The following is a 55,398-nucleotide window of genomic DNA, read 5'->3' as shown; positions in this document are numbered from 1 at the left end:
TCCTGCAAAATACAAATACATCGAAGACGGTCAGGAGAAGACCTGGACAGGTCAAGGTCGCATGCCCAAGGCTATCGCAGAGGCTGTTGCGGCTGGCAAAGCTCTGGAGGATTTCCTGATCTAATGCTCAGAGCCCATGCCAGCTCGGTGTGGGCCTTTAATTCTATCTGTAGTAGGAGCACCGTATGGGGAGGACATTAGAGGATATCATCGAGTCGGAATCATCCGAGGTAGTCCAGAGAGCCAAGGAGCATGCCGAAGAGCTGCGAGTTCGTATCGCTGTGACCAAACTGCTTTCAAATATCGGGGCGGGTGATGTTCCTGAAATTGATGCCGATGTTCTAAATAGTTTATTGTCGCTCAAAAGGTCTGTTGAGAGATATGACTGTCGGCTGAGTTTACTCGTTCATATGCCTGACGGCACTCATCATGGTGTCAACATTTAACTAAATAGCATCATTGGTACGTTAATCGCAGATCTCATCTACCAAATGAAATTAACGCCCCATGGCAATGCTTTTTCAAACTCCCTCTGTGTGCAAGCGGATCTGATAGCGTGTATTGCGTCCGCCACCAGGTAATTTCTCAAGGCACCCTCTCTCCACCAATTCACCCAGATGACGTGTAGCCGTCGCCTTGCTGACTCCGGCGACTTTTTGATATTGACTGGCGTTGATGCCATTTTCGAAACCCTGTTCGCCGCCATCCAATAAACGGTTAACAACCCTGATTTGCTCTGGACTCAGACAGTCATGATTGTGTCGCAGCCAGAAATGAGCCTTGGCAAGGCTACGAGCGATACTTTGTAATGCCAACTCTATGGAGTAATCCAGTGTGTCGAGGAACCAACATAGCCAGGAGGTAATATCCAACGAGCCCTTCTGTGCTGACCCCAGTGCCCGATAGTAGTCTGCCCGCCGCTCTAGAATCGCAACTGACATGGCATACAGCCGGATGCTGTGGCTGTCAGCCTGTGACAGCGCGAGATCGGTCAGTGCCCGCGTGAGCCGCCCATTGCCATCATCAACGGGATGCAGGGTCACGAACCAGAAATGACAGATCGCCGCACGAAGCAGTGGATCCATCGTGGGGTCATGCTGAGTCTGGTTAAACCAGGGGATGAACTCGGCCAGTTGATCGTCCAGAGTTGCTCTGGGCGGTGCCTCAAAATGCACGGTAGGGCGATCAACACGCCCAGAGACAACCAGCATCGGCTCATCTCCTCGCAACTGCCCTACGTTCATTGGCTGTACCGACCATTCGTTGACAGGGAACAGCCAACGATGCCATTGGTAAAGTCGTTCAATTGTCAGTGGTTGTTCATGGTTGTCGATGGCATCCAGCATCATGGCCGCGAGCCCCTCTGAGCGCTCTGATACTGGATAGGACTGAGTTTGTGAGCTCCCTAACCGCCTAGCCAGGGAAGAACGCACGGATTGGGCATTGAGACGCTCACCCTCAATAGCGGATGAGGAGATGATGTTTGCCAGTAACGTATCCAACGTTTGGTCGGAGTTCCCCAATCTGAAATGACTACCTATTAGCATTCCCAGCCTGCGTTGAGCATGCCGTAATCTGGGCAATATCTCGCTATCCTGCCAACGAAAATGGGGCCAGTCGGCTTGTTGCCAAATCCAAAATGGTTCCATTATTTCCTCATCCAACGTGCTAGGGTCTCAATACTGAGCCGACCCAACCCATCATTCGGCTCAACATTTGAGCCGAATATAACACATGCAGCACACTATCAGAGCAAGTAATGAGGATGCAGCTCTAGCCCGCAGAGCTTCAACATAACTACATATCTGGAATGACGTGCAATACGCATTTCATAAGCTTTTCTAGCCTCATTCATCGCCGATATATGTTGGCCTGTGCCCGCTCATACTGCACAGTGAGTGGTTCTACCAAGGCAGGTGACCCGTGGAGAAAAGACCAAAGAGTAACAGTAACTTGGAGCAGGGTTAGCTGTTATCAGAACAGTTCATTTTGGCAACAGCGCCGTAGAGTAGCCGTTACAGTGTTCTTTTTACGCTCCCCATTGAAGTGAGCACAGAATCCCCGCATATTGTGTACGGTTCTAATGGAGGCTCCATGAACGACTCTAACAAGCAATTCAAAATCCTGTCTTTGAACGGTGGAGGGGTGCGTGGTCTCTTCTCAATTACCATTTTAGCGGAACTAGAACGGGTTCTGGCTGAGCGCAACAACAATCCTGATTTGGCCATCGGTAATTACTTCGACATGATCACCGGGGCTTCCATCGGCGGAATAATTGCCATTGCTTTGGCTGATGGTCAGAAAGCTAGAGACTTGCAGGGCAAGTTTCACAAAGCAGCTCCAGATATTTTCCCTCGCCAGAGTTGGGTGCCCAATTGTGTTCGAAACATATACCAGCTAGGTAAGCTGTTGCTGAGCCCCCTCTATAAGGCTAACAACCTGGAAAAAGCAGTGACTGAGATCGTGGGAACCGGCAAGACGGTCAGATCGCTAAAACGACGCCTGCTCATCCCAACGGTCAACCTGAGCACAGGTCGCCCTTTGTTCATCAAAACCTGTCATAACTCCCTGTTCACCCGAGATGATCAATTCACCTTGGTTGATGTAGCCATGGCTACATCTGCTGCCCCCACCTACTTCCTACCTCACTATATCGAGTGGCAGAGTGCGTATTTTGCCGATGGAGGCTTACTAGCAAACAATCCATCATTCGTCGCCTATCATGAAGCGCTGAATTATCTGGATGATGAGGAGTTTAAGGGTATAACAGCAAACGATATCAAAATTCTTAATATTGGAACCCTCTCCAACGATTTTTGTATCAATCCCAATAACATCTCTAGGTGGTTCCCTGGGTACTTTGGCCTTTGGGGCGGTGGAAAGGCACTCATTGAGACAGTCATGTCCTCCTCGCAGAAAATGCACGGGTTCATGGCCGGTAAGGCACTAAATCGAGAAGGCATGCCCCCTTGCTATTTCTCGCTTGATGAAACCGTGCCTGATCAACAGGCTCGAGTCATCTCGTTAGACAATGCGAGCGAAGAGTCACTGAAAGCACTTGTCGCGTGGGGAAAATCTGTAGCAACCACAGCTACTGGCAAAAAAGCACTTATCGAGACTTTCTTTAGCACGGAGGCTCCAGCCTTCATTCACCCCACCGACCGTAAGGAAGCGTCAGAATGAAATGGTCAGCACATCTATATCTTACCAATACCAATGACGGTCTCATGAAAAGACTGGAGCCTACCAGCACCGACAAGGCTTCTCTCGAGAAACTTAAGGACACGATCAGAATTCGGACAAAGGGTGTATTCACAGAAGCAAAAGATGTCGTCAAAATGCTGGCCAGCCGTTCTCGGAGCTCAACGAATATCCAACTCGTAGAAAGTGCAATTAGGAAAACCAACCTGCGCTATCTTGACAATGCAGATGTCCAGCGAGTTGTGAAACTGCTCTTGGATATGAGTGATGACGCACGCGGAGCCTTCTTGAATACAGAGCCAAGATTTTGGGTTCAAGGAAGTTACAAGTACAAAACACTGAACAAGCCATATCATAAACCGCCACAACAGATGGACATTGATGATGGTACATACATGCCTATGGATATGTTCAAAGAGCAACCGTTAGTCGGCCATGAGCTTCTTCTCCTACTTGTAGATGCATCGCTAGCATCTTTGGCAGAAGAAAACTACAACTGGAAAGCATTAAAGAAGCCTACTTGTGGACGTATTGTCATCGAAGATAGAAATGTGCATGTAGATGTGCCCATGTATGCAATCCCAAGAGATCAGTTTGAAACTCGAGAAGTGGCATTGAACTCTGTCGCAGGGATGGATTCACTGAATGAAAGTGTTCTCAGTAAGTCAGCCACTCGAAAGCTTGATGAAAATTGTGTTTACTTGGCTGTCAGAGGAAAGGATAAGTGGATTAAGTCAGATCCAGAAATCGTTGCGCGTTGGTTCAGGAGCGCAGTAGCGCGACATGGTGACCCTATGCGGCAGGTCTGTCGATACCTGAAGGCTTGGCGAGATGTGCAGTGGAAATCTCCTGAATTATCCTCCATAGCTCTTATGAAATGCGTCGTTGACACCTTTGATAATACACCTATGCCTGACACAAAAGATCATGGTGAACTTTTGTTAAAAGTAACAGAACAGCTGGCCACCAAGTTAAGGGATGGAGTGGAAAGTCCAGATGCCTCAGATGAAGGTCGCTTGTTGTTTCCCAAGGAAAAGATGGATGATAATACGGTTCAGAGCATTATCTCGAAAGCAGAGACTCTGCACGAAGAACTTAATCGAGCACTGAATAGGCTCTCAACAAAGAACGAAGTACTGAAAACTCTAAATGGACTTTTTGGTGACAGTGTTGTAAACGAAGAGCTTATCAAGCCTTGGGTTGCCATACCTGCATACCAACAACAACGACAACCTCAACGACAAAGCCAAATGACCGATTCAATGACGAGTGGTTGATAGTGACTATCCATAACTTGTTATTACATAGCGGCTTTCGATATGTCGAGAGTCGCAACATCACCGGCCTACCAATTTCTCTACCGAGAGAGTGTCCAGCCTATATAAAAGCCTACCAAACACAGGCAGGTGAATTCATTATTGCTGTAGTTAGGCCAAGAGAAGATCTTAGTCGCTTGCCGGAAACTTACGTTATCAGTCGCCCTGCCAACTTAATCGGTATGGCCTTACCTCACATAAGCAGTTTCCAAAGATTATGTTTGGTGAACCAGGACACTGCCGATTGGGATCCCCAACACCCACCTGCTGTAATTACCATGTTAAACAGCCTGATCCAGCAAGCATTGGACAATGCCGTAACAGCTGGCCATCAACGGCAAGAGGAATTTCAAACCGAGTTTGTGAACTACTGGAATGGGGTCGTGGATGCTTACATTTATGGTGATGCAGGCAAGCTTTCAGGTACAAAATTCTCATACAAGTCGCTGAAAGTGGCAACCTCAGCAGATGGACAAACAGACAAAGAATATGTTGTCTTCCACAACGCTGGGCAAAGGGATGACTGGTTTAGGTTACGAGGAGAAAAACCGGCTGTGGGCATTGATGGCGACGTGACCGTTGTCAGAGTTAACAACACTGCGATAGCACCAAGTAAATGGCCGCCTCAATCACTCAGGGAAGTCTTTGATTGGTTAAAATCTGCTGACCTCCCTGCTCATGACTCACTGGCCAATGGAATACTCACCAGGCTCACCAAGGGCAGGCAAATGGTGTTGTTCGATATTTCGAACGAAGGCATCATTGGCTTTGAAGTCTGCTTCAGTAAAGCCACCCAGACGATCCTGAAACACCGTACAACGGAACGAGCTAAATCTAGGGGAGGTAAACACAAACTAAAGCTCGGCTCTACCCTTCCTATGCTCAGATCAAAATCCGCAACGACCGCATTCTCTCGCTTAAATGTGAGCTCGATAAGCGACCAAGAGCTTCAACGGCGCAACAGACCTGTTTTCCTTGATCTTGAGAACAAGCAAATCTTGATAATTGGCTGCGGCACCATTGGTGGCTTTGCTGCTCAGCTGCTTGCCAAGGTAGGAGCAGGGCGTGGCAATACCGGTCGGCTAGTTCTCTGTGACAGTGACATTCTGTCTCCAGGCAATCTGAGTCGGCATGCTCTCCCAGCCACTTATATCGGTTGGAATAAAGCTGAGGCCCTAAGTAAGCTAATAAAGCGTGACTCTTTGGGCAATCCAAGAATAGATGTCAAACCTTATCGTTTTGAAATGAATGAAGATAATATTCGTGGCTATGATATTGTGATCGATGCTACTGGTCACGCCCCAACAGGTAAAATGCTCAGTTACTTGGCTCGAGCTTCTACCCAACGTCCTCCCTTCATCATCCACGGCTACAATGATGCTTATGGTCAAGCGTCTGTTGTTATGATCGACGATGGAAAAGCCTGTTATGAATGTGCCAAGCGTCTCGAGATCCTCAAGGAGGTCGATAGACCTGTAGCTCCTCATCGAGTTTCCTGCGGCAGCATTTTTACACCCTATGATGCTAGCGTCAGCACAATTACTGCCGCACTAATTCAAGAGGCCGTGCTGAATACTCTTCAGGATAAGCTTCCCTGGACCTATGCTCAACACTCGACAGGTAATGTAATTCATCATAAGCGTAGAAAGCTGAAAAAATTTGGAGAATGTAGTGTTTGTTCCTGACGTCAAGGCTGAGCTGACCTTGAGTAATAGAGCTGGTGGACTAATAATCGTTGAGACTGCGGTACTTCATATTTTAAATCGATATCGGCAGTTACATCACAGTCAACCTGAGCAAGGAGGTGTATTTATTGGAGAAATTCGGCCACCTCATATAATAATAACTCACGTTACAGAACCTAGTCCCTACGACCAAGCATCGCGTTTTGGTTTTGTACGTAAAAAACAACACCATCAAGTTATGGTTGATCAACTTTGGCACACATCAGGAGGCTATCTTACTTACATAGGTGAGTGGCATACCCATCCTGAATCGAATCCTTTGCCCTCTGCCACTGACGTATCTAGTTGGCGTAAAGGCTTACCTAAAAACAGCACATCCATAGTAGCGATCATTGGTCAAAAGACTGACTGGTGGGGCTACTGTGAGAATGGTCGCTGTGAAGCATTGAAGAATATACTAATTTGAAAGATACAGTGGTATCTGAAATTTTAATTTCCTAACTATTAAGATGCACTAGGGTAAGGTAATTTTAACCATTTCCCATATTTACCTTGCCATGCACAGCTCAAAAAATGTTGGAAGCAGCTATAGGGTAAATTCATATGGTAGTCATCGAGCAAGCTACAAGACACTCATAGTCTAAGATGCTATTTTTAAAGAAAAAATACAACGTTTTCTAGAGAGAATTGAAACACCTAGAGTTCGTTCCCGCAAGTATGCCTGCTGGAAAGGAACTGCGAGGTTAAAATAACAGGCCGGAGCTAATGAAAAACTGGATTTATTGCTGCTGGGTGGCGCTACAGCAAGCATTAGAAAATACTAGGTTGGGTATCAAAAAATATGTAGAGAAATTGGTGGTTTAGTTGAATCTCATTTCCATTTTGGTGGATTCTTTCAGTCTTGCAGCTTGCGCTGCATGGGGCCACCACAAAATTTCATTTTTTTTTGCTCATTCATATGCATGACGCTACACATCATGCCGTGAATATACAGCATTATTTATCTTAGCAGAATAATTTAGTGATTTTACATATCAACCATTAGCAATGGCAAAAATCCTTATCACTAACCGGCATATTAATTACTGGATTTTAGGAACCCAAGTTTCAAATTTTTCAATAGCAGTACGCATTTCCTCAGTCATAGGCTTCTCCTTTAAAACCTTTACCCTTTGATTGAGATATAGTTCATCAGAAATTATAAAATCAGTGCCATTCACCAAGTCTAACATTCTAATTAACTTTCCATCTTTATCGATACACTCGAAGTTATTGACAAATTTATTGTAAGCCAGGAATGCTTCCTCGTTCTCCTGCTGATGGTGCATATCAAAACCGAAGTCGGAGATATACTTATTGTCAATAACAATACCATCGGTACTCATTCCACCAAACAACTCAACCTGAATATAGAAACAGCCAGTAACAGAATGCACCTTTATTGATTTTACTGTCTTATATATTATATCCCTTACCTCGTTCCTTATATCAGCCTGATTGTAGTCAATGTAGTTTGGTGGTATCAGCATATATATATCTGGGTTAATAGAAGCCTCCGCATGACTAATCTCAATGGTCAATTCTTCATTTAACTGTTTACGTTCCCTAGATAATTTATCTAGTCGTTCAGTCAACAGAATATGTATATCTCCCTCTGTGGTTGCTCCCACAGATTGAATCATGATTTCTATTTTTGAACTTATCGATTCTATTTTATTTTTAATCGAAGCAACTTTATTCTCATTTGTATTTTTTTTAGGCTGAAGTATCACGCTGCCAATCAGCAACATTAGTGCATACTCAAAATATCTATTATCAAATGTTGCAGCTGTGCAGCTTTTCACCGAAGTGTCTGACCTTCCGCTGCATTTATAACGGAGCTTTTCATCTTTTTTTCCGGCTTTACTACGGTAGACCTGTAGTGAACTGCCACAGTCCCCACAAGTGGCTATACGCATTCCAGTAACAATGCCCGCAGCGTTTTTCATCTTACTAGTAAACTGTTTTTTTTCACTACGCACTCGCTTAGCTTGTGCAAATTCAGCCTCAGTGCAAACAGCGGGATAATAATTTACCAACAGATGCTCGCGACCATCAATATGAATTATTTTTTCGCCTAAAACTGCACGATCACTTATAATCTTTTTAATAAGATTTATTCCCCACCCCTCTTTATTAGAATTTTGAGCTATTGTAGGGGGGGTATAGCTTTCATCTAAATGCTTTTTAATTGCTATATGCCCCCTCCCTTCTCGAATCATCATAATCATTTCTTTAACTATAGAGAAATAATATGGATGAGGGCGTACAAACCCAGTTGTCGTATCAACCCAAAATTTATTTTTACCGAAGCCATTAATTGCAGCTGGATAACCATCTGCATCGCACTCACCATTTTGATGACGCTTTAATGCAACACGAGCTGCACCAGTAACCCGAGCAGAAAGTTTATTTGTATAATCATTGCTGCTTTCAAGTTTAACTAGTGACAAAATCGCGGATGCAAGATTATCTTTTTGATATACTGCCCCATCAATCCATGTATAAACAACAATATTGGCTGCGAGAATACAGGTTAAGAACTCACTGGCTCTTGTTAACGCTAAGCGAGAGAAACGATCGATGTTTTCCATGGCCAATACAGAGCCGGGTGCAATATGACCTGAACGACTTAGTTCAATAAACCTCCCCAGACATCCATGTTCAATGTTTTCCCCCTTACTGGCTGACATTCCGTTATCTGACATATAGATAACGGGCATGTTACTATATTTTAACTTTGTTGCGTCAACCAAAGCCCCCTCAGTCTGACGTTGTACGCCAGTTTTATTACCGGCGGCCTGCTTATCCGTACTTACACGACTATACAGATATAGTGTTGGTGCAGACGACCTTAAATCCATAACATCTCCAAAAATTGATTCTATGACGAGGCTATATATGCTAGATACACAACTATACTTGTACGCTACCGGTACAGTTGAATTAAATTAAAGCAGACATGTCTAGACCAGATGCCCAGCTACGACACAATCACTTAGCGCCGTTCATTTTCTGAACACAAACACTATTGCCGACACACGGTATATAACCACTAGCAAACATTTAAATGGAAGGTTATATCCAAAAACACTAGATATCAACCCCCATCAAAAAATAATCACCTCATCAGAAATAAACTATCCATACTCTCTATTATTAATTTCCACTTATATATTTCAGGCTAGGAAGTAGCAAGGAGAAACGAGGGTTCGCAGTCATACTGCCGTAATAATACCACCACCATGGCGATGTCTTGTTCTTTCTCAAGATACGCTTGCTCAAGCGCGAAATGAAGGTTGCGCATATTCGGTGTAGATGACGATAGACTCCAATGATAAAAAGATACTTGACCAAAGTCCGTGATGGTGTGGCACCGAGAACATGATGGTCAGCCGATGAGTTTGGTCAAAATAAGCAGGAAGAACGTGACCACGTAAACATATTAATTAATTATATTGAATGTCACTTCTTTGACCAACTGGCAAGTAAGGAAGATCGGCACATTTCTGCTTTCTGCTTTCTGCTTTCTGCTTATCAGTGATAAGCGTACTTATTGCATGCCCCATGCATAATAATCTTTAATATACAAGAGAGACTTTCATATTTTCTCTTCAATAAAAAGCCTGCGAGGGGTAGTAAAACTGGTTTCTCTTCGCTGCGTAGCAGCGGAATGTTGAAACGCTAAAATTTTATTACCTCTCTTATTATTAGTAAATGGACAATTTTTAGAATTTTTCAAGTGGGGGGATGTGAAAAAAAGTTAAAAATCACCTCCCTTGACTAAATTACAACCAACAATGCTGGTTTTTACCTATCCCCCCCGTCGACTTATTACTTATTGACAAACCCCATGCTCAATACAGACTATCAGATCGACAATTACCTGTGCCCCTATCGGTGTAGTCAAGAGTTACTCTGCTTACGAGCAACTCCTGGTACTGGCAGCGAAGTTCGCGGCAACCAGCAGGATGATCAGCACCAGACTGCGATCCATGACGCAGGTTGCAATCAAATCGGCACTGCCTAACTGTTTAGTGTAGATCTCCCCCTCATGCTGTAGGCTGTAGACACTGGCATGAGGAATTCGAGTCAGAACTCGTGACCGAGGACACTGTTGTTGATGATCGCATCGTCATCACCTCTCAAGAAAAGACACAAAATATCGCGCATTGAAATCTAATATCACAGGTTAAAAAATGCACACATCACTTCTTCCTCTTTCCTGCTCATCAGGTATAATCCGCAATCTTTTTTTGCATTAGTGACCAGCGATCCTCTATGACCGTCAACCGTTTTGACCCTAGCTCAGACAGCCTGACACCTGCAACTACGCGGGTTCAGCCATCGGACGACCAACCTGTCCAACAAGCGACTTCCAGCATTATTAGGTCTCACCATCCAAGGATTGGTTTTGTGAGCTTGGGTTGCCCCAAAAATCTGGTCGATTCCGAGCGCATCCTGACCCAGCTGCGTACCGAAGGGTACGATGTGGTGCCCAGCTATGACGATGCGGAGCTGGTGGTGGTCAACACCTGCGGCTTCATCGACAGCGCGGTACAGGAATCCCTGGAAGCGATCGGCGAAGCCTTGGCCGAGAACGGCAAGGTGATAGTCACCGGCTGCCTTGGCGCCAAAGAGAACCAGATCCGCGAGATCCATCCCAAGGTGCTCGAGATCACAGGCCCTCACGCCTATGAAGAGGTGCTGGGTCACGTCCACAAATACGTGGAGAAGCCAACCCACAACCCCTTCACCAGCCTGGTGCCGGCCCACGGCGTCAAGCTGACTCCGCGCCACTACGCCTATCTGAAGATCTCCGAAGGCTGCAACCACCGCTGCACCTTCTGCATCATCCCCTCCATGCGCGGGGATCTGGTGAGCCGCCCCATAGGTGAAGTGCTGGCGGAAGCCAAGCGCCTGAAAGAGGCCGGCGTCAAAGAGATACTGGTCATCTCCCAGGACACCTCCGCCTACGGCGTGGACGTCAAGCACCGCACCGGTTTCTACGACGGCATGCCGGTCAAGACCAGCATGGTGGCCCTGTGCGAAGAGCTGGCCAAGCTCGACATCTGGGTGCGCCTGCACTACGTCTACCCCTACCCGCACGTGGATGACGTCATACCGCTGATGCGCGATGGCAAGGTGCTGCCCTACCTCGACATACCGCTGCAACACGCCAGCCCGCGCATTCTGAAGCTGATGAAGCGCCCCGGCACCGTCGAGCGCACCCTGGAGCGCATCCTGAAGTGGCGCGAGATCTGCCCCGAGATCACCCTGCGTTCCACCTTCATCGTCGGCTTCCCCGGCGAGACCGAGGAAGAGTTCCAGATGCTGCTGGACTTCATCGACAAGGCGGAGCTAGACCGCGTCGGCTGCTTCAAATACAGCCCGGTCGAGGGTGCCAAGGCCAACGAGCTGCCGGACCCTGTACCGGAAGAGATCCAGGAAGAGCGCTTCCAGCGTTTCATGGAGCTGCAGCAGCAGGTCTCCGTTCGCAAGCTGGCCCGCAAGGTCGGCAAGGAGATGACTGTGCTGATCGACGAAGTGGACGAAGAGGGCGCCACCGGCCGCTCCTTCGCCGATGCACCCGAGATCGACGGTCTGGTCTACCTGAACGGTGAGACCGGCCTCAAACCCGGCGATCTGGTCAAGGTGCGCATCGACGAGGCGGACGAATACGACCTCTGGGCCAGTCTGGTAGGCTAAGTCCGCAGTCCATGACGGCACCTGCCCGGCAGGCGCCAATAAAAAAGCCAGTCAGTGAACCCTGACTGGCTTTTTTTATTGATCGTACAAAATGGTTATGCGCGCTGCTGCGCCTGGCGTCACCGGGTCAGCGCTTCTGACGAGGGCTAGAGGCCGGTATCCGCCACCATCACCAGGACATGAAGGCCTTTATAATGGACCTCCTCAAGGGCCTTGAAACCATGACGGCAATAAACGCCACCGCTCAGGCTCTCGGTTTGCAAGTACAGCTTGCTGATCCCCGCCCTGCGGGCGCGGCTGAGGATCTCTGTTACCAGCAAGGAGGCGACCCCCTGCCCGCGCGCTTTTTCAACCACATATACCCCACCCAACCAATGCTCGTACTCGGGAAACATCGCCATTTCGCGGATCTTGAGCTCGGCAGCCCCCACCCATTCACCGGCCAGGCGGGCCAGTACCATCAGCGGAGCCCGGTCGACCTGGGTGGCCGCCGTGACCTTGGCCAGTACCTGCTCTTGAGTGCAGCGACCAGTGTCGCGGCACCATTCGTCAAAATACCATGAGGCAACCACGCCTGCGGCAGATGGCTCATTAGCCAGTAACAACAACTCCATAAAGCCTCTTTTGCATATGACCCCTGACCGGCTGGGGAAGGATGAACACGACGAGGCGAAACCCAGGGTCGCGCCAGCGGACGTCGGCCTCGGCGGCAGCGAGTCTCCAGGACTCGCCGGCCCCAGACCAGGTTACCGAATGGATATCATAACCAGCCGGGGAGTGGAAGGCGCCTATGCCTGGCAAGGCAGGCGCAACCCACCCATTGGCCGAGCCTGTGATGGAAGAGCCATCCAACAACCCCCTCATTTCCAATCCCTCAAGGTAAGACCCGATCATGCTGGGCTACCCAGGCTCTCGCCCGTTAATGATTAACCAGTGAATAAAGAATGCCCTGATTCAGTCCCGATACAGGCACTCCTGCTAGGATCCGGATTGACTCTCCCCGGCATAAACCCTCTAATTGACAGCCTGGATCCCCATGATCGCGCACCTTATGAAAATATTGTTGGTCGAAGACGACAAGCTGCTCAATCACCACCTCTCCACCCTGCTGACCGAGGCCCAGAATCAGGTCCACAGCACGGACAGTGCCCAGGTGGCCCTGCATTACGCCGCCGATTACCCCATAGACGTAGCCATCATTGATTTGGGGCTGCCGGACATGGACGGTTTGCAACTCATCAGACAGCTGCGCGAGCAGCAGATCCCCTTCCCCATCATAGTCTTGACCGCCCGTGGCAACTGGCAGGACAAGGTGGAGGGGCTGGAGGCCGGGGCGGACGACTATCTGGTCAAGCCGTTCCAGAAGGACGAGCTGCTGGCACGGCTCAATGCCCTGGTGCGCCGCAGCGCCGGCTTCATCTCGCCCAAGGTCAAGGCCGGCGACTATGAGCTGGATCTCTCCCGCAAGGAGCTGACCATAGGCGGCGAGCCGGCCGTGCTCACCAGCTTCGAATACCTGATCCTCGAGTACCTGATGCGCAACGCCCGCCAGGTGGTCTCCAAGCAGCAACTGCTGGACCAGCTCTACGGCGATGGCGAAGGGGATCCCAACACCATAGAGGTGATGGTGAGCCGACTGCGCAAGAAGCTGGACCCGGAGGGGAGCATCCAGCCCATCTCCACCATCCGGCGCCAGGGTTACATCTTCAACCTCTCGTGCAACTGATGCGCCTTCGCCTGCCTCGGCCCATGCGACTGATCCGTCGCTCGCTGCACATCAAGCTGATGCTGAGCGCCATGCTGGTCATAGCGCTCATCATGGCCTTCTCCGTCTACATCCTCTATCTGGGCCACACCGAGGAGCAGGCCCAGAAGGCCAGCACCCGCATGCAGGAGAACCTCTCCAAGCTGTTCTCCTCCAAGCTGCCGGATCTCCATGCCACCACGGATCTCGGCAAGATCACGCCGGATGCCATCGACCCCAATCTGGATACCCTGATCTGCCGGGCCGACGGCCAGCTGAGCTGGTCCAGCCTGCACATGCCGGAGGTGATCCACTCCAAGGGCACCATCTGTCAGGATCTGATGAAGTACCTCGGCGGGCTGGATCAGGACTACTTCTTCAAGCGCCACACCATCAAGAACGGCGAGAGCTACTTCATCTACAGCCTGCGTTTTCTGCGCAATCACGGTGAGGGGCCCACCACCTATTACGTGGTGATGGTCGACTCGGCCAAGCGCTACCTGGCCCAGACCCGCAGCTACCTCTATCAGTGCATCCGCCAGGCCCTGCTGGCCTACTCGCTGCTCGGCGCCCTGCTGCTGCTCACCAGCTTCTGGAGCCTGACCTCATTGCGCACCATGGCGCGCCAGATCGACGAGATCCGGGCGGGCAAGCGGGAGGCGCTCTCCAATGACTACGAGCGGGAGCTGACGCCGCTGACCGAGTCGGTCAACCAGCTGCTGGAGAACGAACGCCAGCAGACCCAGCGCTACCAGCACGCACTGAACGATCTGGCCCACAGCCTGAAAACCCGGCTGGCGCTGATCCAGATGACGGCGCAGGAGATCAAGCTGGGGCGCGACATCCACGACAACATCAGTGAACAGATCCTGACCATGGATCAGATCATCCAGTACCAGCTGCGCCGCGCCGTCACCGGTCGCAAGCGCCTCGCCAGCAAGGGCACCGAGCCCGTGCCCCTCATCGAGAAGCTGCTGGCCAGCCTCGCCAAGGTCTATCGCCACAAGAAGCTGCAGACCCGCTTCAAGTTCGATGACGACGTCTTCTTCGCCGGTGAGCAGGGGGACTTGATGGAGCTGATGGGCAACCTGCTCGACAACGCCTTCAAGTTCGCCATCAGCGAGATCAAGGTGACTGTGAGTCGCCGCCTCGACCGCTTGCGGATCGAGATTGAAGACGATGGCCCGGGCATAGATCCGGACAAGTCGCAGCAGATCTTCCAGCGCGGCGTGCGCGCCGACAGCTCACCCGGTCAGGGCATAGGTCTGGCGGTGGTCACCGAGATAGTGCACAGCTACGGCGGCCAGATCATGGTGGATGAATCGCCGCTGGGGGGCGCCCGCTTCACCCTGGATCTGCCCTGAGTTTGACGTTGCCCCGACAGGGCCGACACCAATAACGACGCCTGCCCACCCGCAGGCGTCGTGCTTTCTCCCGCCCTCTTTCCCCAGCCGACACAGCACAGCGAGATCACATGACGCAGGGGAAGCGACAATCTGGAAGCCGGGAGGGGATCAGAAGATAAAAAAAACCGGCCACAAGGACCGGTGAAACAGTTCAGGCTTGTCAGGTGACAAACGCACCCAGCGGATGAAGACAAGTCCCAATTCCTTATGGGGCCCTGGCCTCTTGAGTACGTGTTGTTACTCTATCCCATGGTCACTGAATCAAGGCTGAACCATGGGATGATTGGCATCCAGCCCCCTGTTTCGGCTTACAGCTTGATGCCCAGCGACTGGCGCAGATAGGCGCCGGCACCGAGCAGACCCGGCCCCTCGTGAGTGATGAGGAAGACGGGAATATCCTTCAGATAGGACTTGAAACGCCCCTTGTCTTCGAACGCCACCCGAAAGCCCGAGCCGATGAAGAACTCCTGGAAGCGCGGCACGATTCCGCCTGCGATGTAGACACCGCCGAAGGTGCCCAGATTGAGCGCCAGGTTGCCGGCGAAGCGCCCCATCAGCACGCAGAACAGGCTCAGGGTGCGACGGCAATCCAGGCATTCGCCCGCCAGCGCCCGCTCTGTGATGTCTTTGGGGGCAAAGGCTTCTGGCTCGCGGCCGTCGGATTTCACCAGTCCACGGTAGATGTTGACGAGGCCGGGGCCGGAGAGCAGCCGCTCGGCCGAGACGTGGCCCAGCTCGGCGCGCATCACCTGCAGCACAGCATCCTCTTCTTCGCTGTTGGCGGCAAAGTCCACGTGACCGCCCTCGCCCGGCAGACTCAGCCACTGCTCGCCGGTGTGCACCAGATGGGCCACGCCAAGACCGGTGCCGGCCCCGTAGATGGCGATGGGCTTGCCGGCCACGGGCGCCGCGCCTCCCAGCTGGATGCTGTCAGCCGCATCCAGCACCGGCACCGCCATGGAGACGGCGGTAAAATCGTTGATCACCTGCAACCGGCTCAGGCCCAGATTGGCCTGCATCTCGCCGATGGAAAACTCCCAGCTGTGGTTGGTCATGGCGACCCAGTCGCCATTGATGGGGCAGGCGATGGCGATACAGGCTTCGCCCACCTGCACCTTGTGCTCATCCAGATAGAGGCGAACCACGGCTTCCAGACTGGGATGGGCCAGCCCGGAATAGGTCTTGGCCCGGGAAATGGTGCCGGTTGCCAGCTCGCACAGGGCCAACCGGGCATTAGTGCCGCCTACGTCGCCGACCAGCGCATGGGTATGCTGCATAAAACAACTCCTTCGTTACTTGGGTCGGGGCGGCCCTTACCGTCCCGCAATTATTATTTGGCAACAATTCTACCCGAGCCCCTGCCCCCGCTGCGCGTTTGATGGATGCAAGTGTGCGCCCGCTCACAGTGTTGTTGCTTTGCAACATTTGTAAGCGCTTTCACGGGATGGGTGGAAGTTTGTAACCAAAAATACGAAATAATTAGACATGAGTCATACTTTGCAGGGCCGAGATTAGTTTCGATAAGAGCTTGTCTTGTATAGTCATCAAGTTGATTGGAAACCTGCTTAGCCGTGAATTTAGTGCAAAGACACTGAAGCTAAATTACAAAAATGCCTGGTGGTGATGATGAATACCCTTGATAAAATTACTAATAATTTGGAAAGTTTCAGTAAATCAGAGCGTAAAGTTGCCGAGGTCATTCTGGCCTCCCCGCAGACGGCCATTCACTCCAGTATCGCCACCCTCGCCAAGATGGCCGACGTCAGTGAACCGACCGTAAACCGTTTCTGCCGCCGTCTCGATACCAAAGGCTTTCCCGACTTCAAACTGCATCTGGCCCAGAGCCTGGCCAACGGCACCCCTTATGTAAACCGCCACGTGGAAGCGGACGACGGGCCCGATACCTATACCGCCAAGATCTTCGAATCCACCATGGCCTGTCTGGATGCCGCCAAGAACAGCCTGGATATCTCCGCCATCAATCGCTGCGTCGATATCCTGACCCAGTCCAAGAAGATCAGCTTCTTTGGTCTGGGCGCCTCCTCCGCCGTCGCCCGCGACGCCCAGAACAAGTTCTTCCGCTTCAACATCCCTGTGGTGAGCTTCGATGACATCGTCATGATGCGCATGAGCTGCATCAACAGCAGCGAAGGGGACGTGGTGGTGCTCATCTCCCACACAGGCCGCACCAAGGCGCTGGTGGAGATAGCCGCGCTGGCCCGCGAGAACGACGCCACCGTCATCGGCATGACCGCCAAGGATTCCCCGCTGGCCCGCGAGTGCAACCTGGTGCTCTCCATGGACGTGCCGGAAGACACAGATGTCTACATGCCGATGGCGTCTCGCATCGCCCAGCTGGCCCTGGTAGACGTGCTGGCGACCGGTTTTACCCTGCGCCGTGGCATGAAATTTCGCGAAAACCTGAAGAAAGTCAAAGAAGGTTTGCGCGAATCCCGCTTTGATACCCCCCACTCTTCCTGACGAGCGGGGGCCCAGGCCCCCGGCTGTCTATGCCACCTTCCTTGGTGTAGTATTGTAATTTAGTAACAAAAGCCACCCAGATGGCTTGCAAGCGGGTGCAATGGGCCATGCGCTTGACGGGGCAGTATTTCAAGTCATATCAACTTCAAACTGGAGTCTTTCATGCCAAGACGTACAAAGATTGTAACCACACTCGGTCCGGCCACCGATCGCGAGGGGATCCTCGAGGGGATCATTCGTGCCGGCGCCGACATGGTGCGGATGAACTTCTCCCACGGCACCGCTGAAGACCACATACTGCGCGCCAACCAGGTGCGCGACATCGCCGCCAAGCTGGGCCGTCACGTCGCCATCATGGGTGACCTGCAGGGCCCCAAGATCCGCGTCTCCACCTTCAAGGATGGCAAGGTCTATCTGGCCATCGGCGACAAGTTCATTCTCGATGCGGCGCTCGGCAAGGGCGAAGGCTGTCAGGAACAGGTCGGCATCGACTACAAGAGCCTGCCCGATGACGTGATCGCCGGCGATATACTGCTGCTGGACGATGGTCGCGTGCAGTTGAAGGTGGAGCAGGTCGAAGGCACCCGCATTCACACCACTGTGACTGTGGCGGGCCCCCTCTCCAACAACAAGGGCATCAACAAGAAAGGCGGCGGTCTCTCCGCCCCGGCCCTGACCGAGAAGGACAAGGAAGACATCAAGACAGCCGCCCTGATGAACGTGGACTACCTGGCCGTCTCCTTCCCCCGTTGTGGCGATGACCTGCGCTACGCCCGCGAACTGGCCCGCGAGGCCGGCTCCAACGCCAAGATAGTGGCCAAGGTCGAGCGCGCCGAAACCGTCGCCACCGACGAGGCGATGGAAGACATCATTCTCGGCTCCGATGCCGTCATGGTGGCCCGTGGCGATCTCGGCGTCGAGATCGGCGATCCCGAGCTGGTCGGCGTGCAGAAGAAGCTGATCCGCCACTCCCGCCGTCTGAACCGGGTGGTCATCACAGCAACCCAGATGATGGAGTCCATGATCAACGCGCCGCTGCCGACCCGTGCCGAAGTGATGGACGTGGCCAACGCCGTGCTAGACGGTACCGATGCGGTGATGCTCTCCGCCGAGACCGCCGCCGGTCAGTTCCCCATCGAGACAGTCACCTCCATGGCCAGCGTCTGCGTGGGCGCCGAGAAGCACCCGAGCCTGAACGTCTCCAACCACCGCATGAGCTACACCTTCACCTCGGTGGAAGAGGCGGTCGCCATGTCGACAATGTACGCCGCCAACCACCTGGAAGGGGTCAAGGCGATCGTGGCACTGACCGAATCCGGCACCACACCGCTGCTGATGTCCCGCATCAGCTCCGGCCTGCCGATCTTCGCCATGTCACCCCACAACAAGACCCTGGCCTGGACCAACCTCTACCGTGGCGTCACCCCTGTGCTGTTCGACGGCGACGAGACCAAGCCGGTCTACGAAGTGTGCCGCGAGGCGCTGGACGTGCTCAAGGCCAAGGGGCTGGTGCAAAGCGGCGACATGGTGTTGCTGACCCACGGCGACAAGATGGAAACCGTCGGCAGTACCAACACCTGCAAGGTGATGATGGTCGAGTAATCGCCCTTCACCGGTACCAAAAACGGCTCCCGCGGGAGCCGTTTTTTATGGTGAAACCGCCGCCTCAACCGCGAAACAGTTCGACCTTGTCACCATGGCGCAAGCTGCCGGCACCGCGCACCACCACCCTGTCACCCAGCTTGAGCGCCCCGCTCACCGCCACCTGCTGGCTGTCGCCAAACAGCACTGTTACCGGCACCCGGTTCACTTTCAGCTCCTTGCCGCTCTGCTCCACCTGATAGACAACGCTCCCCTCGGTATTGAGCACCAGCGCATCGCGCGGCAACAGCATGGTCTGCTGCTCACCCAGCGGCAGCGCCACCCGCACCGGCGATCCTATGATGAAGCGGCCCGACTCGGGTTTGAGGCGCAGTTCGATGAGACGCGACTTGGGATCGGCGCTCGCCGCCCGCTGATAGTAAACCCCGTGGCTGCTGAGCTGATCCCCCTCCACCCGCAGCCGGGTCCGGGGCGCCAGCTGACCGGCCCAGATGATGGGAGCCTGCAGGCGTATGTCGGGCTGATCCGGATTGACCAGCTCCATTGCCTGCTCACCGGCATCCACATGCTCTCCCGGCTGGATGAAGTGGTTGTTCACCACCCCGTCGAACGGCGCGAAGATGTGGCTTCTGCGCAGCTGCTCCTCAATCTGGCGCACCTGCACCCGCGCTAGCCGCTCGGCCAGTTCTGCCTGCTCTACCTCGTAGCGCGCCTTGTCATACTGGCTCTGGGAGGTGCTCTTCTGGCGGTGCAGCGTCGCCAACCGGTCAAACTCGGCGCGGGCGAAGCGCACGTTGCTGGCCCACTTCGCCTGCTCGGCCTGGGCCTGCTCCAGCGAGAGCCGCAGCGCAGCGCTGTCGAGGCGCAGCAGCTCATCCCCCGCCCTGACCCGGCTGCCGAACTCGGCAATCCACTCCACCCGCCCGCTCACCTCGGCACTCAAGGCCGCCTGCTGGCGGCTCGCCACAGTGCCGCTGACCCAGATGCTGGCCGCCGCATCCCCCCGGGTCACATCCGCCAGGGTCACCATCTTGCCCTGAGCCAGCACGGGGAACACGCCCCCCGCCAGCAGCACCGCGCCCACTACCATCCTTGTAAAACCGTGTGTCATCGATGAGCTCCTTGCTCAGACCCGCTGGCGCAGGGCAAGCGGTACATCGGCACGCTCCCCCAGGCGCAGGAAGGCGGGTAACAGGATCAGGGTAAACAGGGTGCTGCAACTCATGCCGCCGACGATGACGGTGGCCAGCCCCCGGTAGATTTCGCTGCCCTCGCTCGGGCTCAGCATCAGCGGCAACATGCCGAAGATGCTGGTAAGACTGGTCATGGCGATGGGCCGCATCCGGCTTTGCAGGGCATCGGCCACCGCCAGCTGGCGACTCATGCCGTCCCTTTCGGCCATGCGGGTCTGGTGCACCAGCAGGATGGCGTTGTTGACCACCAGCCCCAGCAGGATGACGAAACCTATGATGGTCAAGAGATCCATCGGCAACGGCACCAGCAGGCCGCTCAGGTGCAGCGCCAGCACTCCGCCGACGGTGGCGAGCGGCAGGGTCAGCAGCACCAGCACGGCATCCTTGAGGGAGGCAAACACGCCCCACAGCAAGATCAGCAGGATCATCACCGCAAACAGGAAGATGGCCCCCAGATTGTCCAGCGCCTGCTGCAGGCTGTCGGCATTGCCCGAGACTCTCAGCTCGCCGCCGGCGGGCAGCAGCGGCCGGATGGCGGCAAAGCTCTTGCTCTGCAGGGTATCGAGCACCTGCTCCATGCTCATCCCCTCTGGCGGCGAGATCTGCAGGCTGATGCTGCGCCTGCCGTCGGCCCGAAAGATGCTGGCCGGGCCCATGTCGTGCTCCACCCGCAGCAGTTCACCGAGCGGCACTATGCGACCGGACGGGGTCGCCAGCGGCACCGCCTTGAGCTCATCCGGGTTGGCGGAGGCCTGCCCCATCAGCATGATGTCGAGCCTGTCCTCCCCATCGAAATACTCGCCGACCCGCAGTCCATCGCCGAAGGTCTGGATGATGGCAGGCATGGGGGTACGATCCCAGCCCACCTCGGCGAGACGCCTGTCTTGCGGCACCAGCCGCAGCTCGGGGGCGGTGAAGTCGAGATCCGGCTGCGGCCTGACCTGAGCCCCCGGCAAGTCCTGCTTGACGATGGCCATGGCGGCCCGTGCCGCCTGGTAGAGCTCAGGCAAAGAGCCGCCCTGCAACAGCAGGGCTATGCCGTTTTCGCTGCCAAAGCCGCCGAACAGCGAACCCTGGCCGCCGAATATCTGGGTATCGGGGATGCCCACCAGCAGCTGCTTCATCAACAGGCTTTCCAGCGCCTTGATTTGGGTTTCATCCTTGGGCCGCACCCCGATCTGGGCGCCGCCCGGGTAACGCAATATGTAGTAGTTCTTGAGGGCCGGCTCCTTCTCCCCCTTCATGTAGGGGGCGAGGCGGGCGATCAGGGTATCTATCACCTCCTCACGCTGGGCCTTGAGGTTGAAGCCCGGGGTGAAGTTCATCCACACGTCCACCGCATCGCGTTTCACATCCGGCAGGTAGTCCATCTTGGGCAACAGAGCCCAGGTCGCCAGCGCAGGCAGGCTCATCATCAGGGTGATGACGGTCCAGCGGCGAGGGGCCGTGCCAGTCCAGCGGATCACATGGCGGGTCGTGCGCTGCCACAGTGAGTCATAGGGATCGACCAGTCGCTCGCGCCCCATCCAGCGCGCCGCTACCGCAGGCAGTACTGTGACCGCCACCAGCATGGAGACGGTCACGGCGCAGGCGATGGTGAGCGCGAGATCGGCAAACAGCTGCCCCTCCACGTCGTTGAGCAGCAGTACCGGCAAAAAGATGGCCACAGTGGTAAGGGTGGAAGCCACCAGCGCCGTCCACACCTGTCGGGTACCCTCCAGCGCCGCCTCGGCCTTGCTCAAATCACCCCGCTCATGGCGCCGGTAGATACTTTCCAGCACCACGATGGCGGCATCCAGCACCATGCCGACCGCAAAGGCGATGCCCGCCAGCGAGATGACGTTTAGGGTCCTGCCCAGTACCTTGAGCAGACAGAAAGTGAGCATGATGCTGATGGGAATGGCGAGCGCTATCATCAGGGTCGCCTTGAGCTGGCGCAGAAAAAGCCAGAGGATGGCGCAGGAGAGCAGCACGCCGAGCCCCAGGTTGGCCGTCACCATACCCACCGCCCGGTTGATGTAGAGGGAGGCATCGAACGACTGCTCCATGTGCAGCCCGACCGGCTCCAGCACGTCGCGGTTGAGATCGCTCACTTTGACCTTGATCGCCTCCAGCGCCGCCAGGGCATTGGCACCGCTCTCCTTGAAGATCTGCGCCGCGATGGCGGTGTTGCCGTTCTGGATGCGCAGTACCGGGTTCTCTTCCCGGGACAACCAGATCTCTGCTACATCACGCAGATAGATGGGCAGACCATCGCGCCAGTCCACCACCTTGTCCCCCAGGGTATCGACGTCATAACGCCCGGCGAAGCGCAGCTTGTACTCCCAACGGCCTATGTCGAGGGTACCCGCCGACACATCCCAGCCGGTACTGGCCCGGCTGGCAAGCACAGGGATCTCCACCCCCAGCTCGGCGGCACGATAGGGGTCGAAACGTATCTGGATCTGGCGCTCGTTGATCCCCTCCACCTCCACGGTCGATACCCCGGGGATCCGCTCAAGCTCAGGCTTGACCCGCGCCTCGATCAGCGCCTGATGATCGTCAATCTGCCCCTTGGCACCGGGCAGTTGCTGGATAAAAAAGAAGGTGAGGGTGTCGTTGCTGCTGTAGTTGTTGACGTAGGGGCCACCTATGTTGTCCGGCAACCCGGACACCCTGTTCAGGCGGGAGATGACATCGAGCTGGGCCCGCTGCATGTCGGTACCCAGCGCAAACTCCAGATCAATTTCGGTAAAGCCGGGAAAGCTGTTGCTGGTGAGACTCTTGAGCCCCTGCACTCCCTGCATCTCCTGCTCGATAGGATCGGTGATTTCCGACTCCATCTCCTGGGGCGAGGCCGAACGCCAGTCCACCGAGATGTTGAGGTGCGGGCGGTCTATGTCGGGGAACAGCTGGATCGGCAGCCCCCGGATGCTGAGCAGGCCCAGCAGAAAAATCAGCACGATCGAAACCGCCACCCAGATGGGGCGTTCGATCGCCGTTTTGGCGAGGTTCATTCACTCTTCCTGAGTTTGTTGTTGTCGGCCATTCCGCTGGCCTTGCTTCCTGCCCCAAGGGTGGGGGCCATTGCATTAAACTGGAATTAATCGAGGTTGTAAATGCATGGTTAACAAACAAAAAAACCGGCCAACTTGGCCGGTTTCTCATCAGGTTCAGTGATGGCAATAGACTCAGGCGGCATGCACCACAGGGTTCGGCTGAGACAGACCTTCCAGCTCGCCAGGGGCGAAGTTGTCCACCTGGATCGCCTCGTAGCGCAGGGCATCGGCGGCCAGCAGCTTGTCGGCCTCATCCTTGCTCAGGATGGACTGGGACAGGGCAGCGGCAACCAGCTCGGGCAGGGCCATCTTGCGGGGCAGCTTGCCCTCTTTCTGGGCCTGCACCAGCTTCTTCTCTATGGGTTGTACCGCCACCATGGCCAGGAAGGCGCGATCCATCAGACCGACCGGATCCGCATCATCCTTGCCCACGTAGCACAGCGCCGTCAGACGGTCGCGGAACTCGCCCGGCGTCATCATGGCCAGACAGATGGCGTGGCAGCGATCGTCCGCCGGCATCTGGTAACCCACGCCGAACGGGAACACCACCCGCTTGAGCACGGCACCCGCCACCTTGTTCGGGAAGTTCTGGAAGAAGCCCTCGAACGCCTTGCCGATCAGGTAGAGGTTGCGCTCCACCGCATACTGCACGAACGGCAGATCGGAGACCATGCGGCCCTGATCCTCGTAGTGCTTGAGGGTGGAGGACGCGAGGTAGAGGTGGCTCAGCACGTCCCCCAGGCGGGCGGAGATCATCTCCTTGCGCTTGAGATCGCCACCCAGCATCAGCATGGAGACGTCGGCACAGAGCGCCAGCCCCTTGCTCATCCGTGACAGCTGCTTGTAGTAACGGGCGGTCTCGCCGCTCACCGGGGAGCCGTTGAACTGGCCCAGGGTCAGCCCCTGGAACAGGGCGCCAAAGAAGTTGCCGGTACCGAAGGCGATGTGCTTCAGCAGCAGGGCGTCAAACTTCTCGAGGCCGCGCTCCACGTCCGTGTCGGCGGCAGCTTCCAGCTCGGCAAACACATAGGGATGGCAGCGAGTGGCCCCCTGGCCGAAGATCATCAGGTTGCGGGTCAGTATGTTGGCCCCTTCCACCGTGATGGCCACCGGAATGCCCATGTAGGCGTAGCCGGTGTAGTTCTTCGGACCCAGCTGGATGGCTCGGCCGGCATGTATGTCCATGGAGTCATCCATGACCTGGCGCGCCATTTCGGTCATGTGGTACTTGGAGATCGCGGTGACTATGGCCGGTGCCTGACCCAAATCCAGCGAACCTGCCGTCATGCGACGGGCCCCTTCCAGCTGATAGGTCAGGCCGCCGATACGGGCCAGCGCCTCTTGCACCCCTTCGAACTTGCCGATGGACATGCCGAACTGCTTGCGCACATAGGAGTAGGCACTCACGGTGCGGCTCGTCATGTGACCACAGGCGGTACCGAGCGCAGGCAGCGATATGCCGCGACCGGCGGAGAGGCACTCCACCAGCATGCGCCAGCCGCGGCCGGCGTAATCCGGGCCACCTATGATCCAGTCCAGCGGAATGAACACATCCTTGCCGAAGGTCGGACCGTTCAGGAACGCCAGCCCCATGGGGTAGTGGCGATCGCCCACGCGCACGCCGGGGTGGCTGGTCGGGATCAGGGCGCAGGTGATGCCCAGCTCTTCCTTGTCACCCAGCAGTTTTTCCGGGTCATACATCTTGAACGCCAGGCCCAGCACGGTAGCGCGCGGCGCCAGAGTGATGTAACGCTTGTTCCAGTTCAGACGGATGCCAAGCACCTCTTCACCCTTGTGCATCCCCTTGCAGACGATCCCCTTGTCCGGGATGGCGCCCGCGTCCGAGCCCGCTTCCGGGCCGGTCAGGGCGAAGCAGGGCACTTCCTTGCCATTGGCCAGCCCCGGCAGCCAGAAATCCTTCTGGGCCTGGGTGCCGTAGTGCATCAGCAGCTCGCCCGGGCCAAGTGAGTTCGGCACCATGACGGTAACCGCCACGCTCAGGCTCTTGGTGGCGATGCGAGTGACTATGGTGGAGTTGGCAATGGCCGAAAACTCACGGCCGCCGTAGGCTTTCGGGATGATCAGGGCGAAGAAGCCTTCCTTCTTCAGATAGTCCCACACCGGCTCCGGCAGATCTTTGGTTTCATTGACGATCTTGAAGTCGTCGACCATGGCGAGCAGGGTCTCGACCTGATTGTCGATGAAGGCCTGCTCCTCGGCGGTCAGTTCGGCCTTGCCGTAACCGTGCAATTTTTTCCAGTCGGGGTTGCCGCGAAACAACTCGCCATCCCACCAGACGGAGCCGGCTTCCATGGCCTCCCGCTCGGTGGCCGACAGGGGCGGCAGTATCTTCTTGAAGATGCCGAACACGGGACGGGTTACCACCTTTTTGCGGATGGAGGGCACGCCGAGCACAACGGCTATCGCCAGCACCAGCAGGATAAGCAATGTGATCATACTCAAGTTCCTTCTATTTCACTGTTTCCGTTGATTTATTGTTGGTTGTTACACGGCCAGGGAGAGCCTGGTCGACTCCACGGGCGCCCCGACACCGGACGCCAGATAAGGAATTACGTTGCGCACCAGCCCTTCCACATCGAGCTGCTGGCCAAAGTCGGCCAGGGCGATGTCACGTAGTGCATCGGCGGAGGCCATGGTGAACACGACAGTGCCCAGGGTGAAGTGCAGCCGCCAGAACAGATCCGCCGGTGACAGAGACGGATTGGCCTTGGAGATCGCCTGGGTGATCCGCAGCAAAATGGGGCCGTAGTGAGCCGTGATGAAGCGGCGCAGGTGGCCCTGGCTGTCGATGTAGCCACGCCCCAGCAGCTGCATGAAGATGGCGGGGCCGTTGGTCCGCACCGCCACCAGCTTCATCAGAGGATCAACGAAGCTCTCGAACACCTGCAGCAGAGTCAGCTGCTCCTGCTCCATCAGGGTGTTCAGGCGCGCATCCAGCTCGGGCATGAACAGGCTCAGGTAGCGATCGAGCACCGCCTGGATCAGCTCCTTCTTGGAACCGAAGTGGTAGTTGACCGACGCCAGATTGACATCGGCCTCGCTGGTGATCAGACGCAAAGAGGTATCGGCGAACCCCCGTTCGGCAAACAACACCTCGGCGGCATCGAGAATACGGTTCTTGGTATCGATTTTACTCACAGGACACCTCACTTAAACGAATGTTTAAAAAGTACGTTTCACAACCTTTTATGTCAAGAGAATGTGAACAGGTGTTAGTGGAATGTTTTTGCTAAAAATGGGGAACAAGGCGGGAACTTAGCTGACAAACAACACTCTATATCTATGCCACTGCAATTAAACATTAAGTCTCGCCCAACCTGCTCCATGCTAGTTGGGCATTTTTTTGCCCTGTTGGTGTTGGTGACGATGCGCGGGCAAAAAAAAACCGTCGCAGGGAGCGACGGCGGGGAAAAGAGGTTGCACCATCCTGATCCAACCCATCGATGCGAGTTCAGGCTTTCATCGATTCATCCATCATGGCGGCCAAGCGTGTTCAAACTTTGTCAACGCCCCCGCAATTTGTGACAAAGTATGACAAGCCACAACATGGTCTCGACCCGCCGCCTTTGCTATGCTGGCGCCTCACGCCAGAAGGGGAGAGAAGATGAAGTATACGGTCGATACCCACACCCATACCGTCGCCAGCACCCACGCTTACAGCACCATTCACGACTATCTGCCCATCGCCAGGGCGAAGGGGATCAAGCTGTTCGCCACCACGGATCACGGCCCCGACATGGCCGATGCCCCCCACTTCTGGCACTTCGTCAATCTGCATGTGCTGCCGCGGGTGGTCGACGGCGTCGGCATACTGCGTGGCATCGAAGCCAACATCAAAAATATCGACGGTGAAATCGACTTCCCCGAGCGCTATGAGTCTCGGCTCGACATGATAATGGCCGGCTTCCACGAACCTGTATTTCCCCCCTGCGATCAGGCTACCCATACCCAGGCCATGATCAACGCCATCAGGAGCGGTCGGGTCGACATGATAAGCCATCCTGGCAACCCCGCCTTCCCCATCGACATCCAGGCCGTGGTCAAGGCCGCCGCCGAATACCGAGTGGCGCTGGAGCTCAACAACTCCTCCTTCAGCCATTCCCGTCCGGGTAGCGAGAGCAACTGCCGCGCCATCGTCGAAGCGGCGCGCGATCTGGGTGCCTATCTCACCTTCGGCTCCGACTCCCACGTGGCGTTCAGCCTGGGGGATTTCGAGCACTGCCACCGACTGGTGACCGAGGCAAACTTCCCCGAAGAGCGGATCCTGGCGCGATCTCCCCGCGCCCTGCTCGATTTTCTCGAGAGCCGCGGCCGCGCCCATATTCCGGAGTTTGACAACCTCTGACATTGCCCGTAACTCCATGAGCTAACTCATAAAATTGATGTCAGCTCATTGACTTGCCCCGCTGTTTTCGGGAATCTAGTGCCACGCCGGTATAGCTCAGTTGGTAGAGCAGCGCATTCGTAATGCGTTTGTCAGGAGTTCGATTCCCCTTACCGGCACCATTTAAAAAGAGGTTAGCTTCATCATGAAGCTAACCTCTTTTGCATCTTGGCTCTCTGTAGTGGTCAACTTACACTGCGGCTAACATAGCGTTATCTTCACGAGGCAACTGCTCACTACGTTTTTTCAAAACCGCAGCCATAGCTGTGGCAAGTGCCTCCAGCTGACCATCCATACTGGCGTCTATGATCCCCACCTCAGTTTCCAGAATGCAGCCGCCCTGATCGAGCCGAGCATCTGCAGAGATCTCCAGATAGCCGATCTCGGGAAAATCTTTGTGTACCCGGGCGATCTGGTCACGCACCGCCTGCACCTGCTCGGGATGAACCCGCACCGTTACCTGCTTCTGGTTGCTCACAAGCGAGAGCGCCTCACGCACCACCTTGAGGGTAAGCGCTACCTGATCGTAATCGTGCAAAATCTTGCGCACCGCTTGCAGTACCACCTCACTCATCTGCTGCTCGACCGTGCGGTAATACTCCTGACACTGCAATTGAGTCTGGTGGATCAGCACTGCCTGCTCGCAGCGGGCCGCCTCGATGCCAGCTTGCCAACCAAGCGCCTTTTGCTCCTCATAAATAGCATGGGCCTCCTCCACTATGTCGGCTGCTTGCGCCCGGGCTGCCTCCACCAGCTCCTGAGCGCTCAGGTAAGATTGATAATCTTGGCTGCGCAAAATACGCTGGCTTGGCGCAAGCTGCAGGTGTTCACTTTTTATTTCAACAAATGGCAGCATTGGGGGGTTACCTGTTTGGCAATCTTGAGACAGAGCGCCTGGGCTAGCGGCAGCTGAGTGGCGGCCAGACACAATGATGACCTTTTCGGCGCAGGGGGAAGTCGCAGGACTAGGCGACGAGCCCAGTCAGGATCCGCAGCTCCAGCCGCAGCCAGCCAGAATTGCAATCCTGTCTCTTCCAGATAGGCGCCATCGAGCTGTATTGGCAGATATTGCTGCCACCCGGCTGGCCAGGGCCCGATCAGCAGGTCAAGCTGGGAAAGCAATGTCCTGTGTCCCTCCTCTCCCAGCAAGGCGATGAACTGGCGCAGCATCGATGCCTGTAAACAGTGACGGATCGCCTCCCCGTGCAGCATTGCACCGAGCCGGCGCAGTACCAGCCCGAGCTCGGCTTGAGGAAAAAGAGCCAACCCACCGAGAGGGACAGGCATTTCGTAATCTATTCCCAATTCCAGTTCATCGAGCAGGGCATAGTTACTAGCGGGAAGTGTTCGCCAATCAGACAAGATCTCCTGCACCCAACGCCATGAGAGCGGAAAGTGTGCCTCATGAAGGTAGCTGGCCGGGCAAAAGCGCAATTGATAAGGGGTCAGACCAGGGACCATCAGCGACTCCGGCTCCGGTACCACAGGTACTGGGCCAAGTTGGTAGTCACCACCAGAGCCAGCAAGAGGGCGACGAGCCCCCCTAGACGCCACTTCGACGCCTCACTCACCTCAATGGAAAAAAGGCTGGTGTTGCGTGCCATCAACGGCATCTGACGAATATCGGCCGAGGGCAACAACACCACGCTGATCCTGTCATAGGCCAGCCCCTCGATACTGTTGTTGACCAATTGCTTAATCTGCGGGATGTAGGTGTCCAGCTGAATATCCGCCGCATGTTTGATAAAAACCGAGGCGGAGGCAGGCGACGGCTTCTTGCCGATCCCCTCATTCCCTTCCGGCAACACCACATGCACTCTGGCCACCAACACACCATCGATTTCCGACAGGGTATTGGAGATCTCCTGTGCCTTGGCATAGGTAAGGCGAGCCCGCTCCTCGGTCGGCGAGGAGATAAGGCCATCCTTGGGAAACACATCCTGCAGGGTGGAGAAGCTCTCCCGCGGATAGCCCTTGCGTTTGAGAATTTCGATGGCTTGCGCCACGTCGGACTCCTCGACCAACAATTTGATGTGGCCATCCTTGTCCGGCTGTTTGTCAGAGGAAATTCCCTCGGTCTGCAGCAACGCCAGCATCTCGTTGCCCTCTTTCTGAGTGACCCCGGTATAAAGCTCCACTTTGCAGCCACTGAGTAGCAGGGAGGTGAGCACCACCCCCATCAGCATCGGTCTTTTCACACTACCTCACTGAGTCTTCAACAGGGTTTCTACGTTCTGGCTCATCTTGCCCACTGTCTTGGCGATCAGCTCTTCTTGCATGGTGATACGCATCAGCGACCACTGCATCTGCATCAAGCTATTGGGATCATCTCCCGGCGTCGCCAGCTCGGCCTGCAGGCTCTGCTTTGCCTCGACAAACTGCTGCTTTAACTCCCCCAGCTCCCCGAGCAAGGAGCTCCCCATCCCTTGGGATGTGCTCCCCATCGCCTGTTCAAAGCTGGCGACTTGGGCAGAGGAGGCGTCCGCCGTTTTTAACTCATCCAGGCTGGTCACCACCGCCTGGGCAGACTGGGTAATCTCCATCATGCCTCCAGATCAAGTTTGTGCGAATTGCGCATCAGGTTGTCCACCATGCCGTTAAGCGGGATCAAGGTCATCAGTTCACGACGAGCCAAGTCCCCGAGATACTCCAGTTCGGGTCTCACTGCACCGTTTTCGCCCTTGATCTCCGTCATCACGCTCAACAGCACCTTCTCCCGCCGAGATGCCAACGGATCAAACTCCCGCATCAAGGCCCGTAATTCAGGTTGATCTATCGCGGCAACGACCGGCAGCTGACGCTCACCAAATCGCTCGATGAGTTTGCTGGTCACCGGTGCAAACAGCTGCTTGCCAATCTCTGGCGCCGGTTTGTCGCCCTGCTGATAAATTTGCCAAAGCAGGTCACGCCGGGCAGCCGGTACCGCATTGGCCAGCAAGCTGTCGAGCTGCGCGCCCTGCCGCCAGCGATCAAACAGATCCGGCTCTGGTGGCCTTGCCAGCAGCCGCTCAAACTGGCGCTGGGCGACCTGCTCGGGAGGAGGTACCGGGCTTGCCTGTGGTGACTGCCGGGTTGGCTGCTCGCTGCCTTCTATTTTCATGACACCATCTGCTCGCGCAGGCCAGCAGCAAACTGTTGCAAGGCAAGCTGGTCGCTCTGCTCCAATCGGGCCAGCCGCACTGCCAGCGCATCATGCTGGCCGAGCCGCCACTCGCACAGGGCCAGCCAAGGCTCGATATCCGGCGTGCTGCACTCTTCACCCAGCAGCAAAGCCGCCTGGTAATCCCCTTGGTTCATCAGGGATGAGAGGCGGATGAGCGCCACACACTCCGCCATACCAGTTTCACCAGCCAACCAGTCAGCGATGGTTGCGGCCTCCTGATGGCAATGATGTCCGGTACCTGCCAGTGCAAGCTCGGCAAGCTGTCGCTTGAGTTGAAAATTCATCATCAAATCTTCTGCAAAATACCCTGCATCAGGTCTTTCATGGCCCGAGTCACGGTTGAATTGATATTGAAAATCACCGACCACTTGTTGATCTTGTGCTGCAGTTCGGCAAGACGCGCAGGATCATCCGGTGTGGTTTTCAACGCTTCAATCGCTTTTTGAACCTCATCATTGGCTTTGTTGGCCTGATCTTTCAGGTTCTCGGCGACCTTGTCCAAGGTATTTCCCGGGGTAAAAATATCAGCCATCTGTCATGCTCCCTCTATCTGTTCAAGTATCTTCATGCCCGCCTCGATAGCATCTGCTTGCTGTTGCCACTCCCGGTACTGTTGCAGGGTTCCCCCACGCAGCAGTTGTCGCTTCACCGCTCCCTGCGCCTGCACAAGTTGGTCGTGTAGCTCACGGGTGAACGCCGGATCAGCGCCGGACAGTCGCGCTTCCAAACTGGTCATCATGCCGCTCGGCTCCTTTTAATTTGACGATGTATTGTTGCCTGCCCTTGCTCACCACCACCGCATCGCGGCGAATGGCCAGCACGCGCACGCCGCTGGTGGTCGCGCCACCGACTGGATAGCGCTGGTTATCCGCCAGGATCACGTAGGGAACCCGGCCGAACGAGACGCTGCGTACATCGAACTCCAGTTCATCCTGGTGCGGTGTTCTGGTCTGGTTGATCAGATCCAGCGCCGGGTATGCACCGAACTCCCGGCGAAACTGCTGATGCACCAACTGAAACAGGCCGAGCTGGCGCTCATCCAGTTGCCCGGAGAGCTCGAGTCGCTCACCTGCCTCGCGTACCCGCAGCGTACCCGTCAGTCCCTGCTCCTGGAGCAAGACATCCAGACGCTTGCGATAGGCCCCGGCCACCTGTACCTGATCCTCAATTCCCAGCAGGCCAGGGACCTCCTGCTTGAGCAGGGATTCAATGCTGTTCCACTTGCCATCCTGCCCCTGAATTTCACCACTTAGCTTGAGCCAGCCAGGCTCCTTGCCATTGCGGACCTGCAGCTGTTCATAACCCAGTTTTTGCAGAATAAAACCGGCCCCCTGTCGCAAATCCTCCATGGTGCGCAGATCCAGCCGGTAGCCAAAGCCGTTGCTGTCCAGGTACTGCTGCAAGGCAAGACGACCGCTGTTCTCATCAACATAACCAGATAGCAGCCACAGTTCGGGATCGGTATTGTTGAGCACCACCTGACGGTAGTTTGGCGAGGCCAGAAAGCGCTTCAATGCCTGTTCACTGAGAGCCGATTCATCCTCGCTACTACCGTGCCACCAGCCAGTACCGAGCATCAAGATCACTGCGACAACCAGGCTCAGACAGAGAGCGCCCATCCACATATCGCTACGCGTAGCTCGTCGCCGCAGACGAGGTAGCGGCGTCACCACCGAAATTTCATCCAGCTGTTCGGGAAGCGAACGGCTGCTGTCACAAAAACTCCAGAGCAGCGGACCCGCTTCCAGTCGCGTCCCCGCCTTGAGCTGCTCCCCCGGGGCCAGAGCGAGGCCATCCTGTGTTGGTGCCATACCCTCAGCCCACATCTGCAGCGTGATCCCGTCAGCAGTCACCATCAGCACCAGATGTTCCGGCGCCATCCCTTCGTCCACCAGCACCAGATCGGCCAACAGCGGATCGGCACCGATGACTAGACGCCCCTCCGGCAGGGGGACCTCAACCCCACGGTTGAGTCCGCGATATATGCGGCACTTCCAGCTCATCGATTAGCCCCGTCTTTGCCGGCCTGCACGCACCAGCTAGCCGCCGGTGTGCATTTTTGATCCTTCTTCATCTCGACCAACCGCCACCCCAGCTCATTGCCCATCCGGCACTGGGTAAGGAAAGAGCTCTTGCCCCCCTGCCGCATCAGCTTTTGCACTTCCCTCGCCGCTGCCAGTGGCTGGCACTGAGCGCCGCCCAGCACCTTGCCAAGAGAGAGGCTCTGGTTGGATATTTCATCGACCCCCAGCACGCTGGACCGCAGATCCTGGCCGTTACCAAGCGCCAGATAGTGGGCGATACCGTCATCAATCAGCCTGGGCTCGATAATAAAGAGCCGTACCGAACGGCGGGTCTGGGTATCCTTGCTGCGAAACAGCGCCCCCAGATAGGGAATATCGCCAAGAAAAGGTACCTTGCTCAGGTTTTCACTCATCTCGTCCCGGTAAATACCGCCGATCAACAGGCTCTGGCCGTGGCCGACCCGGGCTATGGTGTCCACCACTGTACGACTGATGGTGGGAATGCCATCCGCACCAGCGCTGTTGGGCTTCTGGTTGCCATCCTCGATATGTAGACTCAGGCTGATCTCGGGTCTTTCACCCATCTGGATCACCCGAGGCGTCATCCGCAGCATGGTGCCGTAGGTGATCCCCTGTAGTTCGGCCACCCGCTCGCCGCTGATCTTGACGTAGTAGGTTTCGCTGTGGTCAATCACCGCTTGAGTGTTCTCTTGCGTCAGCAAAGTCGGACGGGAGACCACCTGGGCATTGCCTTCGTTTTCCAGCAAGTTGACCCGCGCCAGCAGATAATCAAGCCCCTTGGAGTCCACCAGACTGCCCAGCGCCGCACCGCGCTCGATCCCTTTACGATCACCGGTAGTCTTGATGATCACCTGCTGGTTGGATCCTGTGCGGATCCCTACCCGCCAATCCACCCCCAACTGGGAGAGGTCCTCGGCATTGATGTCGATGATGGAGAGTGCTACTTCGATGCGTGCCGCTGGTTTGTCCAACGCGGCTATCAGCTTGCTGTACATCGCCATCCGCTCCGGGGCATCCCGCACGATCACCGCGTTGAGGGAGGGATCGGCCTGTACGATAGCCTGCCCGGAGGTGACCGTGGCTCCCTTCTTGCCCTCCCCGTTGACCATTTGTACCCCCGCATCGCTGAGCAGCTTGGCCAGAATGGTCGCCACTCCCGGAGCCTCCACATCGGTATCGCGATACTGGATGGAACGATCGGTGGCCGAGGCATATTTAAGCGGGAAAATCTCGATGGCGAGCGGCCCCGTCTTCTCGCTGCGCAGTTGGGATTGTTGCTCCAGCGCCACTGCGGTCTGCTCGATCAGCTCTAGGTAACGGGGCGGTCCGGATACATAGACCAGCCGGTTATCCGTATCGGGACGCCAGCCAAATCGTGGCTCCCAGATCCCGGCACGCTGCAGCGCCTGTTTGAGTTCGGCAGCGCCGATCTGCTCCAGATTAATGAGACGGGACTGCACTTCGCTGTTCTTGAAGACGTAGAGCACATTGCCGTCGTAGTACCAGACCAGGTTGTAGAGGGAGGCGAGCTGCTGCAAAAAGGCGAGCGGTTCGTCATGCTCGAACTGGCCGTTGACCTGATCGTTGACCTTGTCGCTGACCACCACGGAGACCTCGTAGTTGGCACCGAAGTTGACCAGCACATCGCGCAGACTCTCCCCTTCCGCCACATAGCTATAAGGCATGGGAACCCAGTCCAGTTCCTGAGCAACTGCGGGACGCAGCCACACAGCCACACCGATGCAGAGCCACAATAAAGGACGCAACAGGGGTTCCATACTCAAGGGTGCCATATCATCTGTCTCCATTGGGGGGCCAGGGCGGCTTCGGTCAATTGCGGTTCCAGGCGATCCAGCAGCGCTACATGTTGACCCAAACGATCCTCCAGCAGTTGCTCATCAAGCCATTCCAGCCCGAGTCGCGCCTCCAGCTGCAAGTTGCCAAGCTCATCGAGCACCAGAGCATGTGGAGAGTGGCGGCCCCAGGCCACCACCTGTTGCAACAGGCTTTTCAGCAGTGCCGGTTCATGAGCGTCCCCCTGAGTTGACAAGCGGCTTGCCAGAGGTGTACTCAACAGCAACTCGCCATTTCTTGGGGTTAAAAAGAGAGGGTAGCCATCGAGGCGCAGGTGATATTTACCCTGAGCGTCGGCAATAAAAGGCCCTTGGCCAAGTTTTACGGCCAATCGATTCAGTAGTGTGTGCATAGTTCCTCGGGCTATCTAGCGGGCGGCTGCCAGTAGAAGTGATCCTGACCCATCGCGATCCCGCGACCAACCAACCACTCGTGTAGCGTTCGGGCGGCAGCGTCCTGGTGGGGCAATGCCTGCAGGGCTTGCCAGAATGCACCCAGCTCCAACGGCACCGGCATCAAACTCTCCGGCGTCCCCTCCTTGTTCTGCTGGGCATACCAGGCGGGCCAGGCAAGCTGGAGACGTGCCTCGCCATCGGCTTGCAGCCGCTTAAGCTCCTGCTCACGCTGGATCAACTGTTCAAGCTGTACGGCGACTCTGCTCTCCAGATCCGCCGCAACATCAACCACTGTCTGCCAGAAAACCGCCTGTGCATTGAGCTGCCGTCGCATGACCTGCAACTGATCCAGCTCATTGAGCCAAGCGCCATAAAGAGGTTCCAGACGCTGTACCCACCAGCGGTGCAAGGGATAGAGCACCCAGTGCCACAGCAACGAACGATCAGCCAGATTGATGCGATCCCCCAGCTGTTGCATCCAGTCACAACGCTCGCTGCCCGCCAGTCGCAGGATCTGCTGCAACTCCTTGCGGGAGACGGCCAGCGCGACATCCAGACGGCGCTGAAACCAGATGGATCCCAACAGACTCTCCAACCGGGTTCTTGGCAATAGCCGTTGTAATAAAGCCATCTGTTGCGACGTGATCACTCCGGCAGCCTGATAACGGAGCACGGACGGTTGGCCAACCAGACGATCCCGACTCAGGGTATCTGGCTGGACAACGGTAACCCGACGACCTGCAAACAGGCCCTGGTTTGGTGAATGGTGATCTTGCTGACTCATGCTATGCCTTGCTCATCTTGCTGCTGGCAATAAGGGGATGATGTTTCGATATGCTGGCTATTCTATCCATTGCCTCGCTCCGTGGCTTATAAAAAACGTCAGATTATTTTAGTCCGGCGTTAATCTTTGCCATGTCTGGCTCGACTCGGCGTGCACCCGAAGCGACGACGATAGCTCTGTGTGAAATAAGACTGGCTGGAAAAGCCTGCCTCCATCGCAATATCGACTATGCTCATTTCACTATTGAGCAATAACTGATGAGCATAGAGAATACGCCGCTCACTGATCCAGGCTCGGGGAGATACACCATATATTGAGCCAAACAGCTCCTTGAATGTGGTCAGCCCCATACCAAACTCTTTAGCAAACTCACTCAGTTTCCACTCCATGAGATAGTACTTTTCCATGAAGTGCTGTAACCGCTCGACCTGGCGATTACTCAATTGCCGCAATATTGACATCAATTTCGGTCCCTGTTCGCCAAATGCCAGCAGGAACAGCAGCTCTTCAGTACGTAATTTAGCAAGCGCAGGCGGATGCTCATGTTCCGTCAGACCACACAAGCCCAGAATGCACTGTGCCAATAGTGGTGAAGCCTGGAAAGGCAATAGGCTCGGCGCCATACCCTCAATTCGGGCCACGTCACTGAGCAGTGAACCAAAGCGTTGCAAGAAGCCTTGCAGAAATGTGCTTGAAAGGGGTACCCAAAGCAGGCGACAGGAGCCGTCACCGGTACAGACCGCGTAGTTGCCACGGCGCACAAACAGAAGTTCGTTGGGGGATAATTCATAGGTATCGGTACAGTCCTGCCACCTCATCGACCCTTCCAGAAGAATATATATTCCCTCTTGCGGATGCTCGACAACGTTAAAGGCAGACATGCACCACTGGAGCAGGGTCATGTCGCCCTTCTCTGTTGTGGTAATGCCTTTCATGTTTTGTTTTCCTGAATCTACTTTTATTGCCAGCAATACCTCTGAGGGGGAAGGCCTCCTCTGGATATTTTATTTTTGACATTTTATTTATTGTTTATTATGAATTGCTTCGTTAATTAATTGGATTCAAAACAAACCGACAATTAATCAAAATTTAAATGAGCAGGGAATCCTACAATACCCATGAGCAAAAAAACCAGTCAAAAATTAGAGTTAAGACACTACTTATCTTATTACTGCTATCAATATGAATAGATACATTTACAACAAAAGATATTTCGTTACAAAAAGAAACAATAAAGGCACATTAAAAGATTAATAAACAATTGATTTTAAGGCGATTTATTGATGCCGCACATTACTGACACAATGGATAACAAAGTTTTGGTTGCAATGAAATTACCATGTTATCACTATTAAAAACTTTAAAAACTTTCTGCTGGCTCACTGCCTGTACAGCAATGTCATCAATAAACCACAGCCGGGTACGCACATAGATCTCCCCTTCTGCCAATTGTAAGGGCGTCAATCGCAGATCAAACATCAGCGGCAGCATGGTCACCTCATATCGGATAGCGACCATTTGCAAGGGGCGCCCCTCAATCATGCTCAGCACAGCCACCTCAACCGTAGCCGGACGTGGCAACGCCGCTGGGAAATGTACTTCCCCCTTGAGTTGCTGCATCAACGGCTTTACCTCCGGTGTGGTAACACAACCCGAGAGCATGGCAAACAACATCAAGGCGGTCAGGACTCTCATAATACCCGGATCCTGCGCTTGGATATGGGCGTATGCTCACCCTGTTGCAATCGCTGTAATGCCAGCTCCTGCACCTGGTTCAGGGTAACGGAGCGTCGCAGCAGGGTCGGCAAGGGGCTCTGGCTCGTGCAGATCGGCAGAGTGCTCATGGTTCTGCCGGCATATTCCCCCACCTTGCGCGGCTCTGCCGCCTGCAAGGCCGGGACGCCTTGTGATTCCTGAATCTTCATGGTTATACCCGTACTCCTATCACCTCATCACTGCGGCACTCGGAGTGAGGTCCGGGTTGCAGCAACTCCTGCCAGAATTCGGCATGCTCCAGCATACTGGCAAGACTCTCTTCAAGGTATGTCAGGGTCAGCCTACTTGCCGTCATCTGGCGATAAAGTTGTACCGTCAGGCTCTCTTCATCGAAGCCAAAGTGGAGATTGAACTGATACCAATGACGATTGAAACTGGCCAACTGACGAAAAATCCCCTCACCCACCTGATGCAGTTCGGCCACATCGACCTGCAACACCAGATGATCCCGCTCCGGCACCAGGATCAGGCTGAGCTGCAAGTGCTCGTCAAAACAGAGTGCAGCAATCCCCTCCGGATTCAGGGTCAGAGATGGCAAACCATATTTGGTGGCGAACTCGGCAAGCAGTTGATTGATGATGACAGTTACATCCATGATTTCCTCCAGCAGAGAGAGAAGGATGTTAGCCTGCTGCAGTAATCCTGACTGTCACTCAAAGGCGGCACTTTTAAGAAAAATGGCCGGAAAAACAAAAAAGCGCCCGATTGGGCGCTTTGATTACCATGGCGTTTACGCAACGCCGAATGCCGCTTTCCAGGCCTGGTTCTGGCTCTGGGCGTACTGCTGCATCAGCTGCAACACGTCTTTCATAAAGTTGACATTGAAGGACATATTGTCCTCAATCTTCTGCTTCTCGGCCTGACTGATGGTCGTCCTGACCTCGTCTTCCTTGGCGTCCGCCTGGCTCAACCCTTGCGATACCTGCACCGCAGAGTTGCTCATTTGCCCTACCGATTGGGTCAAGGTACTGGCGAGCTGCTGGCGACTGTTATTGGCATCAAACTGCTTGTTCAGGGTCTTCAAAGCAGCCTTGTCGGTCTTCATCCTTGCGATCAGGTCCTGCCCCGAATCGCCCATCTCCTTGCCTGCCACCTTGTTGATATCTCCAATCTGCTTCAGATCCTTCTGTCGTCCGGTGATATTGGCGTTAAGCGCCTTGTCCTGTTTGATCGCCTTGGCCGACTTGTTCAAGGAGACCCCCCCCATGATGGCCGACATCCCCGCCATCACACCAGAGACCACTGCCATGGCGATCATCAGTTTGGCGCCGTGGCGCATCTCATCGACCTGTGCCTGCTGATGGCTGATGACCAGCTTGTTTTCGGTGTCCCGCTGGACCAGACCCATTTCACGGGCCTGACGGGCCAGCTTGAACAGCAAGGACATCATATCCATCACACTTTCAAGCTGAACGACCATCTGGTTCACCCCCTTGGTATCGAAGGGGATGGCGGGGCGTGGCAGGGTGGGAACGCTCTTGTTCTCTGCCCCTTGCGGACGGGTCAAACCCGCGGCCTCATGGGCAGTCGCCGAATTGCGAACCTGCTGCGCGTCACCGGCACGCACCTCAGTCAACGGGACTGTATGGTTCACGCCATTTGCATAATCACTGTTAATCATGGTCGGTACTCCTTAGATAGCGGCGGGTCTGCGAGCCAGGTTGTTCATCATGTCGCCCTTGGCATTGAGCATCTGGAAGATCATCTCCATGGTCTGCTGGAACGCCTCGATCATCTGGGCAATAGCCTCTTTGAGTTTGTCAATCACCCCCTGCATCGCGGTCATCTCCTGACGGTTCTCCAGCAAGTCAGCCTGCTTGTGCTGTGACTTGGCCTGGTAGGCATTGTCAACGGTCTTGGTTACACCGTTACCCACATCGACGATAATATCGGCGGTTTGGGTGCCAACTTTGGCGACTTTGGCTGTTGTGCTAGCCGCATTTCCAGCCAATTTAGTCGATACATCAGCGGCCTTCAGGTAGACCTTGGCGGAGTTCTGAATCAGCTTGAGACCCGCTTCGCTCGCCCCTTTTCCTGCCATCTTGAATCCCATTTTCACGCCAAGTTTGGCAAGCCCCTTGACGGCACCAGCACCAAAGGTCACCACGGCAGAGGCCACGGCGAGTAAAATTTCCACGGCCATCAGTACAGGGCCTAGCGTTGCCATCACCTCCTTGGAGATAAGGCCATCTTCAGCTGCTTGCTGTACAGCCATATTGACGACACCAACTACCCCGGCAGCAATCATCAACGCACCTGCTGCGGCGCCAACCCCGGTCGCCACCATGATGGCTCCGATGATGATGGATGCAATCGCACTGATCCAGCCGAAGATCTTGCTCGCCAGACCAGATTTTTTGGCCTTCTGGGCACTCTCTTCCGCCTCTTTGATCTTCTCCTGATTCTCGCCGATCTTCTTCTCGTTCTGCTCGCGAGCTCGCTTGAGATCCGCCAGTTTTAACTTGGTCTGGGTCTTCTCCAGATCGCTGGTGAGCTTGCCCAGCTCAATCTCGAACGCTTCGGGCGAGGTAAAAGCAGACGTCACCAAGACGCTACTGTGCGGCAGTAGCAGGCTGCTGCTCTGCTTGATCCGGGCCAACAGCCTGTTGACCTCGTCCAGTTGTTTTGGCACGGGCTGGCCATTGCTCACCGCCAGCGGGGCGTTTAATGAGACCCCCGATTTGCGGGCTTGCCCGGTGGCTTGCACTGTCGCGGCATCGAGCCGTGTTTCACTGCGAGGCTGGGTAACGGGCGTCAGGCCCGCAACGTCACCTGTGTTTCCCAGCGGGGAAACGGGTCTTTCATTGCTGATCGGGTTCATCTTGCAGATCCCTTCTGATTGCGATGGCTTCCAACATGACCTTGGCGCTTGCCGCCAGGTCTGCCTGCAACGGATCCGGGTCCGCCAGCAGGTGGGCCGAGTGAAAGCCACTCTCGGCCCCGTTCAAATCACCTTGTTGCAGCCGACACTCGGCGGCATGAAACGGGAATCGGGGATCGTTCAGGTCGAGCATGGCGCCAAAGCTGTAGCTCTGGACCGCCGTTTCAAACTCGCCCAGCGCCTGACGGCAGGCCCCCAGCCCGAGGAAATAGCGCGGCTCGTAGTGATCCAGCATGCAGAGGGCCTGGAAGATCTTGTGAGCCTCTTCCCACTTGCCGGCCTGATACTGGCCAAAGGCCAGGGCATAGAGCTGCTCCAGCGTGTCGCCAGAGATATCCTGCAGCATGGCCAGGGTGCCGCCATCAGCCATAAAGGCTTCCAGCTCGGCTTCATATTCCAGGGTCAGGGTGGTGTCGGTCTGCATGATCTCTCCTCAAATTGCGCCAAGAATGTCGCGCATGATGCTGTCGTATTTCTGGATAAAGCGGTTGAGTGCCTCAATGGCGGCGTTGTAGCGCGAGCTGACGTCGTTGAGACGGGTGGTCTTCTCACTGACCTGATCGTTGAGCGGGCGCGAGCGGTCGCTCACACTGGTGGAGAAGTTGCCAAGCTTGTTATTGTCCTTGTTGTATGCGTACTCGGCTTCGATATCCTTCATGGCACCGCTCTTCTTCTGACCACTCTCGAGGAACATCTTGACCGTGACCTTGCCATCGCTGCCCTGCATTTTTTCAAGCAGCTTGAACTCGGGTCCCTTCTTGAAATCAGCCTCCGACCCATAGCCATAGAGTTGGTAATCCATCAGATTGAAATCGGTCTTGAAGGTCTGGTTGGATGCCGCAGAGAGCACCTTGTTGATCTCGGACTGGATCACCCCGTAGATCTTCAGTTCGGCGGTCATATCTTTCAGTTCATCGCCGAGTGCTTTGCGCTTGTTGTCCTGAAACGCCATCACTCCTTTAAACGTGTCCATGATGTCGTCATCGATGCGATCCATGGTCAGCGCGCTGAGACCAAGCAGCATAAATTCGGACACGCTCCAGCTGGTTACCTTGGGGGTTTGTTGCCCACCTCGTTCAATCATCCCCCTGATGGCTGTTATGGCCGTCTCTTGGCACAGCTGAAACTGGCCGTTGGGCCAGAGCCCGGTGACGGTGGCTGGATCCGTCAGATACGCAGCCAGCAACTTCTCCAGCTGCGCCCTAGTCAGCGGAGTCGGTTTGTCGGTGCTGATGATGATCTTGCCATCAAGCAAGGCGAGCAGTTCAGCCAGCTTGGGATTCTTATTGCCCGGCAACTTGTCGAGCGGTTGACCATCGAGCCAGCCAACAAACTCGGCTGGATTGCGGTTGTAGTCAGGGATAGTGCTCATCACAACTCCTTAAATCATCAGTCCGCGCATCATGGTCGGGCGCCGGCGCTTGCGGGTCTCTCCCGGCTGTGCAGGTAATACAGCCTGCCTGCGTTGGATCTCCGCCAACAGCTCCTGTTCGGCCACCGCTACCTGTTCGGTCGGGGCGTCGAAGAGCAACTGACAGGTCTGATCTGACAGAGCCAGTCCGGCCAACATCTCCTGCAACAGGGCGTTGCGGTGATCGCTGTCGGCGATGGCTTGCTCCGCTTGGGCAATGGCCTCACTGTGGTGGGCAAAACGCGGTTGTTTCATCTTGGCTCCTATTCTATGAGGCCCCTTTGGACATGCCTGTCACGCAAGGCCGTGCTTTTGTCGTTTTCGCATATCCCGAAGTGAACAGACCCGCTCGGCGGCCAGCATGAACCAGCCGGGCTCGGGTTCAGATGCGCCGGTCCAGCGTAGATAGAAACGGCCGAGCCGCTCACCACTCAAAGTGCTGCCACGAAAAACATCGACGTTACCGTAGAGCGAATGGCCCGGACCGAGCACCGCCAAGGTGGCTTCGGCCAGCAGATAGAGCGCAGCAAAGGGATTGGCCAGACCGGTCCGCTCGCCGCAGCGGCGCACCAGCAGGATCCATACCCGCCGAGTCGCGGGATCGACCCGCCAGGCGAGGTAGATATGGCGATAGCAAAAGCCATGGCCAAGCTGGATCGGGCTATTACCCAGATGGTAGGGGGTTACATCGAGCCCTCTGGCCCGCAACCAGGGGATCAGGGGGTCGCGAATCAAAGGCAGACCCTCCCCAGCGGCTGGATATTGATCTGCTGGGTCAGCTCCTGGTAGGAGAGCACAGGCAGGGCATGGTAATCCCCCTCAATCAGCTTGCGCACGTAGCGGCGAATATCCATGGAGACGATAAGCACCGGCTTGTTCTGCATCTGTGCCAGATCCCCCACGGTATGGCGAACCTGATCGAGAAAACTCTGAGTGATGGTGGGATCGAGCGCCAGATAGCTACCCGCACTGGTCTGGCGAATACCGCCGCGGATCTGCTCCTCAACCTGCTGATCGAGCAGGTAGGCAGGCAGGATGTTGTTGCCGTTGGCGTACTTGTAGCAGATGTAGCGCTTGAGGCTGCTGCGGATGTACTCAGTGAGCTGCACCACATCTTTCTCCTTCTGACCCCACTCCACCATGGCCTCCAGAATGGCGCGCATGTTACGGATGGAGATATCCTCCCCCACCAGCCGCTGCAATATTTCGGTCATCCGCTGCAACGGTATGATGCGCTGCGCCTCCTTCACCAGCTCGCCATAGCTCCCCTCCATCTGTTCCAGCAGATAGCGAGTCTCCTGAATGCCGATAAAGTCCTCGGCATATTCGCGCAACACATGGGAGAGGTGCCAGGTCACTACCTGACCAGTGATGAGCGTCGCAAGCCGCGACTTCTCCAGACGATCCTGATGATCATTGGCAACCCAGAGAGTGGGTTGACCAGGCAGCAGTGGCGCCCCCTCTTCGTAAGGGATCCCCAGCAGATCGAGCTGTGAGGCATTCTCCTGCACCAGCTGATGACCCGGTCGCAACAGACCGCGCGCCACTGGTACTTCTTGCAGCTGGATCAGATATTCGCCGGGCCCCATCCCCTCGTTGAAACGCAGGTGGATGCCCGGAAAGGGCACCCCGAGATCGAGATAAAGGGCACGCCGCACTCGCACTAGTTCGTCGTTGAGGGCAATCGCCTCCAGATCCGCCTGTAGAGCGGCATCCACGTCGATTAGCAGAGGTACCGTCATGGCAAACTCCTCCTTCTCCCCCAGCTTGCCCCGCGGCTTGCCACCCGGTTTCGGCTTGCTGCGAGCTGCGGGCGCACCGGCCCCCTGGGCCAGCACAGTGGGTAGATCTTGGCTGTTGCTGTGCTGCTCCTTGCGCTGACGCAACCCGATAAAGTAGCCCCCAGCCGTGACGATGGCCGCCAGGGTAAAGAAGGTGATCATAGGGAAGCCCGGGATCAACCCGAACAACACCAGCAGCAGGCCACCGATCAACAGCGCCTTGGGCTGGGCAACCACCTGGGCGCCGATATCGGTACCCAGATCGGAAGACTCCTCGGAAGAGACCCGGGTGACTATGATCCCCGCGGTGATGGCGATCAGCAGTGCCGGCACCTGGGAGACCATGCCGTCCCCCACCGTCAGAATGGAGTAGAGCTGCAGCGCATCGGCGGCGGACAACCCCTTCTGGGTCACCCCTATGGTGACGCCCCCGAGGATGTTGACGAATATGATGATGAGGCCCGCGATGGCGTCCCCCTTCACGAACTTCATGGCACCATCCATGGAGCCGAACATCTGGCTCTCCTTCTCGATGACCCCGCGGCGATCCCGCGCCTCGTGTACGTCGATCACCCCGGCGCGCATGTCGCCATCGATACTCATCTGCTTGCCAGGCATGGCATCGAGCGAGAAGCGGGCACTCACCTCCGCCACCCGCTCCGAACCCTTGGTGATCACCAGAAACTGGACGATGGTGATGATAAGGAAGATGACGATCCCCACCACCAGATTGCCCCCCACCACGAAGTTACCGAAGGTGTAGACGATCTGCCCCGCATCGGCCTGCAGCAGGATCATCCGGGTGGTACTCACCGAGAGGGCAAGCCGGAACAGGGTGGTGATGAGCAGCACCGCCGGAAAGGCGGAGAACTGCAGCGGCGAATTGATATAAACCGCCATCATCAACAGCACCACAGAAATGGTCATGTTGATGGCGATCAGGATATCGAGGGCCACCGGCGGCAGCGGCAAGACCATCATGAAGACGATGGCCAGCAGCAGTATCGCCAGCATGATGTCCTTGCGCTCGCCTATCCGGCGCAGCAGCTCAAGGGAGCGTTGATTCATTCTGCTCTTCCAGTTCGAGGTAGTGTTGATAGGCAAAGCGGGCTTCATCCAGCCGCCCTGCCAACTGGCAGGCCCTGCTGCGGCAGAGCCAGAGCGGGCCGTCGGCCTCCCCTTGCTGCATCAGCTGATCGACATGGGCCAGCGCGGCCTTCCCCTCGCCCTGTTTGAGCAGGGCCACCAGCAAGGTTCGTCGCCCCCCCTGATGGTCGGGGTAGATCTGCAGCAGGGCGGCCAGCAGGACGCACGCCTTGTCGGGGTGGCCGTATTGCAGTTGCAGCCAGCCGGTGAGCAGCAGCGCATCCTGCTGCTGTAACGTAAGCACCATGGTCATACCTTGTGCAGCAGATGAAGGGTCATCTGCATCAGTTGTTCATCGGCATGCATCTGTTCGAGCAGCGCAGCCGCCGCCCGCAATTCGGGGCTCTGCCCCTCGGCCAGCACGCTTCGCAGCCCCTGCATCGCCTGATTGAAATCAACGGGCCGCAGCAAGTCGTGAAAGCCGCGATCCGGGGTGGCGAAATCAAGCAACGCCCGATCCGCCAACCGCTCGGGGTAGAGGCGGCTGATATGGGGTTCGATGGACTGGCCATCGGGCAGCAGGGCATAACGCCCCGGCAGGCTGCGATCCTGATCGTCGAGGGAGATGGCGCTGAGCTGCTCGATACCGATATGCGCTGCAGTGATCCGGCTCATACCATTCCCCCCTCTGAGAGGGCTGGCATCGTGGCGCTTGGCGGTTCGATTCCCGGATGCCGGGCAGCAGTGATCCGGCTCATGACGCCAGCACCTCTCGTTGCAGCCGGGTCAGGGTGGTCAATGCCTGATGGAGCTGGGGCAGGGTAACCGCCCGCTCATCCAGGGTGACGAAGAGGATCAACTGATCCTCACCCAGCCAGCCGCTGCGAACCGGCAGTGCCGGGCCTTGCGCTGCTGCGGTGAGGGCCATGGCACGACGTATTGCCTCGCCGCTCTGATGCCAGGGTACTGCACGGGCGAGCCAGAGGGTGAGCTGCCCCTGATGGCGTTCCAGTTGCAGGGTGCCGCTCTGCTCCAGCTCAAGCTGGATCAGCGAGTGGGGGTTATCCCCTATGGTGATGCCCAGATCTTGGCAAAAGTGCACCAGCAGGGATTCAATCCAGTTCATGACGACTCTCCAGACAACTCATCCTCTTCCCGTTCGATGGCATTATCGAGCGCTCCCTGACAACACTGCAGCAGGTTCTGGCGCTGCTCCTCTTCGCTGAACAATTCAATGGGCAACAGGCGTATCAGCCGCTTGAGCTCCTGATAGAGCAGCACCTTCTGACGACTCTCCGAGAGCTCGAGGGCAACGCCGACCTGCTCCACATCCCGCACGCTGGCCCAGCGCTTCTCTACCAGGGCGATGAGATCGCCCATCAGATTAGAAGGCCCGTATGCCATGAGCCGCCCCCTCCTTCACCCGTTGCCACAGCTCGTCTACTTGGGCCGAGAGGGTATTGAGCAGCCGCAGCTTGTGCATGTCGCTCATCACCCGCTCCAGCTTGACTGGATCGAGCCAGCGCTGCTGGGTATCGAGGTCGGCGCTGAGGGCCTTCATCATGAAACCGGTCACCTTCTCCACCGCCCCATTACCAAAGCGGCTGTGGATGTCGCGCCAGGCCGCAGATAGGGCGCGGTAGTCCTGCACCGCATCGCGATAGAGATCCCGTAGATCCTGCTCGGCGCCAACTCCAGCACTAGCCGCCTCAGCCGCCGGGGCGGTAATGCGGGCACCCAGCACGATGGCAGTGCCTTGCTCTTCCGCCAGCTTGGCCAGTGCCTGCTCGATCAAATTGAGGGTGCCCTGCATCTCGGGCCGCCCGGCAAGCGCCTTGCGGGCCTGAGTGAGTGCCTCGAACTGCTCGCTCACCTCCCCCGAGTAGCTCTCTAGGTAGGCCAGCAGTTGGGAGAGATTGGCTAACCGGCCACTGCCGAGGTGGCTCACCATCTCCTTGATCTTCTGCTGGCGCTCAAGACTGGGCACCTTCTCCAGGTAGTCGCCCACCAATTCTTCGATCTCGTTGATCCTGGCGGTGCTGTCGCTCAGCTTGCGCTTGGCCAGTGACAGCTCTTTACGCTCCGAGAAGACAAAGGTGAGCTCTTCAGCGGCATCGGCCAGAGATTGGGAGGCACTGGCCAGCATGACCCGCTCCCCCTGAAACTGGCCACCCTGCAGGGTGGCCGTGCCGGAAGCACTCTCTGTGCCACGCACTTCGGATGGCGCAGCACTGGCATAGGGGTTGCTCTGGATAATGGCCATGAAAACTCCCGTGACGAATAGATTGATGAGGATGGCATTATAAAAATCGCCTCCTGTCCCCTATGCCAAAATCGGTCGTGAATTTTTAGCCTGCCCCCAACGGTTTTCTAAAAAGTCCCGACTCGCGTTGAAATCCCTGCTGCGAGCCATCCCCTATAGTGGCCACCAGTTTCAATGGCGCAGATCTCTATGACCCTATCCCTCGACCACATCCCCGGCCAGCTTCGTCATGCCATCGACGAGTGCCGTCTGATCCAGATCCGTGGCCGGGTCACCCAGGTGACTGGCACCCTGCTCAAGGCGGTGGTACCCGGGGTACGGATCGGCGAGCTCTGCCATCTGCGCAACCCCGACAACACCCTCTCGCTGCAGGCGGAGGTGATCGGTTTTGCCCAGCATCAGGCACTGCTCACCCCCCTTGGCGAGATGTTCGGCATCTCCTCCAATACCGAAGTGAGCCCGACGGGTGCCATGCATCAGGTCGGGGTCGGCGAACATCTGCTCGGTCAGGTGCTGGATGGCCTCGGCAACCCCTTTGGTGGCGGCCATCTGCCGGAACCCGCCGCCTGGTATCCGGTCTATCGGGATGCCCCTCCCCCCATGAGCCGCAAACGCATCGCCCGGCCCATTTCGCTGGGTATTCGCGCCATCGACGGCCTGCTCACCTGCGGTGAGGGACAGCGGATGGGGATCTTCGCCGCCGCTGGCGGTGGCAAGAGCACCCTGCTCGCCTCGCTTATTCGCAGCGCCGAAGTAGACGTCACCGTACTTGCTCTCATCGGAGAGCGGGGACGGGAGGTGCGGGAGTTTATCGAAGCGGATCTGGGAGAAGAGGGGATCAAGAAGGCGGTGCTGGTGGTGGCGACGTCCGATCGCCCCGCCATGGAGCGGGCCAAGGCGGGCTTCGTCGCCACCTCCATCGCCGAGTATTTCCGCGATCAGGGCAAGCGGGTGCTGCTACTGATGGACTCCGTCACCCGTTTTGCTCGCGCCCAGCGGGAGATTGGTTTGGCCGCTGGCGAGCCGCCAACCCGACGGGGCTATCCGCCATCGGTGTTTGCCGCCCTGCCACGCCTGATGGAGCGGGCCGGTCAATCGGACAAGGGCTCCATCACCGCCCTCTATACAGTGCTGGTGGAGGGGGATGACATGACCGAGCCGGTGGCCGACGAGACGCGATCCATTCTCGATGGTCACATCATACTGTCGCGCAAGCTGGCAGCGGCCAACCACTACCCGGCCATTGATGTGCTGCGCTCCGCCAGCCGGGTGATGAACCAGATCATCGAGCCCGAGCATCAGACACAGGCCGGTCGGCTGCGCAGTTGGCTGGCGAAATACGAAGAGGTGGAGCTGCTGCTGCAGATCGGCGAATACCAGAAGGGGCAGGACAAGGTGGCCGACGAAGCGATCGCCCGCATCGAGGCCATTCGTCAGTGGCTTAAACAAGGGACCCATGAACCCAGTTCGCTGGAGCAGGCTCTCACCACCCTTGAGGCGCTGACCCGATGATTGGCCGCCTACAACGGATCAAAGACCTGCGGCTGGATCGGGCCGAGCAGCAACTCGTCGCCCAGCAGGCTCGCGTGCAACTCGCCCGTGTCCGCCAGCGAGAGGCTGAACAGGAGAGTCTGAACTATCGCCAGTGGCGGCTTGCTGAGGAAGATCGACTGTTTGCCATCTGCCAGGCAGAGCGGCTCGATCGCAAGGGGCTCAAAGCGTGGCAACAGCAAGTGGCCTTGCTGCGGGAGAAAGAGGCGCAACTGGAGCAGAGTGCTGCCGAACAGGCCGAGCGGGTCGCCGAAGAGCGCATCCGGTTGCAGGAACGCCAGCAAGCGGTACACCGCGCCCGCCAGCAGCAGGAAAAATTTGCCGAACTTCATCGCCAGGAACTGGCGTCACAGCGAGCTCTGCGTGACTACAACGAAGAACAGGAACAGGAAGAGTTCCGTCAGCAGATCAGGATCTAACGAGCCATGAACCGAGTCATGCCCGGTAAGGGTACCACCAGAGCCCAAAGCGATTCCCCGCAGGCAGAAGTCAATCAGGCGCAGCAGCAGCGCTTCGAGAAGGCGATGCAGCTCGAGCAGGAACAAAAGGCGACCCACCAGCAAAGGGGAAATGGGCAGCGCCATACACGGGAGCTGCTGCATCAACATCTATTGCAGACACAACAACAAAAAAAACAGGCGGCCGATACGGCCCGGCAGCGGGATCTCGCAGCCGCTCACACCCGGCCAAAAAGCTTGCAGCCACAACTGGTTATCAAAGAAGAGACTTCCGGTGTACCCGGCTCAGCCCTCTCTGACGTAGCCGCCCATGCTCAGAGGGAGGCCAGGAGCGAAACCGAGAAACAAGCACGGGATGATAAAGAGCATGAAGTCGGCGCACATCATGTCCCAGAGGCATTACAACAGCCTGGACAAGAGGGTGTTCAGTCAGCACCTCCATCCGCACTGAAAGAGGCCACCTCGCGCCCCGAAAAAGGAGCTGATGGCACGCAGAGAGCCGAGACCACCTCTGGTGCAGATATAGCGCAAGTGGCCGCTCAAGCAGTCCGCCAACTGGGCGAAGCATCCCAAGTAGATGCCAGAGAACTTACAGAACAGCTCGACGCCGACGCAACTACAGTGACCGATGAAATGCCTGAGGCAAGCGGTCAACCACTCCCCCTGCAGGTTAAAACCCCTGGGGATCTGCTGCTCGCCCGGATGGCACCCGCCGAGATCAACCGGGAGCTGGGCCAGTTGCTGGAACGGCTGGCGGTGAATATTTATCAAGAACTGGGCCGCCCAGAGCGCCCGCCCCTGCTGCACCTTACGCTGCCGGCACTGGGGGAGCTTTCCATTCGTATCGAACGCCAGCATGGCGAGCTGCAGATCGAGATCTTGGCGACCAGCGAGGGGCAACTGCTGCTCAATCAGGGGCGCAGCGATTTGATTGACCGCCTGCAGCGGCTCTATCCCGGTGAGCGGGTCGCCCTCGACCTCTTTAGCCAGGCCGATAGTGAACAGGGCTCGCGCCATAAAAGATCCATCTATGAAGAGTGGGATACCGACGCATGACACAGATTGCTTTCAGCTCCGCCTCGCTGGCGGAGCTGACCCTGCAACAAACCCTGAGCCAATACCGCCAGCACTTTAGCTGGGGGGGCGGCGAGCTTGCCCTCACCATCGGACAGCCTCCAGCCACGCTCGATACCCGGCTGCAGCTGCAGTGGCAGGGGCTCTCTTTGCCCCTTCTGTGCCACGGCACCGAGCTGGCTCACTGGCTGGCGCAGGATCTGCAGCAGGCGGCGCTGTTCAGCCTGCCAGAATCCCTGCAACTGGCGCTGATCGAGCGGTTGGGGCAACCCCTCGGCGGCCTCACCTGCTCGGCGCTGACCCGGCAGCAAAGTGGCGATAAGGCCGACGAACCCGCCCTGCAACTGTTGCTGCAACGGGAGGGGGCCCACCTCGCCCTCTGGCTCACCGAACCCGTCCCCCTGTTGGCCAAGCTGCCACCACGACCACGCCAGCAGCGGCTATCGCTGCCATTGGCCCTCTCCCTACGCTGGGGAGAGATGCACCTGACCATAACGGAGATCGCCTCTCTCGCCATCGGTGATGTGCTGCTGCCGCCACCCCATCCGCTGCTGGGCCAGCAACTGCTGGTCTGCGTGGAGGGTCGCCCCTTTGCCTACTGCCAACCCCATCAACAACATCTGGAACTGACCGATATGTATACCTCCGCCCCCGATGAGCCGCTCACCCCGACCGAACTGGAGAGCCTGCCCATTCAGGTCAGCTTCGAAGTGGGCAGCCAGACGCTGGATTGGCACACCCTCACCAGCCTGCAACCGGGCTCACTGATCGACCTCGGCACGCCCCTTGACGGTGAGGTACGCATCATCAGTAACGGCCATCCGCTGGGTGTCGGCAGACTTGTGGACATTCAAGGCCGACTGGGGGTGCGTATAGAAACCTTGAGTGGAGAGTCGCAGGCATGATCCAGCTACCAGATGAGCTTAACCTCATCGTCGGCCTCGCCCTGCTGGCCCTGCTCCCCTTTATCGCCGTGATGGCCACCTCCTTCGTCAAGATGGCAGTGGTCTTTTCACTGCTGCGCAACGCCCTGGGCGTGCAGCAAATTCCCCCCAACATGGCGATGTACGGGCTGGCAATAATTCTCAGCATCTATGTAATGGCACCGGTCGGTTTTGCCACTCAGGATTACCTGCGCCAGAACGAGGTGTCATTGACCAAGTCCGAATCGGTGGAGAAGTTCCTCGACGAGGGGATGGCCCCCTACCGCGCCTTTTTGAAAAAACAGATCAAGCCACGGGAGCACGCCTTCTTTATTGACAGCACCAAGCAGCTTTGGCCGAGCAAATATGCCGACCGGCTGGAACCGGACAGCCTGCTGATCCTGCTGCCTGCCTTTACCGTGAGCGAGCTCAGCCGTGCCTTCGAAATCGGCTTTCTCATCTACCTGCCCTTTATCGCCATCGACCTCATCATCTCCAACATACTGCTGGCGATGGGGATGATGATGGTCTCCCCCATGACCATCTCTCTGCCATTCAAGCTGCTGCTGTTTGTGCTGCTAGATGGCTGGGCTCGCCTCACCCATGGGCTGGTCATCAGCTACGGAGGCTAGGATGAGTCACGCCGATATTCTCCACTTCACCAGCCAGACCCTCTGGCTGGTGCTGATCCTCTCTATGCCACCGGTGCTGGTGGCCGCGCTGGTCGGGACGCTAGTCTCCTTATTGCAGGCCCTGACGCAAATCCAGGAGCAGACCCTGGGCTTTGTCGCCAAGCTGATCGCCGTGGTGATCACCTTGTTCGCCACCACCGCCTGGCTGGGCAACGAGCTCTACAGCTTCGCTGACATGGTGCTCTACAAGGTGCCGCAGATCCAATGACCCTGGAGAGTCTGCAAGCCCAGATGCTGGCCTATACCCTGCTGTTGCCACGCTTTATCAGCTGCTTCGTGATGCTGCCGGTGCTCGGCAAGCAGATGCTGGGGGGGGCAATGATCCGCAACGGCGTGGTCTGCTCGCTGGCACTCTACGCCTACCCCATGATCGCCGACACCCTGCCACCAAGCATCGGCGTGATGGAGTTGGCCCTGTTGGTGGCCAAGGAGGTGCTGCTCGGCCTGCTGATCGGCTTTGTCGCGGCCATCCCCTTTTGGGCCATAGAGGCGAGCGGTTTTCTGATCGACAACCAGCGCGGCGCCGCCATGGGCTCTCTGTTCAACCCGAGCCTCGGCAGCCAGACCAGTCCCACCGGTCTGCTGCTGACCCAAACCCTGATCACCCTCTTCTTTGCCAGCGGTGCTTTCCTCGCCCTGCTGACGGCCCTTTTCCAGAGCTATACCAGCTGGCCTGTGGTGTACTTTTTTCCTACTATCGGCAGCCAGTGGGTCAGTTTCTTCTACGGCCAGTTCAGCCAGATGTTGCTGCTCTGTACCCTGCTGGCAGCCCCGCTGCTTATTGCCATGTTTCTGGCGGAGTTCGGGCTGGCGCTTATCAGCCGCTTTGCCCCCTCTCTCAACGTCTTCGTGCTGGCGATGCCCATCAAGAGCGCTGTCGCCAGCCTGCTGCTGGTCATCTACATCAAGCTGATGATGGATCACGCCTACCAACAGGTGCTGGCAGTGATGGATCCGCTGCGCCTGCTTGGGCCCATTCTGGGAGCACAATGAACCCATGATCAAATACTCTGTAATGACGGTCATCCTCATCCTCCTTGTCAGCATACTGATCACCCAGTCAGGAATCTGCTTGCGACACTCGCTGCTACGGCTGATGGATGAGCTCGGCAGCTGGATGGTGACGCTGATCGACCCCCTAGGTCTGTTCCTTTCTGTCTGGGGAGCGCAATGGCCACTCATCCTGTGACCCGTGCTGAGCCCAGCCGGATTGACCCTGCCACGGAGGCCCGATGAGCGGCGAAAAAACCGAACAACCCACCCCCAAAAAGTTGCGGGATGCCCGCCAGAAGGGGCAGGTGGTCAAGAGCAAGGAGGTAGTCTCCACCGCCATCATCCTTAGCCTGGTCGGCATGCTGATGGCGATGTCCGATTACTATCTGGAGCATTTGGGCAAGCTGATGCTGATCCCGGAATCCCACATCAACCTCCCCTTTACTCAGGCCCTCAACCATGTGCTGGAGAACCTGATGCAGGAGATGGCCTATCTCTGCATCCCGATCCTGGCGGGCGCGGTGCTGGTGGTGCTCGCCTCCCACATAGCCCAGTACGGCTTTCTGCTGAGCGGCGAATCAATCAAACCCGACATCAAACATGTCAATCCGGTGGAGGGGGCCAAGAAGATCTTCTCCATCAAGAGCCTGATGGAGTTCGTCAAATCCCTGCTCAAGGTCACCCTGCTGAGCCTGCTGGTGTGGGTCACCATTGAGGGCAATTTGCAGGCTATGCTGCAACTGCCTGGCTGCGGCATGAGCTGCGTCACGCCGGTACTGGGAGGGATGATGGGCCAGCTGATGGCAGTCTGCGCCATGGGGTTTGTGGTGATCGCCATCGCCGATTACGCCTTCGAGCATTACCAGCACATCAAGCAGCTCAAGATGAGCAAGGACGAGGTGAAGCGGGAGTACAAGGAGATGGAGGGGAGCCCCGAGATCAAGAGCAAGCGCCGCCAGTTCCACCAAGAGCTGCAATCAAGCAACATGCGTGCCGATGTGAAGCGTTCCTCGGTCATCGTCGCCAACCCGACCCATATCGCCATCGGTATCCGCTACGAACGAGGTGAAACGCCGCTACCCGTTGTGACCCTCAAGTTCACCGATATCCAGGCGCTGCAAGTGCGCAAGATTGCCGAAGAAGAGGGGATCCCGGTGCTGCAACGCATCCCGCTGGCCCGCGCCCTCTATCAGGATGCCCAGATCAACAACTACATCCCCGCCGACCAGATCGAGGCGACTGCCGAGGTATTGCGCTGGCTGGAGCAATGGCGCCAGAGCGAAGGGCCGCAACAGTAGCGCAATCCTGATCACCACTGCGCCGCAACACCTAAAAATACCCGACCCAGGTTAATATCCGGCCTGTTCCCCTTTTTGCGATCCTGTGCACCTACACCATCAACCCCCAGAGATATGAGCATGGATCTCAATACTCGATTGAACCGGCTGGCCAGGCAGCTCGATGCCAATCAACTCAATCAGATATCTGCCAACGAATGGTTGTTGCTCACCGCGGATGGCCTTGCCCTGCAAATCACCCGAACCGACACCGGCATGGTGGTGCTGGCTTGCTGCCCCGATGACCTCGAACTGGATCCCCGCTGGGTGCCGCTGCTGCTCAGCTATAACGGGCTGCTGACCAGTACGGGTGGGGTTGTGATGGGACTGACGGGCAACCAGCGCTTCGTGATGCAATTGCCGGTCACAGGCGCCGATGACGACACGCTGGCCAGCTTGACACACAACTTCCTGCAACTGGTGAGGGAGTGGCAGCAGCGGCTGGCTCAGCCCTGCCAGGCCGGCACACCGGCACACCACTCAATGACTATGATGTCCGCCATCAAGGGATAACTCATGAACACCACCTCAGCGACCTCATTGACGTCACTCCATCGTGACCTCCACTTGTCCTCCGCCGACAGTCAGCAAGAGCTGCGAGCCAGCAATGGCAACCTCTACCTCAAGGAAGGTAAAGCGCTTGTATCCATCGAGAGCCGCCGTCTGGATCACCGGGAGGCAGCCATTGCGCAGGTGATCAGCGCCATGGCCCGGGAATATGGCCTGAGCGAAAAGGAAGCCGGAAGCCTGCTGCGCAGCGTACAGGCGGATAGCGGCAAAGTGACGGTGGCGGATGTCCGTCAGTTGCACAACGAACTCACCCTAGGGGCACAGCACAAGAGTGAGCGTTCGCAGGAGTTGCAACAGGTTGCCGATCTGCGCAAACAGCAGCTCGCCTCCGCCACCCGAGCCCAGGGGCTCGCCCCTAATATCCGCACCCATGAGCAGCTGCGCAGCGCCATCACCCAACAACATGGCGCGCAAACCCTGGCCCTGCTCGATGAGAAGCTCCCCTCTTTTATGCATACCAAGGGAATGCTGACCCCGCGCCATATCGAAACCATCGGCCAGCTGCTCAACTCCAGCGAAGTAGCCCGTTTTCAGAAAGCCAT

General features: G+C 56.6%; 59 protein-coding genes, 1 tRNA gene and 1 pseudogene (2 of these 61 running past the window's edge). 24 read left to right on the top strand and 37 right to left on the bottom strand.

Annotation, left to right across the window (positions count from 1 at the left end; all coding sequences use genetic code 11):
- Positions 1–124 carry the 3' end of an H-NS family histone-like protein gene (locus tag AACW87_RS06240; protein WP_139731778.1) on the top strand. It extends 284 nt beyond the left edge of the window, so only the last 124 of its 408 coding nucleotides appear in the window; the start codon falls outside the window, past its left edge; its stop codon occupies positions 122–124.
- A 61-nt stretch (positions 125–185) separates the two neighbouring features.
- Positions 186–446 carry a hypothetical protein gene (locus AACW87_RS06235; RefSeq protein ID WP_042020035.1) on the top strand — a complete coding sequence of 87 codons (261 nt, stop codon included), beginning with the start codon at positions 186–188 and terminating at the stop codon, positions 444–446.
- A 75-nt stretch (positions 447–521) separates the two neighbouring features.
- Here AACW87_RS06235 and AACW87_RS06230 read toward each other — a convergent pair whose 3' ends face one another.
- Together AACW87_RS06230 and AACW87_RS06225 are read right to left on the bottom strand one after the other, a co-directional pair.
- Positions 522–1,349, bottom strand: a complete 828-nt coding sequence (locus AACW87_RS06230; protein WP_241325011.1) for a Fic family protein — start codon at positions 1,347–1,349, stop codon at positions 522–524.
- 66 nt (positions 1,350–1,415) lie between these two features.
- A pseudogene (locus AACW87_RS06225) lies at positions 1,416–1,649 on the bottom strand (DUF4172 domain-containing protein); the annotation flags it as partial.
- 445 nt (positions 1,650–2,094) lie between these two features.
- Here AACW87_RS06225 and AACW87_RS06220 point away from each other — a divergent pair.
- Genes AACW87_RS06220 through AACW87_RS06205 form a run of 4 tightly spaced genes read left to right on the top strand, consistent with a single transcriptional unit; the run spans position 2,095 to position 6,668 of the window.
- The gene (locus tag AACW87_RS06220; RefSeq protein WP_042024858.1) at positions 2,095–3,183 is read left to right on the top strand and encodes a CBASS cGAMP-activated phospholipase; all 1,089 of its coding nucleotides are present in this window, start codon (positions 2,095–2,097) and stop codon (positions 3,181–3,183) included.
- Positions 3,180–4,478, top strand: a complete 1,299-nt coding sequence (locus tag AACW87_RS06215) for a CBASS cGAMP synthase (protein ID WP_042024857.1) — start codon at positions 3,180–3,182, stop codon at positions 4,476–4,478. Before AACW87_RS06220 ends, AACW87_RS06215 begins: the two co-directional genes overlap by 4 nt.
- Positions 4,479–4,480: 2 nt before the next feature.
- Positions 4,481–6,202, top strand: coding sequence for a ThiF family adenylyltransferase (locus AACW87_RS06210; RefSeq protein ID WP_162516529.1), 1,722 nt, complete (start codon positions 4,481–4,483; stop codon positions 6,200–6,202).
- Entirely contained in the window at positions 6,189–6,668 is a 480-nt protein-coding gene (locus AACW87_RS06205; protein WP_162517109.1) for a Mov34/MPN/PAD-1 family protein, read from the top strand. Before AACW87_RS06210 ends, AACW87_RS06205 begins: the two co-directional genes overlap by 14 nt.
- Positions 6,669–7,284: 616 nt before the next feature.
- On the opposite strand, the gene AACW87_RS06200 is transcribed toward AACW87_RS06205, so the two are convergent.
- Positions 7,285–9,105, bottom strand: coding sequence for a recombinase family protein (locus AACW87_RS06200; RefSeq protein ID WP_080768683.1), 1,821 nt, complete (start codon positions 9,103–9,105; stop codon positions 7,285–7,287).
- 1,417 nt (positions 9,106–10,522) lie between these two features.
- On the opposite strand from AACW87_RS06200, the gene rimO reads away from it, so the two are divergent.
- The gene (gene rimO / locus AACW87_RS06195; RefSeq protein WP_241324499.1) at positions 10,523–11,950 is read left to right on the top strand and encodes a 30S ribosomal protein S12 methylthiotransferase RimO; all 1,428 of its coding nucleotides are present in this window, start codon (positions 10,523–10,525) and stop codon (positions 11,948–11,950) included.
- A gap of 146 nt (positions 11,951–12,096) precedes the next feature.
- On the opposite strand, the gene AACW87_RS06190 is transcribed toward rimO, so the two are convergent.
- Positions 12,097–12,564, bottom strand: a complete 468-nt coding sequence (locus tag AACW87_RS06190; RefSeq protein WP_241324498.1) for a GNAT family N-acetyltransferase — start codon at positions 12,562–12,564, stop codon at positions 12,097–12,099.
- Positions 12,565–13,001: 437 nt separating this feature from the next.
- On the opposite strand from AACW87_RS06190, the gene AACW87_RS06185 reads away from it, so the two are divergent.
- Positions 13,002–13,676: a response regulator gene (locus AACW87_RS06185; RefSeq protein WP_241324497.1), complete on the top strand. Its 675-nt coding sequence runs from the start codon at positions 13,002–13,004 to the stop codon at positions 13,674–13,676.
- Positions 13,676–15,058 (top strand): ATP-binding protein, encoded by a 1,383-nt coding sequence (locus tag AACW87_RS06180; protein ID WP_043134656.1) that lies wholly within the window; start codon positions 13,676–13,678, stop codon positions 15,056–15,058. Before AACW87_RS06185 ends, AACW87_RS06180 begins: the two co-directional genes overlap by 1 nt.
- Before the next feature lie 350 nt (positions 15,059–15,408).
- Here the strand turns inward: AACW87_RS06180 and glk are convergent, their stop codons facing one another.
- On the bottom strand, positions 15,409–16,377 hold the full coding sequence (glk, locus tag AACW87_RS06175) for a glucokinase (RefSeq protein WP_241324496.1): 969 nt from the start codon (positions 16,375–16,377) through the stop codon (positions 15,409–15,411).
- Between the two features lie 349 nt (positions 16,378–16,726).
- On the opposite strand from glk, the gene AACW87_RS06170 reads away from it, so the two are divergent.
- Both AACW87_RS06170 and pyk read left to right on the top strand, forming a co-directional pair.
- A complete protein-coding gene (locus tag AACW87_RS06170) occupies positions 16,727–17,581 on the top strand; it encodes a MurR/RpiR family transcriptional regulator (RefSeq protein WP_165576240.1) in 855 nt (284 codons plus the stop codon).
- 162 nt (positions 17,582–17,743) lie between these two features.
- Positions 17,744–19,183 carry a pyruvate kinase gene (gene pyk / locus AACW87_RS06165; RefSeq protein WP_043134654.1) on the top strand — a complete coding sequence of 480 codons (1,440 nt, stop codon included), beginning with the start codon at positions 17,744–17,746 and terminating at the stop codon, positions 19,181–19,183.
- A 64-nt stretch (positions 19,184–19,247) separates the two neighbouring features.
- Here pyk and AACW87_RS06160 read toward each other — a convergent pair whose 3' ends face one another.
- The 4 genes from AACW87_RS06160 to AACW87_RS06145 all read right to left on the bottom strand — a co-directional run bounded on the left by AACW87_RS06160 (position 19,248) and on the right by AACW87_RS06145 (position 26,573).
- Positions 19,248–20,294 (bottom strand): efflux RND transporter periplasmic adaptor subunit, encoded by a 1,047-nt coding sequence (locus tag AACW87_RS06160; protein ID WP_241324495.1) that lies wholly within the window; start codon positions 20,292–20,294, stop codon positions 19,248–19,250.
- Positions 20,295–20,309: 15 nt separating this feature from the next.
- Positions 20,310–23,372, bottom strand: coding sequence for an efflux RND transporter permease subunit (locus AACW87_RS06155; RefSeq protein ID WP_241324494.1), 3,063 nt, complete (start codon positions 23,370–23,372; stop codon positions 20,310–20,312).
- 174 nt (positions 23,373–23,546) lie between these two features.
- On the bottom strand, positions 23,547–25,871 hold the full coding sequence (locus AACW87_RS06150; RefSeq protein WP_241324493.1) for an acyl-CoA dehydrogenase: 2,325 nt from the start codon (positions 25,869–25,871) through the stop codon (positions 23,547–23,549).
- A 48-nt stretch (positions 25,872–25,919) separates the two neighbouring features.
- Positions 25,920–26,573, bottom strand: coding sequence for a TetR/AcrR family transcriptional regulator (locus AACW87_RS06145; protein ID WP_043134650.1), 654 nt, complete (start codon positions 26,571–26,573; stop codon positions 25,920–25,922).
- A 466-nt stretch (positions 26,574–27,039) separates the two neighbouring features.
- On the opposite strand from AACW87_RS06145, the gene AACW87_RS06140 reads away from it, so the two are divergent.
- Both AACW87_RS06140 and AACW87_RS06135 read left to right on the top strand, forming a co-directional pair.
- Positions 27,040–27,780, top strand: coding sequence for a phosphatase (locus AACW87_RS06140; protein WP_043134649.1), 741 nt, complete (start codon positions 27,040–27,042; stop codon positions 27,778–27,780).
- Positions 27,781–27,865: 85 nt separating this feature from the next.
- Positions 27,866–27,941 (top strand) — tRNA-Thr (locus tag AACW87_RS06135).
- A gap of 68 nt (positions 27,942–28,009) precedes the next feature.
- On the opposite strand, the gene AACW87_RS06130 is transcribed toward AACW87_RS06135, so the two are convergent.
- The 28 genes from AACW87_RS06130 to sctW all read right to left on the bottom strand — a co-directional run bounded on the left by AACW87_RS06130 (position 28,010) and on the right by sctW (position 47,258).
- Positions 28,010–28,675, bottom strand: coding sequence for an HrpE/YscL family type III secretion apparatus protein (locus AACW87_RS06130; protein ID WP_241324492.1), 666 nt, complete (start codon positions 28,673–28,675; stop codon positions 28,010–28,012).
- Positions 28,654–29,280, bottom strand: coding sequence for a SctK family type III secretion system sorting platform protein (locus AACW87_RS06125; RefSeq protein ID WP_241324491.1), 627 nt, complete (start codon positions 29,278–29,280; stop codon positions 28,654–28,656). The genes AACW87_RS06130 and AACW87_RS06125 overlap by 22 nt, the downstream gene beginning before the upstream one ends.
- Complete coding sequence (gene sctJ, locus AACW87_RS06120; RefSeq protein ID WP_181003570.1) at positions 29,280–30,017, bottom strand: type III secretion system inner membrane ring lipoprotein SctJ; 738 nt, start codon at positions 30,015–30,017, stop codon at positions 29,280–29,282. The genes AACW87_RS06125 and sctJ overlap by 1 nt, the downstream gene beginning before the upstream one ends.
- A gap of 6 nt (positions 30,018–30,023) precedes the next feature.
- On the bottom strand, positions 30,024–30,362 hold the full coding sequence (ascI, locus tag AACW87_RS06115) for a SctI family type III secretion system inner rod subunit AscI (RefSeq protein WP_103471278.1): 339 nt from the start codon (positions 30,360–30,362) through the stop codon (positions 30,024–30,026).
- Positions 30,362–30,919 carry a YopR family T3SS polymerization control protein gene (locus AACW87_RS06110; RefSeq protein ID WP_241324490.1) on the bottom strand — a complete coding sequence of 186 codons (558 nt, stop codon included), beginning with the start codon at positions 30,917–30,919 and terminating at the stop codon, positions 30,362–30,364. Before AACW87_RS06110 ends, ascI begins: the two co-directional genes overlap by 1 nt.
- Entirely contained in the window at positions 30,916–31,269 is a 354-nt protein-coding gene (locus tag AACW87_RS06105) for a YscG family type III secretion system chaperone (RefSeq protein ID WP_241324489.1), read from the bottom strand. The genes AACW87_RS06110 and AACW87_RS06105 overlap by 4 nt, the downstream gene beginning before the upstream one ends.
- Entirely contained in the window at positions 31,269–31,514 is a 246-nt protein-coding gene (gene sctF / locus AACW87_RS06100; RefSeq protein ID WP_103471281.1) for a type III secretion system needle filament subunit SctF, read from the bottom strand. Before sctF ends, AACW87_RS06105 begins: the two co-directional genes overlap by 1 nt.
- A gap of 3 nt (positions 31,515–31,517) precedes the next feature.
- On the bottom strand, positions 31,518–31,721 hold the full coding sequence (locus AACW87_RS06095) for an EscE/YscE/SsaE family type III secretion system needle protein co-chaperone (protein ID WP_103471282.1): 204 nt from the start codon (positions 31,719–31,721) through the stop codon (positions 31,518–31,520).
- Positions 31,684–32,985 (bottom strand): type III secretion system inner membrane ring subunit SctD, encoded by a 1,302-nt coding sequence (gene sctD / locus AACW87_RS06090; RefSeq protein WP_241324488.1) that lies wholly within the window; start codon positions 32,983–32,985, stop codon positions 31,684–31,686. The genes AACW87_RS06095 and sctD overlap by 38 nt, the downstream gene beginning before the upstream one ends.
- Complete coding sequence (ascC, locus tag AACW87_RS06085) at positions 32,982–34,835, bottom strand: SctC family type III secretion system outer membrane ring subunit AscC (RefSeq protein ID WP_241324487.1); 1,854 nt, start codon at positions 34,833–34,835, stop codon at positions 32,982–32,984. Before ascC ends, sctD begins: the two co-directional genes overlap by 4 nt.
- Positions 34,808–35,233 (bottom strand): YscB family type III secretion system chaperone, encoded by a 426-nt coding sequence (locus AACW87_RS06080; RefSeq protein ID WP_241324486.1) that lies wholly within the window; start codon positions 35,231–35,233, stop codon positions 34,808–34,810. The genes ascC and AACW87_RS06080 overlap by 28 nt, the downstream gene beginning before the upstream one ends.
- 11 nt (positions 35,234–35,244) lie before the next feature.
- Complete coding sequence (locus tag AACW87_RS06075) at positions 35,245–36,060, bottom strand: T3SS regulon anti-activator ExsD domain-containing protein (protein WP_241324485.1); 816 nt, start codon at positions 36,058–36,060, stop codon at positions 35,245–35,247.
- A gap of 119 nt (positions 36,061–36,179) precedes the next feature.
- Positions 36,180–36,995 carry a helix-turn-helix transcriptional regulator gene (locus AACW87_RS06070; RefSeq protein WP_277606739.1) on the bottom strand — a complete coding sequence of 272 codons (816 nt, stop codon included), beginning with the start codon at positions 36,993–36,995 and terminating at the stop codon, positions 36,180–36,182.
- Positions 36,996–37,353: 358 nt separating this feature from the next.
- Positions 37,354–37,755 (bottom strand): YscW family type III secretion system pilotin, encoded by a 402-nt coding sequence (locus tag AACW87_RS06065; protein WP_241324484.1) that lies wholly within the window; start codon positions 37,753–37,755, stop codon positions 37,354–37,356.
- Positions 37,752–37,985 carry a T3SS regulon translocated regulator ExsE family protein gene (locus AACW87_RS06060; RefSeq protein WP_241324483.1) on the bottom strand — a complete coding sequence of 78 codons (234 nt, stop codon included), beginning with the start codon at positions 37,983–37,985 and terminating at the stop codon, positions 37,752–37,754. Before AACW87_RS06060 ends, AACW87_RS06065 begins: the two co-directional genes overlap by 4 nt.
- A gap of 2 nt (positions 37,986–37,987) precedes the next feature.
- Positions 37,988–38,431, bottom strand: coding sequence for a type III secretion system chaperone (locus AACW87_RS06055; protein WP_103471290.1), 444 nt, complete (start codon positions 38,429–38,431; stop codon positions 37,988–37,990).
- A 135-nt stretch (positions 38,432–38,566) separates the two neighbouring features.
- On the bottom strand, positions 38,567–39,457 hold the full coding sequence (gene aopD / locus AACW87_RS06050) for a type III secretion system translocon subunit AopD (RefSeq protein WP_241324482.1): 891 nt from the start codon (positions 39,455–39,457) through the stop codon (positions 38,567–38,569).
- A 12-nt stretch (positions 39,458–39,469) separates the two neighbouring features.
- A complete protein-coding gene (aopB, locus tag AACW87_RS06045; RefSeq protein WP_241324481.1) occupies positions 39,470–40,657 on the bottom strand; it encodes a type III secretion system translocon subunit AopB in 1,188 nt (395 codons plus the stop codon).
- Positions 40,638–41,141, bottom strand: a complete 504-nt coding sequence (acrH, locus tag AACW87_RS06040; protein WP_241324480.1) for a SycD/LcrH family type III secretion system chaperone AcrH — start codon at positions 41,139–41,141, stop codon at positions 40,638–40,640. Before acrH ends, aopB begins: the two co-directional genes overlap by 20 nt.
- 9 nt (positions 41,142–41,150) lie before the next feature.
- On the bottom strand, positions 41,151–42,089 hold the full coding sequence (locus AACW87_RS06035; RefSeq protein WP_241324479.1) for a virulence-associated V antigen: 939 nt from the start codon (positions 42,087–42,089) through the stop codon (positions 41,151–41,153).
- 9 nt (positions 42,090–42,098) lie between these two features.
- Complete coding sequence (locus tag AACW87_RS06030) at positions 42,099–42,383, bottom strand: type III secretion protein (RefSeq protein WP_103471295.1); 285 nt, start codon at positions 42,381–42,383, stop codon at positions 42,099–42,101.
- A 39-nt stretch (positions 42,384–42,422) separates the two neighbouring features.
- Positions 42,423–42,863, bottom strand: a complete 441-nt coding sequence (locus tag AACW87_RS06025) for an LcrR family type III secretion system chaperone (RefSeq protein ID WP_241324478.1) — start codon at positions 42,861–42,863, stop codon at positions 42,423–42,425.
- Entirely contained in the window at positions 42,860–45,025 is a 2,166-nt protein-coding gene (gene ascV / locus AACW87_RS06020; RefSeq protein ID WP_277606738.1) for a SctV family type III secretion system export apparatus subunit AscV, read from the bottom strand. The genes AACW87_RS06025 and ascV overlap by 4 nt, the downstream gene beginning before the upstream one ends.
- Entirely contained in the window at positions 44,958–45,308 is a 351-nt protein-coding gene (gene ascY, locus AACW87_RS06015; protein ID WP_241324476.1) for a type III secretion system chaperone AscY, read from the bottom strand. Before ascY ends, ascV begins: the two co-directional genes overlap by 68 nt.
- Positions 45,305–45,670, bottom strand: coding sequence for a type III secretion system protein AscX (gene ascX / locus AACW87_RS06010; protein ID WP_241324475.1), 366 nt, complete (start codon positions 45,668–45,670; stop codon positions 45,305–45,307). Before ascX ends, ascY begins: the two co-directional genes overlap by 4 nt.
- Positions 45,671–45,749: 79 nt before the next feature.
- On the bottom strand, positions 45,750–46,121 hold the full coding sequence (gene acr2, locus AACW87_RS06005; RefSeq protein ID WP_241324474.1) for a SycN family type III secretion system chaperone Acr2: 372 nt from the start codon (positions 46,119–46,121) through the stop codon (positions 45,750–45,752).
- Positions 46,118–46,399: a TyeA family type III secretion system gatekeeper subunit gene (locus AACW87_RS06000; RefSeq protein WP_241324473.1), complete on the bottom strand. Its 282-nt coding sequence runs from the start codon at positions 46,397–46,399 to the stop codon at positions 46,118–46,120. The genes acr2 and AACW87_RS06000 overlap by 4 nt, the downstream gene beginning before the upstream one ends.
- Positions 46,380–47,258, bottom strand: coding sequence for a type III secretion system gatekeeper subunit SctW (sctW, locus tag AACW87_RS05995; protein WP_103471302.1), 879 nt, complete (start codon positions 47,256–47,258; stop codon positions 46,380–46,382). Before sctW ends, AACW87_RS06000 begins: the two co-directional genes overlap by 20 nt.
- A 189-nt stretch (positions 47,259–47,447) precedes the next feature.
- Here sctW and ascN point away from each other — a divergent pair, with 189 nt between their 5' ends.
- The 11 genes from ascN to AACW87_RS05940 form a co-directional block, all read left to right on the top strand.
- Entirely contained in the window at positions 47,448–48,770 is a 1,323-nt protein-coding gene (gene ascN / locus AACW87_RS05990) for a SctN family type III secretion system ATPase AscN (protein WP_241324472.1), read from the top strand.
- Entirely contained in the window at positions 48,767–49,228 is a 462-nt protein-coding gene (locus tag AACW87_RS05985; protein ID WP_241324471.1) for a type III secretion protein, read from the top strand. Before ascN ends, AACW87_RS05985 begins: the two co-directional genes overlap by 4 nt.
- Positions 49,229–49,234: 6 nt before the next feature.
- Positions 49,235–50,323 (top strand): type III secretion system needle length determinant, encoded by a 1,089-nt coding sequence (locus AACW87_RS22605; protein WP_241324470.1) that lies wholly within the window; start codon positions 49,235–49,237, stop codon positions 50,321–50,323.
- The gene (gene sctQ / locus AACW87_RS05975) at positions 50,320–51,246 is read left to right on the top strand and encodes a type III secretion system cytoplasmic ring protein SctQ (protein ID WP_241324469.1); all 927 of its coding nucleotides are present in this window, start codon (positions 50,320–50,322) and stop codon (positions 51,244–51,246) included. Before AACW87_RS22605 ends, sctQ begins: the two co-directional genes overlap by 4 nt.
- The gene (gene ascR, locus AACW87_RS05970) at positions 51,243–51,896 is read left to right on the top strand and encodes a SctR family type III secretion system export apparatus subunit AscR (RefSeq protein ID WP_241324468.1); all 654 of its coding nucleotides are present in this window, start codon (positions 51,243–51,245) and stop codon (positions 51,894–51,896) included. The genes sctQ and ascR overlap by 4 nt, the downstream gene beginning before the upstream one ends.
- Position 51,897: 1 nt before the next feature.
- A complete protein-coding gene (gene ascS / locus AACW87_RS05965) occupies positions 51,898–52,164 on the top strand; it encodes a SctS family type III secretion system export apparatus subunit AscS (RefSeq protein WP_033137845.1) in 267 nt (88 codons plus the stop codon).
- Positions 52,161–52,949 carry a type III secretion system export apparatus subunit SctT gene (gene sctT, locus AACW87_RS05960; protein ID WP_241324467.1) on the top strand — a complete coding sequence of 263 codons (789 nt, stop codon included), beginning with the start codon at positions 52,161–52,163 and terminating at the stop codon, positions 52,947–52,949. Before ascS ends, sctT begins: the two co-directional genes overlap by 4 nt.
- A gap of 4 nt (positions 52,950–52,953) precedes the next feature.
- Entirely contained in the window at positions 52,954–53,145 is a 192-nt protein-coding gene (locus AACW87_RS05955) for a hypothetical protein (protein ID WP_241324466.1), read from the top strand.
- Positions 53,146–53,188: 43 nt separating this feature from the next.
- A complete protein-coding gene (ascU, locus tag AACW87_RS05950) occupies positions 53,189–54,247 on the top strand; it encodes a SctU family type III secretion system export apparatus subunit AscU (RefSeq protein ID WP_241324465.1) in 1,059 nt (352 codons plus the stop codon).
- A 120-nt stretch (positions 54,248–54,367) separates the two neighbouring features.
- On the top strand, positions 54,368–54,799 hold the full coding sequence (locus AACW87_RS05945; RefSeq protein ID WP_241324464.1) for a type III secretion system chaperone: 432 nt from the start codon (positions 54,368–54,370) through the stop codon (positions 54,797–54,799).
- A gap of 3 nt (positions 54,800–54,802) precedes the next feature.
- Positions 54,803–55,398, top strand: partial view of an anthrax toxin lethal factor-related metalloendopeptidase gene (locus AACW87_RS05940; protein WP_241324463.1) — the 5' portion only. It continues 586 nt past the right edge of the window; the window shows 596 of its 1,182 coding nt (coding positions 1–596); its start codon is at positions 54,803–54,805; the stop codon falls past the right edge of the window.

This window comes from Aeromonas sp. MR7, from assembly GCF_963899385.1.
GTDB lineage: Bacteria > Pseudomonadota > Gammaproteobacteria > Enterobacterales > Aeromonadaceae > Aeromonas > Aeromonas bestiarum.
This window is presented reverse-complemented; position numbering and strand designations above follow the sequence as displayed.

What these genes read in the sequence shown, in the direction of transcription:
- AACW87_RS06235 (WP_042020035.1), top strand. Translation starts at nt 186, where the DNA reads ATGGGGAGGACATTAGAGGATATCATCGAGTCGGAATCATCCGAGGTA.
- AACW87_RS06230 (WP_241325011.1), bottom strand. Translation starts at nt 1,349, where the DNA reads ATGATGCTGGATGCCATCGACAACCATGAACAACCACTGACAATTGAA.
- AACW87_RS06220 (WP_042024858.1), top strand. Translation starts at nt 2,095, where the DNA reads ATGAACGACTCTAACAAGCAATTCAAAATCCTGTCTTTGAACGGTGGA.
- AACW87_RS06215 (WP_042024857.1), top strand. Translation starts at nt 3,180, where the DNA reads ATGAAATGGTCAGCACATCTATATCTTACCAATACCAATGACGGTCTC.
- AACW87_RS06200 (WP_080768683.1), bottom strand. Translation starts at nt 9,105, where the DNA reads ATGGATTTAAGGTCGTCTGCACCAACACTATATCTGTATAGTCGTGTA.
- rimO (WP_241324499.1), top strand. Translation starts at nt 10,523, where the DNA reads ATGACCGTCAACCGTTTTGACCCTAGCTCAGACAGCCTGACACCTGCA.
- AACW87_RS06190 (WP_241324498.1), bottom strand. Translation starts at nt 12,564, where the DNA reads ATGGAGTTGTTGTTACTGGCTAATGAGCCATCTGCCGCAGGCGTGGTT.
- AACW87_RS06185 (WP_241324497.1), top strand. Translation starts at nt 13,002, where the DNA reads ATGAAAATATTGTTGGTCGAAGACGACAAGCTGCTCAATCACCACCTC.
- AACW87_RS06180 (WP_043134656.1), top strand. Translation starts at nt 13,676, where the DNA reads ATGCGCCTTCGCCTGCCTCGGCCCATGCGACTGATCCGTCGCTCGCTG.
- glk (WP_241324496.1), bottom strand. Translation starts at nt 16,377, where the DNA reads ATGCAGCATACCCATGCGCTGGTCGGCGACGTAGGCGGCACTAATGCC.
- AACW87_RS06170 (WP_165576240.1), top strand. Translation starts at nt 16,727, where the DNA reads ATGAATACCCTTGATAAAATTACTAATAATTTGGAAAGTTTCAGTAAA.
- pyk (WP_043134654.1), top strand. Translation starts at nt 17,744, where the DNA reads ATGCCAAGACGTACAAAGATTGTAACCACACTCGGTCCGGCCACCGAT.
- AACW87_RS06160 (WP_241324495.1), bottom strand. Translation starts at nt 20,294, where the DNA reads ATGACACACGGTTTTACAAGGATGGTAGTGGGCGCGGTGCTGCTGGCG.
- AACW87_RS06155 (WP_241324494.1), bottom strand. Translation starts at nt 23,372, where the DNA reads ATGAACCTCGCCAAAACGGCGATCGAACGCCCCATCTGGGTGGCGGTT.
- AACW87_RS06150 (WP_241324493.1), bottom strand. Translation starts at nt 25,871, where the DNA reads ATGATCACATTGCTTATCCTGCTGGTGCTGGCGATAGCCGTTGTGCTC.
- AACW87_RS06140 (WP_043134649.1), top strand. Translation starts at nt 27,040, where the DNA reads ATGAAGTATACGGTCGATACCCACACCCATACCGTCGCCAGCACCCAC.
- AACW87_RS06130 (WP_241324492.1), bottom strand. Translation starts at nt 28,675, where the DNA reads ATGCTGCCATTTGTTGAAATAAAAAGTGAACACCTGCAGCTTGCGCCA.
- AACW87_RS06125 (WP_241324491.1), bottom strand. Translation starts at nt 29,280, where the DNA reads ATGGTCCCTGGTCTGACCCCTTATCAATTGCGCTTTTGCCCGGCCAGC.
- ascI (WP_103471278.1), bottom strand. Translation starts at nt 30,362, where the DNA reads ATGGAGATTACCCAGTCTGCCCAGGCGGTGGTGACCAGCCTGGATGAG.
- AACW87_RS06110 (WP_241324490.1), bottom strand. Translation starts at nt 30,919, where the DNA reads ATGAAAATAGAAGGCAGCGAGCAGCCAACCCGGCAGTCACCACAGGCA.
- AACW87_RS06105 (WP_241324489.1), bottom strand. Translation starts at nt 31,269, where the DNA reads ATGATGAATTTTCAACTCAAGCGACAGCTTGCCGAGCTTGCACTGGCA.
- sctF (WP_103471281.1), bottom strand. Translation starts at nt 31,514, where the DNA reads ATGGCTGATATTTTTACCCCGGGAAATACCTTGGACAAGGTCGCCGAG.
- AACW87_RS06095 (WP_103471282.1), bottom strand. Translation starts at nt 31,721, where the DNA reads ATGATGACCAGTTTGGAAGCGCGACTGTCCGGCGCTGATCCGGCGTTC.
- sctD (WP_241324488.1), bottom strand. Translation starts at nt 32,985, where the DNA reads ATGAGCTGGAAGTGCCGCATATATCGCGGACTCAACCGTGGGGTTGAG.
- ascC (WP_241324487.1), bottom strand. Translation starts at nt 34,835, where the DNA reads ATGGAGACAGATGATATGGCACCCTTGAGTATGGAACCCCTGTTGCGT.
- AACW87_RS06080 (WP_241324486.1), bottom strand. Translation starts at nt 35,233, where the DNA reads ATGCACACACTACTGAATCGATTGGCCGTAAAACTTGGCCAAGGGCCT.
- AACW87_RS06075 (WP_241324485.1), bottom strand. Translation starts at nt 36,060, where the DNA reads ATGAGTCAGCAAGATCACCATTCACCAAACCAGGGCCTGTTTGCAGGT.
- AACW87_RS06070 (WP_277606739.1), bottom strand. Translation starts at nt 36,995, where the DNA reads ATGAAAGGCATTACCACAACAGAGAAGGGCGACATGACCCTGCTCCAG.
- AACW87_RS06065 (WP_241324484.1), bottom strand. Translation starts at nt 37,755, where the DNA reads ATGAGAGTCCTGACCGCCTTGATGTTGTTTGCCATGCTCTCGGGTTGT.
- AACW87_RS06060 (WP_241324483.1), bottom strand. Translation starts at nt 37,985, where the DNA reads ATGAAGATTCAGGAATCACAAGGCGTCCCGGCCTTGCAGGCGGCAGAG.
- AACW87_RS06055 (WP_103471290.1), bottom strand. Translation starts at nt 38,431, where the DNA reads ATGGATGTAACTGTCATCATCAATCAACTGCTTGCCGAGTTCGCCACC.
- aopD (WP_241324482.1), bottom strand. Translation starts at nt 39,457, where the DNA reads ATGATTAACAGTGATTATGCAAATGGCGTGAACCATACAGTCCCGTTG.
- aopB (WP_241324481.1), bottom strand. Translation starts at nt 40,657, where the DNA reads ATGAACCCGATCAGCAATGAAAGACCCGTTTCCCCGCTGGGAAACACA.
- acrH (WP_241324480.1), bottom strand. Translation starts at nt 41,141, where the DNA reads ATGCAGACCGACACCACCCTGACCCTGGAATATGAAGCCGAGCTGGAA.
- AACW87_RS06035 (WP_241324479.1), bottom strand. Translation starts at nt 42,089, where the DNA reads ATGAGCACTATCCCTGACTACAACCGCAATCCAGCCGAGTTTGTTGGC.
- AACW87_RS06030 (WP_103471295.1), bottom strand. Translation starts at nt 42,383, where the DNA reads ATGAAACAACCGCGTTTTGCCCACCACAGTGAGGCCATTGCCCAAGCG.
- ascV (WP_277606738.1), bottom strand. Translation starts at nt 45,025, where the DNA reads ATGAAGCCCGCTTTGCCTATCAACACTACCTCGAACTGGAAGAGCAGA.
- ascY (WP_241324476.1), bottom strand. Translation starts at nt 45,308, where the DNA reads ATGACCATGGTGCTTACGTTACAGCAGCAGGATGCGCTGCTGCTCACC.
- ascX (WP_241324475.1), bottom strand. Translation starts at nt 45,670, where the DNA reads ATGAGCCGGATCACTGCAGCGCATATCGGTATCGAGCAGCTCAGCGCC.
- acr2 (WP_241324474.1), bottom strand. Translation starts at nt 46,121, where the DNA reads ATGAACTGGATTGAATCCCTGCTGGTGCACTTTTGCCAAGATCTGGGC.
- AACW87_RS06000 (WP_241324473.1), bottom strand. Translation starts at nt 46,399, where the DNA reads ATGGCATACGGGCCTTCTAATCTGATGGGCGATCTCATCGCCCTGGTA.
- sctW (WP_103471302.1), bottom strand. Translation starts at nt 47,258, where the DNA reads ATGGCCATTATCCAGAGCAACCCCTATGCCAGTGCTGCGCCATCCGAA.
- ascN (WP_241324472.1), top strand. Translation starts at nt 47,448, where the DNA reads ATGACCCTATCCCTCGACCACATCCCCGGCCAGCTTCGTCATGCCATC.
- AACW87_RS05985 (WP_241324471.1), top strand. Translation starts at nt 48,767, where the DNA reads ATGATTGGCCGCCTACAACGGATCAAAGACCTGCGGCTGGATCGGGCC.
- AACW87_RS22605 (WP_241324470.1), top strand. Translation starts at nt 49,235, where the DNA reads ATGAACCGAGTCATGCCCGGTAAGGGTACCACCAGAGCCCAAAGCGAT.
- sctQ (WP_241324469.1), top strand. Translation starts at nt 50,320, where the DNA reads ATGACACAGATTGCTTTCAGCTCCGCCTCGCTGGCGGAGCTGACCCTG.
- ascR (WP_241324468.1), top strand. Translation starts at nt 51,243, where the DNA reads ATGATCCAGCTACCAGATGAGCTTAACCTCATCGTCGGCCTCGCCCTG.
- ascS (WP_033137845.1), top strand. Translation starts at nt 51,898, where the DNA reads ATGAGTCACGCCGATATTCTCCACTTCACCAGCCAGACCCTCTGGCTG.
- sctT (WP_241324467.1), top strand. Translation starts at nt 52,161, where the DNA reads ATGACCCTGGAGAGTCTGCAAGCCCAGATGCTGGCCTATACCCTGCTG.
- AACW87_RS05955 (WP_241324466.1), top strand. Translation starts at nt 52,954, where the DNA reads ATGATCAAATACTCTGTAATGACGGTCATCCTCATCCTCCTTGTCAGC.
- ascU (WP_241324465.1), top strand. Translation starts at nt 53,189, where the DNA reads ATGAGCGGCGAAAAAACCGAACAACCCACCCCCAAAAAGTTGCGGGAT.
- AACW87_RS05945 (WP_241324464.1), top strand. Translation starts at nt 54,368, where the DNA reads ATGGATCTCAATACTCGATTGAACCGGCTGGCCAGGCAGCTCGATGCC.